Genomic DNA, 46,905 nt, shown 5'->3' with positions numbered 1-46,905 from the left:
TTCAGGCGTGTGACCTCGATGAACGTGGCGATATGAAGCTCTCGCTCCCCGACTACCTTCCGCGACCGCGTCCAGGCCGTCGTCCTCGCCCGCGAGACCGGACTGGTCAGCCCCGCGGAGCGCCGGATCGCGAGGGTGGGCGCCGACGACTGGATGATGAGCGGTGAACGAGACTCATGACTCGGTGCCTTCGGGCCGGCGACGCCGTCCGTAACGTGTCCTGATGACCACGAGGGCAGCCGCGTACAGAGCGAGGACGGCAGCGAGCAGCGGGTAGTAGAGGACCGGCAGCGGCGTCATGCTGAGCAGCGGGCCGAGCGGGGAGACCGGGAGCAGCAGGCCGACGACGGCGAGCGCGATCGCGGCCCAGCCGACCGCGCCCGGTGCCCGGCCCCGCGCGCTGCGGCGACCGAGCCGCAGGAGCAGCATCACCAGCGCTTGCGTGAGCAGGTTCTCCGTGAACCAGCCGGAGTGGAACGCCGCCTCGTCGTCCCCCGTGCCGGGCCCGTCGAGGGCGAATGCGAGGACGGCGAAGGTGGCCAGGTCGGCGACCGCGTTGAGCACACCGAAACCGGTGATGAAGCGCAGGAGGTTGCCCGGCCGCAGCGCGGTGGGCCGCTCCAGGACATCCGGCGCGGGCCGGTCGTAGGTGTACGCGAGCTGGGCCGTGTCGAAGCACACAGACGTCCAGGATCGCCTCGTCGAGGGCGTCCGGCGCAGGCAGGTCGGCGAGCTGAAGAGTCCACCAGGCGTTCACGGCGGCCCAGTCCAGCACCTGGGGGGCGTCCCGGCCGTCCCCGTCGAAGGCACGGTCGACGACCGGCCGGTCCTGGGTGAGAGTGCCGGTCTTGTCCAGGCACAGCACGTCGACGGCGCCGAGGTCATGCAGCGCGGGCAGCCGCTTCACGATCACGCCGTGGGTACGGGCCAGCAGTGACGCTCCGCGGGCCAGACACGTGGTGACGATGACCGGCAGCATCTCCGGAGTCAGTCCGACCGCCACGGCAACGGCGAACGGCAGCGTCTCCAGACCGCGGTCGCGCAGCGCCGCGTTCGCCATCAGCACCAGCGGCGGGGTGAGCAACATGAACCGGATCAGGACCCAGGAGATGCCACGCACGGAACGGTCGAAGCGCTCGTCTCGCGGCGCCCAAGCTCCTGCTGTCCGCAGGCGAACAGCGTGTGGGCCCCGGTGGCCACGACCACGGTGGTGCCGCTGCCGGAGGCGACGTCGCTGCCCTGGAAACACAGCTGCGGCTGCCCGAAGATCCCGCCCTCGGCCGAACCCGGCACATCGACAGGGTACTTGGCTACTGGTGCCGATTCTCCCGTCAGCGCCGCCTTGTCGTCCCCGCACCGTGCCGCTCAAGTCCAGGGGCGCGGCCCGGCCGTCCGTGTTCCTTCAGGGCGCCCGCCCCGCTGCTGTCCAGCGCTGCGACGAGGACGGCCGGGCGCGTGCGGGATCAACCTGTCAGTCTTCCTCGTAGTAGTTGTTGACGATCACGTCGGGTTCGTCGTCACTGAACGCTTCGTTCAGCAGGGCGCCCCCGACCAGTCCGGCCGCAGCACCGGGACGGGCTCGCGGCCGTCGGCTGCGCGCATTGGTCATGACCCCATGCAATCTGATGGCTACGACAAACCGCGAACGGCCTCGGACCCCTGTGGATAAAGTTATCCACAGGGGTCGCGGAATCTGGCCTCCCGCGGGACGGTCGTGCCATGAACCAGCACCACGAATCCACCGGTCCGGCCGACGAGCAGCAGATCACCCTGCGGGGGCCTGCCGAACTCGCCGATGCCCTTCCCTATCTCATGGGGTTCCACCCGAACGACAGCGTGGTCATGGTCGCCCTGCACGGCGGCCGCGGCCGCTTCGGCGGGCGACTCAGGCTCGGCATCCCGCAGTCACCTCAAGAATGGCCGCCCGTTGCCGAGCAGCTTGCCGAGTGCCTGATCAAGGGGAGCGAGCGGCGTGGGGAGCGCCCTGACGCGATCGTTATCTTCCTCTGCCAGGATCCTGCCGAAGGCGAGAGCGGCAGTCAGATCATGGAGCGACTGAGGCCCTTTGCCCAGCGTCTGCGTACGGCCTGCGGTGCGCTCGACGTACCTGTGCTCGAAGCGCTCTGCATCTCTGACGGCCGGTACTGGTCGTACTGCTGCCCGGACGGGCGTTGCTGCCCGACCGAAGGGAACCAGCTGGCTCTGCCCGGCACCTCGGTGATGGCAGCCGCCGCTGCTTACGCGGGCATTCAAGTGCGTGGAACGCTTCGGGAGATGGAGGCCCGGCTTGCTCCCCTGAACACGAAGGCGGCTGCAGAGCAGCAACGGGCGCTTGACTCGGCCGGGGCCGAGCTGGTGCCGAAGATCCTCGACGGGGTGGGACGCAAAGACGTGGCCCGAGACACCTTGGGGCTTGCCCGAAGGCTCATGAAACGCCTCAGGGAGGCGCCGGTGCCGGTGCCCTCCACGTCGGACATCAATGACGACCGGCTGATCAGTCATGACGAGGCCGCTGCGGTGATCCTCGGTCTGCAGGACCGGGAAACCCGCGACAAGGCCGCGGAATGGATGGAAGGGCCCGAAGCCGATTCCGCCCTGCGGCTCTGGCGGGCGCTGTCCCGTCGCTGCGTCGCACCGTACGAAGAGCACGCCGCGGCGCCGCTGACCCTGGCCGGCTGGGTCTCCTGGTCGACGGGCGATGAGCCGGGCGCACGGGTTGCGCTGGGTCTCGCCCTGCGGGTGGATCCCGGGTACACCTTTGCTCAACTTCTCCATGAGGCGTGCAACCAAGGCCTTGATCCGGAGACGCTGCGCCGCTGTCTGCGGGGGGAGCGCAGTGCCCGGACGGGCCGTCGCGGCCACCGTACGGACCGGAGCACGCGGCCCCGCACGGCACGCCCGACCGCCGCGCGACGAAGGAAGACCCCATCCGGCTCCGCCCGCCCCGAAACGGCCGCTACCCGGCGCAGGCCCGGGCAAGCCTCCCCCAGCCGTCGCGGGTCCAGGAGCGGTCGATGACTCCCGTGCCTCGTCGCCCCGGCCCAGCGGCTCTCCCCGCCTGACGGGGCCCGCCGAGCCCGGGTTGTCGTCGTCGACGGCCCTCGCCGGAGGCTGTGAGGCGGCCTGGGTGCTGCGGCGGTACGCGGTGTGGGCGGCCGGCGCTCCGTATGACACGGGCTTGAGGGGGGACACGGCCCGCTGCGGTGAAGCCGGTGCCGACCGAAGGTGGCTGCGGAGCGCCCCTTGTGCCGCAGGGGATGGCCAGCAGGAGTCGCCATGGTACGAGGACTCTGTGATCTCCAGGGCGTCGGCGGCCGGCGCCCGGAGATTCCCGGCCGGTGAGCAAGCCTGGGCCCCAGCGAGGAATCCGGCGTCATGACGGACGAAGAGCACGGCGAAGGGAGTGTTTATCGTCAGGCAGACGACTATGATCACGGCATGCCGCCCTACGACCCGTCGACCTTCCCGCCCTTCGCTGTCACCGTCGACCTGGTCGTGCTCACGGTGCGCCGTCATGCGCTCTGCGCGCTGGTGGTGCGCCGCGGTGAGCCGCCGTTCCAGGGCCGATGGGCGCTGCCCGGCGGGTTCGTCAAAGCCGATGAGGATCTCGGAGCCGCAGCAGCGCGCGAGCTCGTCGAGGAGACCGGCCTGTGTGCCCAGGATCCGGCAGCCCCAGCGGTCGGCAACGGTGCCCATCTCGAACAGCTCGCCACCTACGGCGACCCCGGGCGGGACCCCCGGATGAGGGTCGTCAGCGTCGCTCACCTCGCTCTGGCCCCCGATCTTCCGGCCCCCCGGGCAGGTGGCGATGCGAACAGTGCGCGTTGGGCGCCCGTCGAGGATCTGCTCGGACCGGAGGGTGGCTTCGGCCATGAGGGCGAAAACCAGGCCCCGCTGGCCTTCGATCATGCGCAGATCCTTGCCGACGGCGTCGAACGGGCGCGCTCCAAGATCGAGTACTCCTCTCTGGCCACCGCTTTCTGCCCGCCGGCTTTCACGGTCGGCGAGCTTCGGAGGGTGTACGAGGCGGTGTGGGGCGTCGTTCTCGACCCGCGGAACTTTCACCGCAAGGTGACAGGCACGCCCGGCTTCCTGGTGCCTGCCGGCGGGACGACGACTCGGCAGGGAGGCCGCCCTGCCCAGCTCTTCCGGGCCGGTGCGGCTACGGTGCTCAACCCGCCGATGCTGAGGCCAGAGGTCTGACCTCGCGGAACGCCCGCGAGGTCGATGCTGCGCAAAAAGTCGAATATGTCGCGTTATCTTGCTGCGGTACCCGCCCTGTCGCCGAGCGGTCTCACCTTCCGCGAGAGAAGCGATGCTCCAGGCCATCGGACTCACCAGCACCCGTCGTCGCGGCCTTCCGGCCGCCGTGGACGATCTCACCTTCGACGCCCGGCCCGGCCGCGTCACCGCACTTCTGGGTGCCCCCGGCCCGGGCAAGACCGCAGCCCTCCGCCTGATGCTCGAACTCGACTCGGGGCGGGGGGTTACCTACTTCCGGGGCAGACCACTGCACCGCATCCCGCACCCCGCGCGTGAGGTGGGCGTACTCCTCGGGGACGTGCCAGGTCACCCCGCCCGCGGCCAGCTCCGCATGCTCTGCGCCGCCGCTGGTGTACCGGCGTCCCGGGCCGACGAGCTGCTCGAGGCCGTCGGCCTTGCCGGACTCCGGGACCAGCGCATCGGCACACTCTCGCTCGGCATGGACCGCCTGCTCGCCCTCGCTTGTGCCCTGCTCGGCGACCCGCACACGCTCATCCTCGACGACCCCACAGAAGGTCTCTCTCCGCGCGAGGAGTGCTGGTTGCACGAGCTGCTGCAGACCCATGCCGCCCAGGGCGGGACCGTTCTGTACACCACGACCGATCCCAAGGAGGCCGCGCGGGCTGCCGACCATGTGGTCACCATCGACGGCGGACGTCTCGTCGCCGACCAGAGCCTCAGGGACTTCTCCCGGACCCGACTTCGCCCCTGGGTCGCGGTCCGTACCCCGCACGCAGCCCGTCTTGCCGCCGTCGTCAGCCGCGAGGCCCGAGCGGCCAGGCGCTCGGTCGAGGTGGTCACCGAAGCGAGCAGCCTCCTCTCCGTGTGCGGCTCCACCTGCGCGGAGATCGGCGACGCGGCATTCCGGCACGGGCTCCCGGTGCACCGACTCGCCGACGAGGTCGGCGACACCGGTCCCACACAACCTGCAGATCCCGCAGATCCCGCCGTCGGCGAAGGCGAAGGGCGAGCCGAGCCGCGACCGGCCGCGCAGGCGGCCGGCTCGGAACTGCCGCCGCCGATCCGCCGCCGCCCGCCCCGCGGCCCGTTCCACCCGCTGCGATACGAACTGCGCCGCCTCCTCGGTGTCAGAACAACAGCCGTGATCATGGCTGCTGTTCTGGCAGCCTCGGTCGGGCTCTCCGTCCTCCTCGCCCGCTCCGGTCATGCTCAGCTGCCGAAGGTGTTGGCGGCGTGGCCCTCGCTGCTGCCATTGCCGCCGGCAGCGGTCGGGGCCGGACTGCTCGGCGCCCTCTCGTTCGGTGACGAGTTCCGCTACCCCGCGCTCGCGGCGGGCCGAGGGACCGTCCCCAGCCGCCTGGGCTTGCTCCTTGCCAAGCTGGTGGTGTCAGCGGGCGTCGCCCTGATGCTTGCGCTGGCTGTCGTGCTGGCTTCCGCCGAAGCCCTTCATCTTGTGTACGGCAACGGTTTGATCAAGGTTCCACCGAATTCGGTGTATCTGGGCACGAGTTGGGCGGGACTGGCCGTGGGCTGTGCCTGGGTGGGCCTCCTGGCCGCCGGAGTCTTCAGAGTGACGGCGGCCGGTGTCACTGCTGTACTGGCCGTTCCTGTGCTCGTTGTGCCGATCGTCCAGAGCTTGCTGACGGGTTTGGCCTCTCGCTGGGTCGTCGGGCTTCCGGCCAGGCTCCGCGAGCTGGTGTGGCCGCGCTGGCTGCAGGAGACGGATCGATGGGTGGCAGCTGTCGTGCGCGTGGTGGCACACCCGGTGGGGGCTGCGTTGTCGTTGTCGGTCCTGATCTGTGCGTATCTGTTCACTGGCCTTCGTGGCAGGGTTCGTTGGTGACCGCAGGGCGGTGGCGGATGGCTCCGAGCCTCACAACTTCCTTGAAGTTGCCCGATTTCCACCAATAAGGCGTCAATTGGGGGGTGGGTGCCGATCACCCTTTCGTGTGCTTTTCACCAAAGACCTCAAGGGGCGGCTGGGCTGCGCCGACAAAGGATGCGTGAGTACCCTTGCGCACACCATGATGACCGCCGCCCGCTCCGCCGATTCCGGCCTCGCCGGCCCGGGTGAACTCGACCGCTACCCGTATGCGGAGACGCCGGCCGGCGAGCGTGCCGCTCTTCGCTCCTGGGACGGCCCCGATGTCGAGCTCGGCCGGGCGAGCCGGCGGGGCTCGGCCAGCCGGGGCCGTGGCCTCCACGGCCAACTCGTTCAGCAGCTGGGCCAGATGATCGTCTCCGGTGATCTGGGCGCCGACCGCCCCCTCGTGCCGGAAGAGATCGGTCAGCGTTTCGAGGTCTCCCGCACTGTCGTACGCGAATCGCTGCGCGTTCTGGAGGCCAAGGGCCTGGTCAGTGCCCGACCCAACGTGGGTACCCGGGTTCGCCCTGTCAGTGACTGGAATCTGCTGGACCCCGACATCATCGAATGGCGTGCCTTCGGCCCTCAGCGCGAGGACCAGCGCCGCGAGCTGGGGGAGCTCCGGTGGACGATCGAGCCGCTCGCTGCCCGTCTCGCCGCAGGTCACGGCCGCGAGGACATTCAGCAGCGCCTCGGTGACATGGTCGAGATCATGGGGCACGCGCTCGGGCAGGGTGATGGGATCACCTGCTCCCGGGCCGACGCGGAGTTCCACTCCCTGCTCATCCAGGCGGCGGGCAATCGCATGCTTGAGCACCTTTCCGGCATCGTCTCCGCGGCCCTGCAGGTCTCGGGCGGCCCCGTCACGGGCTGCGACCGCCCCGGCGAGACATCCCTCGGCCACCATGCCCGGATTGTCGATGCCCTCGCATCCGGTGACTCGGCGGGTGCCGAAGCCGCCATGCGTCAACTGCTCGTCGTCCACCCCGAGGTGGAGCGGGTGGTGCCGGCGCCCCGCGAGCACTGAGCGCAGCACGGCCAGGGTGTACGAACCACGTGTCGCCGGGCCTCGGCGGTCCGGCGGCACAATTGTGGGGGGATCGCACCTCTGGTCACGTTCGTCGCAAATGAGGTGTGACTCGGGCCACGCGGATTGGGCGTAACACTCCTCGAAACAGTGCGATGACTTAAGAGGTGACCGCCGCGGAAGGAATACAGCAGCCGTTCAGTGCGCTGTGCAGTTCTGAGGCCAAACCCGCGCCGTCGGTACATTCCCAGCCCGACGGTCGTCGGCTCCAGCCCTCTCCAGGGCCGGGCCGGAAGCCGTTTCCATCGTTCCGAGAGGTTGTTCGTGTCGGCCAGCACATCCCGTACGCTCCCGCCGGAGATCGCCGAGTCCGAGTCTGTGATGGCGCTCATCGAGCGGGGAAAGGCTGATGGGCAGATCGCCGGCGATGACGTGCGTCGGGCCTTCGAGGCTGACCAGATTCCGCCAACCCAGTGGAAGAATGTTCTGCGCAGCCTCAACCAGATCCTCGAGGAAGAGGGTGTGACGCTGATGGTCAGTGCCGCGGAGCCGTCAAAGCGTGCCCGCAAGAGCGTCGCAGCAAAGAGCCCGGTCAAGCGCACCGCCACCAAGACTGTCGCGGCCAAGACGACCGTGACCAGGACCGTCGCGGCCACTGCCGCCCCGTCGGCAGAGACCGTGGACGTGGTGGCCGACGACGCTGCCGCGGCCGGCCCTGCGAAGAAGGCAGCAGCCAAGAAGACGGCTGCCAAGAAGACCGCCGTGAAGAAGACGGCGGCCAAGAAGACAGCAGCGAAGAAGTCCGGAAAGCAGGACGACGAGCTCCTCGACGGCGACGAGGCGGCCGAGGAAGTAGTAAAGGCCGGCAAGGGCGAGGAAGAGGAGGGCGAGGGCGAGAACAAGGGCTTCGTCCTCTCCGACGACGACGAGGACGACGCACCTGCGCAGCAGGTCGCCGTCGCCGGCGCCACCGCCGACCCGGTCAAGGACTACCTGAAGCAGATCGGCAAGGTTCCCCTCCTCAACGCCGAACAGGAGGTCGAGCTCGCCAAGCGCATCGAGGCCGGTCTGTTCGCCGAGGACAAGCTGGCGAACTCCGACAAGCTCGCGCCGAAGCTCAAGCGCGAGCTGGAGATCATCGCCGAGGACGGCCGCCGCGCCAAGAACCACCTGCTGGAGGCCAACCTCCGTCTCGTGGTTTCGCTGGCCAAGCGCTACACAGGCCGCGGCATGCTCTTCCTGGACCTCATCCAGGAGGGCAACCTCGGTCTGATCCGTGCCGTCGAGAAGTTCGACTACACCAAGGGCTACAAGTTCTCCACGTACGCCACATGGTGGATCCGTCAGGCGATCACGCGCGCCATGGCCGACCAGGCCCGCACCATCCGCATCCCGGTGCACATGGTCGAGGTCATCAACAAGCTCGCCCGCGTGCAGCGTCAGATGCTCCAGGACCTGGGCCGCGAGCCCACGCCGGAGGAGCTGGCCAAGGAACTCGACATGACCCCCGAGAAGGTCATCGAGGTCCAGAAGTACGGTCGTGAGCCGATCTCCCTCCACACCCCGCTGGGTGAGGACGGGGACAGTGAGTTCGGTGACCTGATCGAGGACTCCGAGGCGGTCGTCCCGGCCGACGCAGTCAGCTTCACGCTCCTTCAGGAGCAGCTGCACTCGGTGCTCGATACGCTCTCCGAGCGTGAGGCCGGCGTGGTCTCGATGCGCTTCGGCCTCACCGACGGACAGCCGAAGACGCTGGACGAGATCGGCAAGGTCTACGGCGTGACGCGCGAGCGCATCCGTCAGATCGAGTCGAAGACCATGTCGAAGCTGCGCCACCCGTCGCGTTCGCAGGTGCTGCGCGACTACCTCGACTAGGTCGTAGGAGTACACAGGCCGAGGGCCCGGATTCCGTGGAGGAGCCGGGCCCTCGGCCTATCTGCGGGTGCGGTCGGCGACGGGTCGGATGACTCTGGGTAGGTATGGTTCACCACAGAGTCAGGAGTGCGCATGTCCCGTACAGTCTTCCGCGCCATGACCAGGGTGTTCGCCCTGATGGCCGTCACGGCTGCAATACCGCTTGGATCCCCCGCTCCGGCTGTTGCGCACAGCGTCGTCATCGGTGGCCAGCCCGCACAGGTCAAGGACAGCCCCTGGGTTGTGGCACTGTCCAGTCGCGACCGGTTCGGAGAGACGCGCGCCGGGCAGTTCTGCGGCGGTGTCGTGGTGGCGCCGCAGAAGGTACTGACCGCCGCACACTGCCTGGGTCGGGAGGCGCTCGGCGTCGATGTCGGCGAGGTGCACGACCTGCGGGTCATCTCCGGCCGGGACGTCCTGCGCGGCACGGGAGGGCAGGAGACACCGGTACGGGCGGTGTGGAGCAATCCGGCGTTCGACCCCGCCACGAACGCGGGGGACCTGGCGGTACTTACTCTGGCCGACGCGCTGCCCGCGAAGAGCGTGATCCCGATGGCTCAATCCGGTGACGCGGCATACGAGCCGGGTACCGGCGCCGTCGTCTACGGGTGGGGTGACACGACCGGCAACAGCGACTATGCGTCGTCGCTCCACTCCACCGCAGTGAGTATCCTGCCGGACAATCTGTGCCGGCAGGCCTACCCCGGCGGCACGGACGGCGTGTACGACGCCTCAGCGATGCTCTGCGCGGGCGAACTGCTGGGCGGGCACGATGCATGCCAGGGCGACAGCGGCGGGCCGCTGGTGGTCCGTGGGCGGCTTATCGGGCTGGTGTCCTGGGGGGATGGCTGCGGCCGTGTCGGGAGCCCCGGCGTGTACACGCGGATCTCCGCTGCGATCGGCTGGATGCGGGGCGGTAGCTGAACGAAATCACTGCGTAGATACGAGAGCGGGCGGCTCCCTCTGGGGGGAGCCGCCCGCCGTCAGGTCTGGGACCTGACCCTGGCTCGTCGTGGATGCGAGGTGTCAGTGTTGTTCCTCTTCGGCGGCTTGGGCCTGCACGGCCGTCAGCCGGTCCGTCTCATCCTGTATTTCCGCGGCGATCTTCTTGAGTTCCGGCTCGAACTTGCGACCATGGTGGGCGCAGAAGAGCAGTTCACCGCCGCTGATGAGAACGACGCGCAGGTATGCCTGGGCGCCGCAACGGTCACAGCGGTCTGCTGCGGTCAGCGGGCTCGCGGGGGTCAGAACAGTAGTCACGTCGCCTCTTCTCTAGCTCGACGAGCTGTCGTACCAGGGTCAACATCCAACCAGGCCGAAAACGTTCCCGCTCGTGGCTTTTCTTCGAAACTTCTTCTCAAGATGGCTGTCTGTTGCCGGTTGGCGGCGAATGTGCCGTATTGCGTAGCGCTACGGTTTCGCGTTGCTTGTCTTGGTGGATCCTCCCGGCCGGCTTGCCGGTTTGTTCATGAGGACGTGCCCGGAGCCTAAATGGTTCATGCCTGGAAGGGAACGTGATGTGCGCGTCACTCCTACGAGGGATCGAACGTGTATGCGAGGCTGGACTAGTGTGAGGGTTCTCGGAGGGTGGCGTTACAACCGCTCTACCAGGCCTCGGTACCCTCTCAGCGGCGACCGAAGCCGAGCCCGTTACCCACTGGGCCCCAAATGAAATTCAGCGAGGAGCGAACCGCGTGACCGCCGATATGTCCGTGCCGTCCACTGCGCTGCTGACCGGAGCAGACCGAGACGGTTCCAACTACACCGCGCGGCACCTGCTCGTACTCGAGGGGCTCGAAGCGGTTCGCAAACGTCCCGGGATGTACATCGGGTCCACCGACAGCCGCGGCCTCATGCACTGCCTCTGGGAGATCATCGACAACTCCGTCGACGAGGCCCTCGGCGGTTACTGCGACCACATCGAGGTCATCCTCCACGAGGACAACTCCGTCGAGGTCCGGGACAACGGCCGGGGCATCCCCGTCGACGTGGAGCCCAAGACCGGACTGTCCGGCGTCGAGGTCGTCATGACCAAGCTGCACGCCGGCGGTAAGTTCGGCGGCGGCTCGTACGCCGCGTCCGGTGGTCTGCACGGTGTGGGAGCCTCCGTGGTCAACGCGCTCTCCGCCCGGCTCGACGTCGAGGTCGACCGCAACAGCGCGACGCACTCGATCAGCTTCCGGCGCGGGGTGCCGGGCATCTTCACGGAGCAGGGCCCGGACAGCCCGTTCGGCCCGGCCAACGGCCTCCGCAAGGGGAAGCGGGTCCCGAAGACGCGCACCGGCACCAGGGTGCGCTACTGGGCCGACCGGCAGATCTTCCTCAAGGACGCCAAGCTGGGCCTGGAGACGCTCTACCAGCGGGCCCGGCAGACGGCATTCCTCGTCCCCGGACTCACCATCGTCGTACGCGACGAACGCGGTCTCGACGGTGAAGGCAAGACCGAGGAGACGTTCCGCTTCGACGGCGGAATCAGTGAATTCTGCGACTACCTGGCCCAGGACAAGGCCGTCTGCGACGTGCTGCGGCTGACCGGGCACGGCACCTTCAAGGAGACCGTGCCGGTCCTGGACGAGCGCGGGCACATGACGGCGACCGAGGTCACGCGTGAGCTGGCCGTCGACATCGCCATGCGCTGGGGCACGGGATACGACACCAACCTCAAGTCCTTCGTCAACATCATTGCCACCCCCAAGGGCGGCACACATGTGAGCGGGTTCGAACGCTCCGTGACCAAGACGGTCAACGAGGTGCTCCGCTCCGCGAAGCTCCTGCGGGTCGCCGAGGACGACATCGTCAAGGACGACGCCCTGGAGGGGCTCACCGCAGTCGTCACCGTACGGCTGGCGGAGCCGCAGTTCGAGGGTCAGACCAAGGAGGTCCTCGGCACCTCGGCGGCCAACCGGATCGTCGCCAATGTCGTCGCCAAGGAACTCAAGGCATTCCTGACCTCCACCAAGCGTGATGCCAAGGCGCAGGCCAGGGCGGTCCTGGACAAGGCGGTCGCCGCCGCGCGCACGCGTATCGCGGCCCGGCAGCACAAGGACGCGCAGCGTCGTAAGACGGCGCTGGAGTCCTCCTCGCTGCCCGCCAAGCTCGCGGACTGCCGCAGCGACGACGTGGACCGCAGCGAGCTCTTCATCGTGGAGGGGGACTCCGCGCTCGGCACGGCCAAGCTCGCCCGGAACAGTGAGTTCCAGGCGTTGCTGCCGATCCGGGGCAAGATCCTCAATGTCCAGAAGGCGTCCGTCTCGGACATGCTGAAGAACGCCGAGTGCGGCGCGATCATCCAGGTCATAGGGGCCGGTTCCGGGCGGACCTTCGACATCGACGCCGCCCGCTACGGCAAGATCGTCCTCCTGGTGGACGCCGATGTCGACGGCGCGCACATCCGCATCCTGCTGCTCACGCTCTTCCAGCGGTACATGCGGCCCATGGTCGAGGCGGGACGAGTCTTCGCCGCTGTGCCCCCGCTCCACCGGATCGAGCTGGTCCAGCCGAAGAAGGGCCAGGACAAGTACATCTACACGTACTCCGACGGCGAGCTGCGCCAGACGCTGCTGGAGCTGCAGCGCAAGAATGTCCGGTACAAGGACTCGATCCAGCGGTACAAGGGGCTGGGTGAGATGGACGCCGACCAGCTGGCCGAGACCACGATGGATCCGCGCCACCGGACACTGCGGCGGATCAACATCGGCGACCTCGAATCATCCGAACAGGTCTTCGATCTGCTGATGGGCAACGAGGTCGCGCCCCGCAAGGAATTCATCACCAGCTCGGCCGCCACCCTTGACCGCTCGCGCATCGACGCCTGAGCGACGCCGTCTCCACCCCTGGGTGGAGACGGCGACTGTACCCAGGATCAACCCCTGAGCCGATCCCCCTGACCTGGTCGTTTCCGTAGCGTGGAAGGGGTTCGACCTTCCCGTATCTCGAAGACAGCATGTCCGGGCTCGTCAATGTCCTGGTGATCGTCGCCGTCATCGCTACGGGGCTGCCGCGCTGACGGGCGTACATCATGAAGCGCCGCACACATGTGCCGGCGGACGGTTCGGGCCTTGGAAGGTCTCGCTCGGGCTGGTGGGCGTTCTGGGCTGTGCGGTTGCCGCGTGGGCGTTCTTCAGGACCAGCCTGGAACACCGGCCACGGCCGTCGCGGGGACTTCAGGCGCCGCATGGTGGCGGCTTTCGGGGTGCGCCAGGCCGGGCGCCGGCGTGATCCTTTGGTGCGGCTGCGCGGTCGCCGCGCTGGAGAGGCTGCCGCTCGCGGCGGGCCTCCCGGGCACGACCGTCGCACTCGGCGCGTAGCCGCTGTCAGCACCGACGGCGGGCTGACCACGGCCATGACCACAGCGGGTCCTTCCCCGGCGGGCTACGTGATCAGATTGGACGCCGAGGCCCGCGGCAGCGCCCAGAGACTCCTCGCGCAGGAGCGGGCGGCCCGCACGTGCCGGAGGCCGAGACGGCTGCCCTGGACGAGCGGGCCAGGGTCGCCCGGGAGATCCACGATGTGCTCGCCCACCGCCTCTCGGCGCAGCTGGTACATCCGGAGGCGGCGCGGCTGCTGATCGAGTGGGAGCCCGCAGGAGACTTCCGGGACCGGGTACTCGAGCGGGTGGTGGCGGCACGCTCCATGGCGGACTATCGCCTTCCGTGCGGCGCGGTCTGCTGGAGCGCGTCACCACGCAGCCCCCGCCGCCCGGCCCGGCCCCCGAGTCTCAGCCGCCCGACGGCATGACGCCACGTGAGCTGGAAGTGCTGGTCCTGATCGCGGAAGGGCTGTCCGACCTGGAGATCGCCCGCAGGCCGCACATTTCGCAGGCCACCGTGAAAAGCCACATCAACAACCTCTCGATAGGGCCGGAGTACGCGACCGAGCGCAGGCCGTTCGTTGTGCGTACGTTCGGTACCTCGCACAGTCGCCCGGGTCGACCTTCACCTGAAGTGGTGAAGACCGGCGAATGAATGCCCGGGATCTTCCCGATCTGCCCATTCTTGGGTACGCGGCCGAAGTGGTCCGTGGACAAGGGGAGTTGTTCGGTGGAGAAGGAAGCAGGGCACGAGGCCGCAGTGATGCGACTCGACGACCCGTGGGGCGATGTGCCGGCCTCCGGATGGGGCGAGCTGGACGGTGCGGGGAGCTTCACTCCCGCCGGACCACCTGGGCCCGCTGACCCGCGCTGCGGCCACAGTGCGGCCGACATTTATATGGAGGTGCAGCGCAGTGAGGCCTTCCAGGAAGTGCGCCGTCGGTACCGGCGGTTCGTCATCCCCGCCACCCTCGCCTTCCTCGTCTGGTATCTCGCCTACGTCGTCGCCGCGATCACCGCACCCGGGCTGATGGCCCGTCCGGTGGCCGGAGCGGTCAATGTCGCGATGGTCGTGGGTCTCGGGCAGTTCCTCACGACGTTCCTTCTCACCGGGGCGTACGCACGTCACGCACGACTGCGCAGGGACCGGGCCGCACTCGATCTGCGCTGGCAGACACAGGAGATGACACGGGGGATCGGGCGTTGAACGGGAACCACCAGACCCTGGCGCTCCTGCTGTTCAGCGCCTTCATCGCAGTGACGCTCGCCATCACCACCTGGGTGAGCCGCAACCGGCACGGCTCGGCCGAGGAGTTCTATGCGGGCGGCCGGCTGTTCTCCCCCATGGAGAACGGTTTCGCCATCGCCGGCGACTACATGTCGGCCGCGTCCTTCCTCGGCATCTCCGGTCTGATCGCCCTCTTCGGCTACGACGGCATGCTCTACTCGGTCGGGTTCCTCGTCGCCTGGCTCGTCGTCCTGCTGCTGGTCGCCGAACTGGTCCGCAACTGCGGCCGGTTCACACTCGCCGACGTGGTGGCGGCGCGGATGGCGGAGCGCCCGGTCCGGATCGCCGCAGGCACCTCGTCCGTCACCGTCTCCGTGCTCTATCTGGTGGCACAGATGGTGGGTGCGGGCAGCTTGGTGGCCCTGCTCCTCGGCGGTACGAGCGGCGCCGTCCGTTCCTGGACCGTCATCGGTGTCGGGGCGCTCATGGTGATCTACGTATCGCTCGGCGGGATGCGCGCCACCACCTGGATTCAGGTCGTCAAGGCCGTTCTGCTGATGGCGGGAGCGGTCGTGCTCACCGTGCTCGTCCTGGTCCACTTCCATGGCAACTTCAACGCCCTGCTCAACTCCGCCGCCGAACGGAGCGGGCACGGAAGCCGGTTTCTCTCGCCCGGCCTCCGGTACGGCGGAACCTGGACGGCACGCATCGACTTCATCAGCCTGGGCCTGGCACTGGTACTCGGTACGGCGGGGCTGCCGCACATCCTGTCGCGCTTTTACACCGTGCCCACCGCCCGTGCGGCCCGCCGTTCGGTCGTCTGGTCCATCGGGCTCATCGGCAGCTTCTACCTGATGACGATCGCGCTCGGATTCGGGGCGGCGGCACTGGTCGGGTCGGCCGAGGTACGGGCGTCGAATCCCGCGGGGAACACCGCGGTTCCGCTGCTGGCCCTGGTGCTCGGCGGTGGCGAGGGGACCACTGGGGGAACGATTCTGTTCGCCGTAGTCGCCGCCGTCGCCTTCGCGACCATCCTCGCCGTCGTTGCGGGGATCACCCTCGCCTCGTCCGCCTCTGTGGCCCATGACCTCTACGCCTCGCTCAGACGGCCGGGCTCCAAGCAGTACAGCGAGGTCACCGTGGCCCGGGTCGCCGCAGCCGGGGTCGGAGTGGCCGCCATCGCGCTCGGTCTGGTCGCCCAGGACCTGAATGTGGCGTTCCTGGTGGGGCTCGCCTTCGCCGTCGCGGCTTCGGCCAACCTCCCGGTGCTGCTGTACTCCCTGTTCTGGCGGAACTTCACCACCCGCGGGGCGGTCTGGTCGGTCTACGGCGGGCTGATCCCCGCCGTGCTGCTCGTGCTGCTCTCCCCGGTCGTCTCCGGCAGCCCCACCTCGCTCTTCCCCGGCGCCGACTTCCAGCTCTTCCCCCTGGAGAACCCGGGCCTGGTCTCCATCCCGCTGGGCTTCCTGGCCGGCTGGATCGGAACGGTCACGTCCACCGAGCCGCCGGACGGCGCCAAACATGCGGAGACCGAGGTCCGTGCGCTGACCGGGGCAGGCGCGGTCTAGGTGTAGTGCCCCTCCCGGCAAGCTTTGCCCCGTCGCGCCGCCTGCGGCGGTTTGCCCATGGCGGTGGGCAGCGGCTGAGGGGGGCGGGGGCCTCGGTACTGGCCACTGGGGCGCATACGCAGCGGCCGTTCCCCGTACTCCTCCAGTGCATGCGCGATCCAGCCCGCCGTGCGCGACACCGCGAACACCGTCTCGCCCGCCTCCGCGGCCATGCCCGAGGAGACCGACAGCACGGCGAGCGCCAGGTCGACATTGGCGTGCAGGGGCGCGTGTCGGGGGGTCGTGGCGACCACGTCGCGGGCTGCGGCGAGGGCGGGAGCCGCCTGGGGGATGTCCGCGAGCAGGGCAAACAGCGTCTGAGCCCGCGGGTCCTCGAAGGTGTAGAGGCGATGGCCGAGCCCCGGGACCCTGCGTCCGGTACGGAGATGGTCCGCCACCACCGGGACCGCGCTGCCCCGCTCCAGCACCTCGGTCAGCATCCGGTGCGCCAGACCGCTCGCGGCCCCGTGCAACGGGCCCTCCAGGACCCCGAGGCCCGCGGAGACCACCGCGTACGGATGAGCATGGGCGGATGCGGCGACCCTGGCGGCCAGTGTCGATGCCGCGAGATCGTGGTCGATCAGCAGGGCGAGAGCGGCGTCCAGCACGGCGATTGACGCCTCGTCGGCCGGCTGGGCGGTGAGCTTTGGCCACAGCCGCCGCGCCAACGCGGCTCCGCTCCCGTCCGCCCCCTCCCCGCCTCCGTCACCCGTCGAAGGCGCGCCCGAGGCCGGAGGCAGCGCTCCGACCAGCGTCGGAATCAGGCTCCGTGCACCGGCAAGCACTGCCTCGCGTGAGAGGTCGAAGCGGAGCGGATCGGCGGTCGCCGCGGCGATCACGGCCACCCGCAGCCTGTCCGTCGAGCCGCTGTGCGCGGGCAGCGCGTCGACTGCCCGGCGCGCCGCGGCCAGTGCCTCGGCGGGTGCCGTGAAGCGGATGCCGGGCCGCAGGGCGCCGGTCCAGAGCCACTCGGCTACCTCCTCGTAGGAGTACTGCTTGGCCAGCTCGGTCGCGTCGACGCCACGGAAGTAGTAGCGGTCGCTCTCGATGAGTGTGATGCCGGTACGGAAGACCAGATCACCGGTGGCGGGGGAGGGCTCCCGGCGGCTTGTGCGCCGGGCCAGTGCGTCGACCTCCGCGGCGTCGAACGTGCTGCCGCGTCCGCCGGCAGCGCGCCTGCTGCTCAGCTGGCCCCGGCTGACATAGGCGTACACCGTCTCGGGCTTGACGCCGAGACGCTCGGCCGTCTCCCGGGTGCTGAGTCGCCGCGGGGCCGTCGCACCGGGACCGTCACCGGGTGCTGCTTGATCCTTCATGTCGCCAACCGTATCCATATTGATTCAATCAACATTGACAGATTGAAGTCAACCATAGATGGTCGAATCAATATTGATGTGATCCACCGGGACGCCCACGGAGGAAAAGATGCCGGCCATGACCAGCGGAACGCCGCTCGACGTACCCCGAGGACTCGCGGGAGTCGTCGTCACCGACACGGCCATCGGTGATGTCCGCGGGCGCGAGGGCTTCTACCACTACCGGCAGTACTCGGCGATCGAACTGGCACAGACCCGCAGCTTCGAGGACGTCTGGTACCTGATGTTCGAGGGCATGCTGCCCGATGCCGCAGCCCGTGCCGAATTCGCCGCCCGCACCGCCGCACTGCGCCGACTGCCCGCAGAAATACGCGAGGCCCTGCCCGCCCTGGCCCGCGCCGGGGCCGTCTCCGGACCCCTGGCCGGCCTGCGCACCGCCCTCTCGCTCCTCGGCGCCTCGGCCGGCTTCCGACCGGTCTACGACGTCGACGCCGACCGGCGCCGCAGCGATGCCCTGGCCGCCTGCGCCTCCGTCCCCACTGTGCTCACGGCCCTGCACCGGCTCGGCCAGGGCCTCGAACCGGTCGAGCCGCGCGACGATCTGCCCTACGCGGCCAACTACCTCTACATGCTCACCGGTTCCGTACCGGACGCCGCACGTGTCAGGGCCGTGGAGCAGTATCTGATCTCCACCATCGACCACGGCTTCAACGCCTCGACCTTCACCGGCCGCGTCGTCGCCTCCACAGGCGCCGATGTCGCGGCCTGTCTGGTGGCGGCCGTCGGCGCGCTCTCCGGACCGCTGCACGGCGGAGCGCCCAGCCGCGCCCTCGACACCCTGGACGCCATCGGCACCCCCGACCGCATCGACGGCTGGATCCGCGAACGGGTGCTCGCGGGCGAGCGGATCATGGGCTTCGGGCACCCCGTCTACCGCACCGAGGACCCCCGTTCACGCATGCTGCGGGGCATCGCCCAGGGCTTCGGCGGCCCGCTCGTCGACTTCGCCGTCGAGGTCGAGCGGCAGGTCGAGGCGATCCTCGCCGAGCTCAAGCCGGGCCGTGAGCTGCACACCAACGTGGAGTTCTACGCCGGAGTCGTCATGGAGCTGTGCGGACTGCCGCGCGAGATGTTCACGCCGACGTTCTGTGCGGCGCGGGTGGTCGGCTGGAGCGCCAATATCCTGGAGCAGGCGGAGGACTCGAAGATCATCCGCCCGGCGGCCCGTTACGTCGGTACGCCCCCGCCGCAGCCGGTCCCGGCGCTCTGACGTCCCCGAGGAAGGTTCCCGTTGAACCCGTCGTCCCCGCCCCGCAAGCAGCAGATCCCGGTCATCGTCCTTGCGGGGTTCCTGGGATCCGGCAAGACGACACTGCTCAACCACCTCCTCCGTAACCGTGCGGGAAACCGGATCGGCGTGATCGTCAACGACTTCGGCTCCATCGAGATCGACGCCATGACGGTCTCGGGGCAGGTCGGCTCGACGGTCTCGCTGGGCAACGGATGCCTGTGCTGCGCGGTCGACGCGAGCGAACTCGACACTTTCCTGGAGACGCTGACCCGGCCCGCCACCCGCCTCGACGTGATCGTCATCGAGGCCAGCGGACTGGCGGAGCCGCAGGAGCTCGTGCGCATGCTCCTGGCCAGCGGCAATCCGCACATCGTGTACGGGGGACTGGTTGAGGTCGTCGATGTCGCAGAGTTCGACGCCACCCGCCGGCGCCACCCGGAGATCGACCGCCATCTTGCTGTCGCCGATCTTGTCGTGCTCAACAAGACCGACCGGGTCGGGAGCGAGGAACAGGCCCGTATCCGGGACGTCGTCGCTGCGGCAGGTGCCCCGGCCGGCGACGCACCGGCGGGTGGCGGCGCGGCTGCCGTCGTCTGCGTCACGTACGGACGCATCGACCCCGAGCTGCTCTTCGACCCGGCGCTGCGGCCGGACGGTGAGGAGAAGGCGCGCCAGCTCACCTTCGAAGACCTGCTCCTGGCGGAGCGGGCCGAGGAAGAGGCCGGCGCCGGACACGACCACCATCTGCATGCCGCGTACGAGAGCGTGTCCTTCACCGCGGACGTACCCATGAACCCCCGCCGATCGATGGAGTTCCTCGACTCCAGGCCGCAGGGTCTCTACCGGATCAAGGGATTCGTCGACTTCGGCGCGGGCGACCGCGGCAACAAGTACGTCCTGCACGCGGTCGGCAGGTTCCTGCGGTTCGACCCGCAGCCGTGGACACGCGACGAACCGCGCCGCACCCAGCTGGTGCTGATCGGCTCAGGCATTGATCCGGAGCAGCTGCACAAGGAGCTGGCCGACTGCCGCGAGATCGCCGCGCCGACGCCTGACACGACGCAGGACGCCGCACATGAGCGAAGCATGTGGGGCGTCCTGCGGTACGTACAACGGCCGGACGACGACGCGTAGCGGCAGGCCACCCGCCGTCGGGCGACTGCCTACACCGGTCCCGCGATCACCGCGACCGGCTTGGCCAGCGGCGTCCCCGAACCGTCACGCCGCGGGTCGGGGTCCGGCAGCTCGGTCGGCGTGCCGTTCTTCTGGGCGGCCCGGGCAGGCGTCGCGCCCGCCCAGCCGAACACCAGAACGTCCTCGCCCTTGAGGAACCGCTGACAGCGCACCCCGCCGGTGGCCCGGCCCTTGCGTGGATACTGGTCGAACGGGGTGAGCTTGGACGTCAGCGCCGAGTCGTCCAGCGTGCCGTGCGAGCCCGCCACCGTGAACACCACGGCGTCCGCCGCCGGATCCACCACGGTGAACGAGATCACCTCGGCGTCCGCCGCGAGCTTGATCCCCGCCATGCCTCCCGCGGGCCGGCCCTGCGGCCGCACCTGAGCCGCCGGGTAGCGCAGCAGCTGCGCGTCGGATGTGATGAAGACCAGGTCCTCCTCACCCGTACGCAGTTCGGCCGCGCCGACGATCCGGTCACCGTCCCTGAGGGTGATGACCTCCAGCTCGTCCTTGTTGGCCGGGTAGTCCGGCACCACCCGCTTGACGACACCGTGAAGGGTGCCGATCGCCAGGCCGGGGGAGGCCTCGTCGAGCGTGGTGAGGCAGATGACCTCCTCGTCGCTCTCCAGCGTGAGGAACTCGGAAACCATCGCGCCGCCCGAAAGGTTGGGCGCCGCATGGGTGTCCGGCAGCTGGGGCAGATCGATCACCGCGAGCCGCAGCAGCCGCCCCGTGGACGTCACCGCGCCCACATCGCCCCGGGCTGTCGCCGGCACGGCCGACACGATCACATCGTGCTTGGCACGCCTGGCGTCCTCGGCGAAGACGATCGGATCGTCATGGGCGGTACGGGCGAGCAGGCCGGTCGAGGACAGCAGCACCCGGCACGGGTCGTCCGCGACCTCCAGCGGCACCGAGGCGACCTGCGAACCAGCCGACTCCAGCAGCACCGTACGCCGGTCGGTGCCGAACTTCTTGGCGACCGCGGCCAGTTCGGAGGAGACGAGCTTGCGCAGCTCGGTGTCCGATTCGAGGATGATGGTCAGCTTGTCGATCTCGGTGTTGAGCCGGTCCCGCTCGCTCTCCAGCTCGATCCGGTCGAACCGGGTCAGCCGGCGCAACGGAGTGTCCAGGATGTACTGCGTCTGGGTCTCGCTCAGCGAGAAGTGCTCGATGAGCCGCTCCTTCGCCTGCGCCGAGTTGTCGCTGGACCGGATGAGACGGATGACCTCGTCGATGTCGATCAGCGCGACGAGCAGACCCTCGACCAGATGCAGCCGGTCGCGACGCTTGCCGCGGCGGAACTCGCTGCGCCGGCGCACCACGTCGAAGCGGTGGTCGAGATAGACCTCGAGGAGCTCCTTGAGGCCCAGCGTGAGCGGCTGCCCGTCGACCAGCGCCACATTGTTGATACCGAAGGAATCCTCCATCGGCGTCAGCTTGTAGAGCTGCTCCAGCACGGCCTCCGGCACGAAACCGTTCTTCACCTCGATGACCAGGCGCAGGCCGTGCTCGCGGTCGGTCAGGTCCTTCACGTCCGCGATGCCCTGGAGCTTCTTCGCCGAGACAAGATCCTTGATCTTGGCGATCACCTTCTCCGGGCCGACGGCGAAGGGCAGTTCGGTGACGACCAGACCCTTGCGACGCGCCGTCACATTCTCCACGGCGACGGTCGCACGGATCTTGAACGTGCCGCGCCCGCCGGCGTATGCATCCTTGATGCCGCCCAGGCCCACGATTCGGCCACCCGTCGGCAGATCGGGACCGGGGACGAACCGCATCAGGGTCTCCAGGTCCGCCTCCGGATGCTTGATCAGGTGACGGGCGGCGGCGATGACCTCGCCCAGGTTGTGCGGCGGCATATTGGTGGCCATGCCGACCGCGATCCCGGACGACCCGTTGACCAGGAGGTTCGGGTACGCGGCCGGGAGAACGGTCGGCTCCTGCTCCTGGCCGTCGTAATTCGACTGGAAAGCGACGGTGTCCTCGTCGATCGACTCCGTCATCAGTGACGTCGCGTCGGCCATCCGGCACTCGGTGTACCGCATGGCGGCCGGCGGGTCGTCGTTTCCGAGCGAGCCGAAGTTGCCGTGGCCGTCGACCAGGGGGAGCCGCATGGAGAACGGCTGCGCCAGACGGACCAGTGCGTCGTAGATCGACGCATCGCCGTGCGGGTGCAACTTGCCCATGACCTCGCCGACGACACGGGCGCACTTCACATAGCCGCGGTCGGGGCGCAGGCCCATCTCGTTCATCTGATACACGATGCGGCGGTGCACCGGCTTCATGCCGTCACGGGCATCCGGCAGGGCCCGTGAGTAGATCACCGAGTACGCGTACTCAAGGAAGGAGCCCTGCATTTCGTCGACGACGTCGATGTCGAGGATCTTCTCCTCGAAGTCGTCCGGCGGCGGGGTCTTCGTGCTGCGGCGGGCCATCGCTGCTGCGACTCCTTCACGGATTCTGTTCGGGCAACCTCAGGTTCTGACGCGGACCATTGTGGACCGCCGCACTGACATCGCCGACCTCGCCCCGTCCCAAGAGCCGTTTCCGACCCCCGCCGAGGTGGTTTCGCGAGCCGTCCCGCGGGGGACGTGCCCCTCTTTCACGCGAACTTCCGCAGTATGGGAACTTCGCCAGGTGTCTGTGCGCTTGCTTACAGTGGCAGGTCTCGCAGGAAATCCAGTATCGCGATCGAAGGGACGTACATGCCCAAGGGTCACACGGCCACAGCCGAGGCCGGCTCCGGCGGCTTGACAGCGACCGAGCACCGTCTGGCCAACGGCCTGCGCGTGGTGCTCTCCGAGGATCATCTGACCCCGGTCGCCGCGGTCTGCCTCTGGTACGACGTCGGCTCGCGCCACGAGGTCAAGGGACGCACCGGTCTGGCTCACCTCTTTGAGCACCTGATGTTCCAGGGCTCCGGCCAGGTCAAGGGGAACGGACACTTCGAGCTGGTGCAGGGAGCCGGCGGTTCGCTCAACGGGACCACCAGCTTCGAGCGCACCAACTACTTCGAGACCATGCCCACGCACCAGCTGGAGCTGGCCCTCTGGCTCGAGGCCGACCGGATGGGCTCGCTGCTCGCCGCGCTCGACGAGGAGTCCATGGAGAACCAGCGCGACGTCGTCAAGAACGAGCGTCGCCAGCGCTACGACAACGTCCCCTACGGCACGGCGTTCGAGAAGCTGACGGCACTGGCCTACCCCGAGGGCCATCCGTACCACCACACGCCGATCGGTTCGATGGCGGACCTGGACGCCGCGACCCTCGAGGACGCCCGCACCTTCTTCCGTACGTACTACGCGCCCAACAACGCGGTGCTCTCGGTCGTCGGAGACATCGACCCCGAGCAGACCCTCGCCTGGATCGAGAAGTACTTCGGCTCCATCCCGTCCCATGACGGCAAGCAGCCGCCGCGCGAAGGCACGCTCCCCGAGATCATCGGCGAGCAGCTGCGCGAAGAGGTGCACGAGGAGGTGCCGGCGCGGGCCCTGATGGCCGCCTACCGGCTGCCGCACGACGGCACCCGTGAGTGTGACGCGGCAGATCTCGCGCTGACCGTGCTCGGCGGCGGTGAGTCGTCGCGGCTGCACAACCGCCTGGTCCGCCGTGACCGTACGGCCGTGGCGGCCGGGTTCGGACTGCTGCGGCTGGCCGGCGCGCCCTCGCTCGGCTGGCTGGACGTCAAGACGTCCGGCGGCGTCGAGGTGCCGCAGATCGAGGCCGCTGTCGACGAGGAGCTTGCCCGGTTCGCGGCCGAGGGCCCCACGCCCGAGGAAATGGAGCGTGCGCAGGCCCAGTTGGAGCGCGAGTGGCTGGACCGTCTCGGTACGGTCGCCGGCCGCGCCGACGAACTCTGCCGGTTCGCCGTGCTGTTCGGCGACCCGCAGCTCGCTCTGACCGCCGTACAGCGGGTGCTCGATGTCACCGCGGAAGAGGTCCAGGCAGCCGCCAAGGCCCAGCTGCGTCCCGACAACCGGGCGGTGCTGGTCTACGAGCCGGTCGAATCGGCCGAGCCCGCAGACGCGGCGGACACCGATGAGACCGACGCCGACGACACCGACGCCCACGAGGGAGCGGACAAGTGACCGACGCTGCCGCGACTGGAGTTTCGATGCAGTACCACCCGCAGCCAGCCCCCGGCGTCGCCCGCCCCTGGGCCTTCCCCGCGCCGGAGCGCGGCGCCCTGTCCAACGGCCTCACGGTGCTGCGCTGCCACCGCCCCGGCCAGCAGGTCGTGGCTGTCGAGATCTTTCTCGACGCCCCGCTGGACGCCGAGCCCGAGGGCCTCGACGGTGTGGCCACGATCATGTCGCGGGCGTTGTCCGAGGGCACCGACAAGCACACCGCCGAGGAGTTCGCCGCCGAGCTTGAGCGCTGCGGCGCCACCCTCGACGCGCACGCCGACCACCCCGGCGTCCGGGTCTCCCTGGAGGTCCCGGCCTCCCGGCTGGCCAAGGCTCTCGCGCTGGTCGCCGAGGCGCTGCGGGCGCCCGCCTTCGACGACAGCGAGATCGAACGGCTGGTACGCAACCGGCTCGACGAGATCCCGCACGAGCAGGCCAACCCGGCCCGGCGTGCCGCCAAGCAGCTCTCCAAGGAGCTCTTCCCGGCCGCGGCGCGGATGTCGCGCCCGCGCCAGGGCACCGAGGAGACGGTGGAGCGGATCGACTCGGCGGCCGTGCGCGCCTTCTTCGACGCCCACGTCCGGCCGTCCACGGCGACCGCCGTGGTCGTCGGTGACCTCACCGGCATCGACCTGGACGCCCTGCTCGACGACACCTTCGGCGACTGGTCGGGAGACACCGCGGAGCCCCGTCCCGTCCCGCCGATCACCGCCGACGACACCGGCCGAGTGGTGATCGTCGACCGTCCGGGCGCGGTGCAGACGCAGCTGCTGATCGGCCGGATCGGCGCCGACCGGCACGACAGCGTATGGCCGGCCCAGGTCCTGGGGACGTACTGCCTGGGCGGCACGCTCACCTCCCGGCTGGACCGTGTGCTGCGCGAGGAGAAGGGCTACACCTACGGCGTACGGGCCTTCGCCCAGGTGCTGCGGTCGTCGGCTCCGGATTCCGCCTCGGGGGCGACCGGTGCCGCGATGCTCGCCATCAGTGGATCGGTGGACACCGAGTCCACGGGACCGGCTCTGAAGGACCTGTGGACGGTCCTGCGGACCCTGGCGGCCGAGGGACTGACCGATGAAGAGCACGAGACCGCCGTGCAGAACCTCGTGGGTGTCGCCCCGCTGAAGTTCGAGACGGCGGCCTCGGTCGCGGGCACCCTCGCCGACCAGGTCGAGCAGCACCTCGCGGACGACTACCAGGCACAGCTGTACGCCCGGCTCGCGGAGACCGGCACGGTCGAGGCGACCGCAGCGGTGGTCAGCGCCTTCCCGGGTGACCGGCTGGTCACGATCCTCGTCGGTGATGCGGCACAGATCGAGGAGCCGGTCCGGGCGCTGGACATCGGAGAGGTGTCGGTGGTCACCGGCTGACGGTCGTACCCGCCGCGGGCGCCGGACGACCGGCCGCCCGGTCGCGTGTGACAGTTCGCCGGTCGACTGTCACGTTCGGCCGAGCACCGACCACACCGGCCGGTCCACCGACCCATCATATGTCCGCATAATGGGACAGAAGGAATACCCCCGTGAGTGAGATCTCGCCGGGGTATTCCTTTTTGTCCGTTTTGGTGGAGAGGTTGCCTGTCTGCCCTGTGGGATGCGCTACAAAACGGCCTGTCCGTTTGGTGAATGAAAGTGACCCCACTTAGCGTCGGCCGGGCTGTCCGTCACTCGTATGCCGCATCCGCGACGTACCGGGCAGCCATCGCCGAGTCCCCGTCAGGCGCGAGCCTGGGGAGCCGGGGACCCATGCAGTCCCTGGGGTGAGTCGGATGCCTGAGCCTCGGTGGGGCCGGGGCGTCCGTAGGAGACCTTCCTGCTCCGAACCCGTCAGCTAACCCGGTAGGCGAGAAGGAAGGAAAGGATCAGCCACTTCATGGCGTTCACCCGTGCCACCGGGAAGCATCGTGCCCCGAGTCGACTGACGCGCAGGAGCGCGAAGATCGCCGGCGTCGCGACTCTGGCCACCACTGGCGTCATCGGTGGCATGGCCTCTCCGGCCCTCGCCGCGGACCCCTCCGTCAGCGAGACCGGTCTGAACCAGGTCATAGCCATCAAGGGCGCCATCGCCGACCAGATCGACGCCCAGGCCGACGCGCAGAAGCGCCAGGCCGATGTCGCGGCGAAGGCGAAGGCGGAGGCCCAGCGGAGGGCCGACGCCAAGAAGGAGGCGGAGGCGGAGGCGAAGGCCAAGGCCGACGCGAAGCGCGCGGCCGAGGCGCGCGCCGAGAAGGCCCGCGCCGCCCGGTCCGCCGAGCGCACTCGCCTGGGTGGCTTCCAGCTCCCGGTCGCCGGTTCGTACGTCACCACCGGCTACAAGTCCAGCGGCTCGCTCTGGTCCTCCGGCAGCCACTCGGGCATCGACTTCCACGCCGCGTCCGGCAGCTCCGTCGTCGCCGTCGGCGCCGGTACGGTCGTCGAGGCCGGCTGGGGCGGCGCGTACGGCAACAACATCGTGCTCCGGATGACCGACGGCACGTACACGCAGTACGGCCATCTCTCCTCGATCGGTGTCTCCGTCGGCCAGAGCGTCGGCGCGGGCCAGCGGATCGGCCTCTCCGGCTCGACCGGCAACTCCACCGGACCGCACCTCCACTTCGAGGCCCGGACCGCGCCGTCGTACGGCTCCGACCTGGACCCCGTCGCATACCTGCGCGCCCGCGGCGTCAACGTCTGACCGGCGCTCCACCCGCAGCACTCCTTCGAAGGCCCCGGCGCACGCCGGGGCCTTCGCCCTGCCCGGCCTCCGCGCCTGCCCGTAGCACCTGCTCCCCGATAACAGGCGCCGGTCGGCCGCGTTTCGCGGGGATCAAGACCGACCGGCACGTAGGGGTGGGGGGAAGGTGGAGATTCGGACATGCGCATTCCGGCGCATTCGGTATGCGCGGCAATCCGTGACGACATCGTCTCCGGTGTCTTCGAATGCGGCAGCCGGGCTCACAGAGGAGTTACCGGCGTGCCGTTGCGGGGTCTCCCGTGTCCCGGTACGGGAAGCGCTGCGCACCCTGGACCTGCGCTGCACCGACCGGCCGGGCCGACGGCCCGACGCCTCGCGCGCCGACCGGGTGAGGACTTCGCGGCATTCCGTAAGCATCACGGGCGTTCCGAATCAACGATTACGCCGTATGTTAAAGAGTTGTAATTGCGCGAGGATTTTCTTTGGACTGCCCGAATTCTCTCCGGTTGTCCTGGTTCGGCAAAGCGAAAAGCCGCGACCCCGAATAAAGGTGCCGCGGCTCTCTCGCAGGAAATGGTTCAGACGGTCTCCGGAAGCTCGTCGAGACCTTCGGCGACAAGCTTCGCCAGACGGTCCAGGGCGGCTTCGGAGTCGTCGGCCTCGGACGCGAGCACGATTTCCTCGCCGCCGTGCGCGCCGAGGCCGAGCACCGCGAGCATGGAGGCGGCGTTCACCGGGTTGCCGTCGGCCTTGGAGATCGTCACGGGGACGCCGGAAGCCGTGGCGGCACGGACGAAGATGGAAGCGGGGCGGGCGTGCAGCCCCTCGGCCCAACCGACGTTGACGCGGCGCTCAGCCATGGTTCTGCCCTTCACGAATCAATGGTTGTCTAGACCAGTCTCTCATGTGGTGCGCGATGCTCCAGCCGATCGGCGGCACGCCCACAACCCGTGCTGCACCGCCGATCGGCCCCCTCAGACTGCCCCGGCCCCAAGGCCTACGCGACCGCTGACGGAGCCGTAGTCTTTGCGCATGCAGCCCTCGCCGGAGCAGAGTCCGCATCACGTGTACCCCGACCACTGGGAAGCGGACGTGGTCCTCCGCGACGGAGGAACCGCCCGGATCAGGCCCATCACCACGGACGACGCCGAACGGCTGGTCAGCTTCTACGAGCAGGTCTCCGACGAGTCGAAGTACTACCGCTTCTTCGCCCCGTACCCCCGTCTGTCCGACAGGGACGTGCACCGCTTCACCCATCACGACTACGTCGACCGGGTGGGGCTCGCGGTCACAGTCGGCGGCGAGTTCATCGCGACCGTCCGCTACGACCGGATCGACGAGCGGGGCAGGCCGGCCTCCGCACCCGCCGACGAGGCCGAGGTCGCCTTCCTGGTCCAGGACGCGCATCAGGGCCGGGGCGTGGCATCGGCGCTCCTCGAACACATCGCGGCCGTCGCCCGCGAGCGCGGCATCCGCCGCTTCGCGGCCGAGGTGCTGCCCGCCAACAACAAGATGATCAAGGTGTTCCGGGATGCCGGGTACACCCAGCAGCGCAGCTTCGAGGACGGCTCCGTCCATCTCACCCTGGACCTCGAACCGACCGCCGAGTCGCTCGCCGTGCAGCGCGGCCGTGAGCAGCGGGCCGAGGCGCGCTCCGTGCAACGGCTGCTCGCCCCCGGATCCGTCGCCGTCATCGGCGCGGGCCGCACTCCCGGCGGGGTCGGCCGCACGGTCCTGCGCAACCTCCTCGGGGCCGGCTTCACCGGCCGTACGTACGCCGTGAACCGCGCCTTCGCCGCCGACCAGGGCACGATCGACGGTGTCCCCGCTCACCGTTCCATCGGCGAGATCGACGAACCGGTCGACCTCGCGGTCGTCGCCGTCCCCGCCGACCGAGTTCCGGAGGCCGTCGCCGACTGCGGTGAGCACGGCGTCCAGGGCCTGGTCGTACTCTCCGCCGGATACGCCGAATGGGGCGCCGAAGGCAGGGAGCGGCAGCGTGAACTGGTCCGTCAGGCCCGCTCGTACGGGATGCGGATCATCGGCCCGAATGCCTTCGGCGTGATCAACAACGCCGAAGCAGTCCGGCTGAACGCCTCCCTCGCCCCCGAGCCGCCCGCGCCCGGACGCATCGGCCTCTTCACCCAGTCCGGAGCGATCGGCATCGCGCTGCTCTCCGGGCTCTACCGGCGCGGCGCAGGCCTCTCCACCTTCATCTCCGCCGGCAACCGCGCCGACATCTCGGGCAACGACTTCCTGCAGTACTGGTACGAGGACCCGGACACCGATGTCGCCCTGCTGTACCTCGAATCGCTGGGCAACCCCCGCAAGTTCACCCGCCTCGCGCGGCGCACCGCGGCCGTGAAGCCGGTGGTCGTGGTGAAGGGCGCACGGCACAGCGGTTCCACCCCGCCCGGCCATGCGGTGCCGGTCAGCCGGATCCCGGACGCGACGGTCTCCGCGCTCATGCGGCAGGCGGGCGTGATCCGCGTCGACACCGTGACGGAGATGGTGGACGCGGGTCTCCTCCTCGCAGGCCAGCCCCTCCCGGCGGGCCCGCGGGTCGCGATCCTCGGCAACTCCGAATCGCTCGGCCTGCTCACCTACGACGCCTGCCTGGCCGAGGGGCTGCGCCCGCACCCGCCCCGCGACCTCACCACCGCCGCCACCCCGCAGGACTTCCGGGACGCCCTGGCCGAGGCCCTGGCCGACAAGGGCTGCGACTCGGTCGTCGTGACGGCGATCCCATGGGTGGGCGAGAACGGCGAGGCGGAACCGGGCGACGGAGAGGTGCTGGCGACCGCGCTGCACGCGGCAGCCGCGGCCGGTCCCGCCAAGCCGGTGGCCGTCGTCCATGTGGAGATCGGCGGTCTGGCGGAGGCCCTCGCCGCGGCCACCAGCACGGTCGCGCTGCCGCGTCCTTCGACAGAGCCCTCCGCAGCCGCGACGCCCTCGCGCGCCGGAGCCGCCCCTACGACTACGACCGGCCACGACCCTGCGCACATCCCCTCGGCACCCGGAACGGGCCGCGGCACAGCCACCGCCGCCACCGGCGCGGGCATCGACGACGGCGCCGGTACCGCCACCACCGGTGCGGGCACTGACGGCGGCCCCGGCATCCGGATAGGCCGGATCCCCGCCTACCCCGCCGCCGAGCGGGCCGTGCGTGCCCTGGCCGAAGCGGTGAGGTACGCGCAGTGGCGACGGCAGGCGGCCGTGCCCGGCAAGGTGCCCGAGTTCCTCGACGACACCATCGACGAGCCGGGCGCCGCCGACCTGATCGACGCCCTCCTCGGCCCCGACCCCGACCCGCGGGGCAGACCGCTCGCACACGACGAGGCGCGCGAACTCCTGGGCCGCTACGGCATCACCGTACGACCGACGCTTCCGGCCGCCGACCCGGAAGCCGCTGTTGCCGCGGCGGCGCAGCTCGGTTATCCCGTGGCGCTCAAGACCACTGCGCCCCATCTGCGCCACCGCGCCGATCTCGGCGGTGTCCGGCTGGACCTCGCCAACGAGGGCGCATTGCGCCGGGCGTACGGCGAACTGACCGACCTGCTCGGCAAGCCCGCCGAGCTCCAGCCCGTCGTCCAGGCCATGGCTCCGCGCGGCGTCGACACCGTCGTACGGGCCGCGATCGACCCGGCGGCGGGCGCCGTCCTGTCCTTCGGGCTCGCGGGCGCGCCCTCCGAACTCCTCGGCGACACCGCCCACCGTCTCGTTCCGGCCACCGACCGCGACGCCGCCGAGCTGATCCGGTCCATCCGGGCGGCCCCGGTGCTGTTCGGCTGGCGTGGCGCGGCCCCCGTGGACACCGCGGCGCTCGAAGAGCTGCTGCTGCGGGTGTCCCGGCTGGTCGACGACCATCCCGAGGTGGTCTCCATCGCTCTGGAACCGGTCGTGGTCGCCACCCAGGGGCTGACCGTCCTCGGCGCGAGCGTCCGGCTCTCGCCGCCCCCGGCCCGCACCGACCTCGGCCCGCGCCGCCTCCCCAACTACTGACCGGCAGCGCACTGTTTCGTTCCCGATCGCCGGACGGGCGCGAAACCGGGTCCCTTCACTGTTCCGGCCCCGGCCCACCCTGCCGCACAACGTCCCCGGCAGTCGTCCGTCCCCCGTAGGATGGTCCTCATGGCAAAGACCGGTACGACGACCCAGGGGCTGCGCGCGGCGATCGAGCGCAGTGGCTACTACCCGGCCCTCGTGGCCGAGGCGGTGGAGGCCGCCGTGGGCGGTGAGCCGGTCGCTTCGTACCTGGTGCACCAGGAGACCACCTTCGACTCCAACGAGGTGCGCCGCCACGTCACGGTCCTGGTCCTGACGGACACCCGTTTCATCGTCAGCCACACCGACGAGCAGAATGCGGACACCAGCTCCCCGACGCCGTACGCCACCACCTCCACGGAGTCGGTCAAGCTCGACCGGATCTCGTCGGTCGTGGTCAGCCGTGTCGTGGCCAACCCCGAGAAGTACGTACCGGGCACGCTGCCCCGCGAGGTCGTCCTCACCATCGGCTGGGGCGCGGTCTCCCGCATCGACCTGGAGCTGGCCGCCTGCGGCGACCCCAACTGCGAGGCCGACCACGGCTACACCGGAAGCTCCACCGCCGACGATCTGAGCCTGCGGGTCAGCGAGGCCGGGGACGGCCCGGACACCGTGCGCCAGACCCTCGCCTTCGCCCAGGCGCTTTCCGAGGCCACGGCCGCGACCGCGGCGACCGGCCGCTGATGGCCCAGCCGGCCTGGCAGGATCCCGTTCTGCTCCCCGTCGACACCGCCCCCGTCCCCGAGTACGGCAGCGGGTCGCTCTCCGATCTGCTGCCCACACTCGCCGCCGGACAGGGCGTACCCGGCTTCACCGCCGCGATCCCCGAACTCACCCCCGCCGATCGGAACTGCGTGTTCCTGATCGACGGTCTCGGCTGGGAGCAGATCAAGGTCCACCCGGACGAGGCACCGTTTCTGCACTCCCTGCTGCCCACCTCGCGCGGCGGCACCGGCCGTCCGATCACGGCGGGCTTCCCGGCCACCACCGCGACTTCACTGGCCTCGGTCGGTACCGGACTTCCGCCGGGGGAGCACGGCCTTCCCGGCTACACCGCGCGCAATCCGGAGACCGGCGAGCTGATGAACCAGCTCCGCTGGCAGCCCTGGACCTCGCCGAAGGCCTGGCAGCCGTACCCCACCGTCTTCAAGCTCGCCGACGCCGCCGGTGTGCGCACCGCCCAGGTCTCCGCCCCCGCCTTCGAGCAGACCCCCCTCACCAAGATCGCGCTCAGCGGGGGCTCGTTCCTCGGCCGGCTGTCCGGTGAGGAGCGGATGGACGTCGCCGCCGAACGGCTGGCCGCAGGTGACCGATCGCTCGTCTACACGTACTACAGCGAGGTCGACAGCAAGGGCCACCGCTTCGGCGTCGACTCCGACGCCTGGCGCGGACAGCTGATGTACGTGGACGGCCTGGCCCGGCGGCTGGCCGAACAGCTCCCGCCCCGCTCGGCGCTGTACATCACCGCCGACCACGGCATGATCGACATCCCCTTCGACGAGCAGTCCCGGATCGACTTCGACGAGGACTGGGAGCTGCGCGCGGGTGTCGCCCTGCTCGGCGGCGAGGGCCGGGCCCGTCATGTGTACGCCGTCCCGGGGGCCGAGAACGATGTGCTGACCGTCTGGCGGGAAGTGCTCGGCGAGCAGTTCTGGGTGGCGAGCCGGGACGAGGCGATCGCGGCCGGCTGGTTCGGCCCGAAGATCGACGAACGCGTCCACGGCAGGATCGGCGACGTCGTCGCGGCGGCCCGCGACGACGTGGTGATCACTGCCTCGGTCAATGAGCCGCACGAGTCCGCGATGGTCGGCATGCATGGTTCGATGACCCCCGCCGAGCAACTCGTCCCGCTGCTCGAAGTACGCTCGTAGCCGCGTTTTCCCTCTCCAGCGTTCCCCGTCACCATTTCCCCTGCCTCACTTGACCCCGCCCGAAAGGTGCTCAGCCCCCCATGTCCGAGCTTGTGTTCTTCTCCGGAACGATGGACTGCGGAAAGAGCACCGACTGGCTCGGGTATTCGCCATGCCCTGGCGGTGTCGTGGTCGGGGTTGTGCCGTCTGTTGCTGTTGTTGCGCGTCTCGACGGTGTGCGCCGCCCTCGTCCGACCCGGAAGGTCCCGCTCTCCTGATGTCCGAATTGGTGTTTTTCTCGGGAACGATGGACTGTGGGAAGAGTACTTTGGCGCTCCAGATCGGTCACAACCGATCAGCGAGGGGCCTACAGGGTGTGATTTTCACGCGGGACGACCGGGCGGGGGAGGGGAAGCTGTCCTCGCGCCTCGGCCTGGTGACGGAGGCGGTCGAAGCGGCGCCGGGTATGGATCTGTATGGGTATCTGGTCGACCAGATGTCGCAGGGTCACCGGGTGGACTACGTGATCGCGGATGAGGCGCAGTTCCTGGCCCCCGAGCAGATCGACCAGCTCGCTCGCGTCGTGGACGACTTGGAGCTGGATGTGTTCGCGTTCGGGATCACTACGGACTTCCGCACGAGGTTGTTCCCGGGTTCGCAGCGGTTGATCGAACTGGCGGACCGGGTCGAGACGTTGCAGGTCGAGGCGATGTGCTGGTGTGGTGCGCGGGCCACTCACAACGCTCGTACGGTGGACGGGGAGATGGTGATCGAGGGCGAGCAGGTCATGGTGGGGGATGTGGGCCGGCTGGCGGGGGAGGTCGGGTACGAGGTGTTGTGCCGTCGTCATCACTGCAGGCGGATGACGAGCGCCGTGGCGCGGGCGGCGGCGCTGTCGCCTGATGTACTGCCGGTCACCTCCGCCTGACCTCTGCTTGCGGCGGCAGCTGCGCTGGGACGGCCCTGGGGTAACCCCGAGGACATGCGACCTCGCCGCCATGAACGCCCCGCCGGCGTGGTTGGTGCGGCCATTGCCGACGAGGTGGACCGAGCCGTCCTTGGCGATGAGGCCGAGGCATAGCGGTCCCGGCAGATCGGAGCGGCTGTGGAAGCAGAGGCGGACCATGGCGTCGGCACCGCTCCCGGCGGTGTGGTGGATCACGACGCCGTTGACGGGCCGCCCATGCGCCCACGTGGTTGCGGTTGTTGGTGTGCCGGCCGTCGATCTCGACGACGGTGACGCCCTCGGTGCGCAGGGCCCTGACGAGGGCGGCGGCGGACAAGGGCTCGGCCGTGCGGAGTGCTCCTTCACGAACATACGAACGTCTGGGCGGGTGGACGGGCCTGCAGACGGTGGACGGGCGGGGTCACGGTGCCCGGCCGGAGGGGATCGGCCGGGCACGGTGAGCAGGAGGCGGGCGTCAGTTGGCCCGCACGGTCTCCGTGGACGCCGCGCGGGCACCGATGCCCACCGAGGCGGGCGCGCTCGTGATGGCGCTCGCGTTGCTGAGCGCGCGGATCGTCCCCGCGTCGAGGCGGGTCGCCCGGGAGCGGATGTTGGTCCCGGTGACATGCGACCAGTGGTGGATGATGCGGTCCATCAGGGGGCGCAGCTGCGACCCCCGGGTGTAGAACGCCTCCGGCTGTTGCACGGCCGGAAGGTTCAGCTCGATGGAGCGCAGCAGCGTGGACATGTCGGGGCCGAGGGCGAGGAAGGACCGTACGTCCTGGTGGGCGTTGAGCCTGACCCGGTCCCCGATGCGCCGCAGCCGCTCCTGGGCGGTGCTCGCCGTGGCGCGCAGATCGCGGACGGGCGCACTGTTCCAGCTGACCGCCAGAGCGCTCCTCGGACCAGAAGGCGGTGACGGCCGGGTTGTCCGGCGTACCGGTACGCCCGTTCATCTCATCCGCGGCGCCCTGCATGGCGGCGTAGAACCTGTCGAACTCCCGTGTGTGGTGCTTCTCTTCGTCGAGCAGCTCCTGCCGGGCCAGCCGTCGCGGCAGCCGTTCCAGCACGGCGACCAGGCCCCGGGCCTGCTCTTGTGTCCAGCCGCCGGCGAGCCGCGGCGAGCCGCCGGACGGCCGGGGTGCGTAGTCGGCCGAAGTGCTCTGGGTCGGTACGTCCTTGCCCTGTGCGTCCTTGCTCGTCATCGGTCAGCCTCTCTTGCCGAGCGCCGTCATCCAGTTCTCGAAATTCGCGCGGGTACGCTCCGTGTCCGGCCCTCCCAAGGACATGCGCAGACAGGACAGGGCGAGGATCCGCAGGGGCTCCGCGACCATCCAGTAGTCCGAGGTGTAGAGCGCCGGTCCGCCGCGGTCGGCCAGGGCCTCGAGCTCGCGCGGTGAGACCCGCCCCGGGTCGACCAGGGACGCGAGCGCGCGGCCCTTGAACGCCGCGGCCGGCTCGCGCAGGCAGACCCTGGCCAGTTGGGGCAGCACCGGCAGGGAAGCCTCCATCACTTCGCGGCGGTACGCGGGCACCTGGTCCAGCGGGTAGGAGCGCAGCCAGGCCAGCTCCATCTCGTCCCACGGGCCCGCGCCGTACCAGTCGCGGCACAGCGCCGTGCCCAGCAGAACCCGCAGATACGCGGGCGGATGCGGGTCGCCTGGCGGGAGGTTGGTGACGCTGCCCGGCGTGCCCGCGATCACGTCGTGCAGCGCCGCCAGGGCCGCGAACCCGGTGTGGGCGAACGCGAGGGCGTCCGCGGCAATCTCCTGCGCCCAGCCCGCCCAGGCGTCGGCCACCTCACGGCCGGCGGGTGCGGCGGCCGCGCGCAGCGCCCTGGCGAGCTCCTCGTTCCAGCCGAGCTGGAAGGCGACTTGGTGGCCCGTCTCGTGGATGAGGGCGGTGGGACGCAGCAGATTGTGACGGGTGATCTTGACCGCGGCGACCGGGCTGATTGCCGCCGGGTCCCACAGCCGCACCCCGGCCCGCAGGATCGAGGCCCCCAACCCCCGGTCCAGGTAGCAGAGTACGGGTGGTACCGGCTGTCCGAGAGGTACGAGGACCGGCTCCATGGTGCGCACGACGAGCAGGTCGCACGCCCTCAGCAGCGCTGTGATCCGCTCTCCCGTACGAGTGTTGACGGCATCGCCGTAGAAGTCCGCTACCGTCTCGACGCGTTGGACCTCATGGCGCAGTCCCAGCATGGCCCTGCGTACGTCCTGCACCTGGTCCGCGCTGTGCGCGGCGGCCAGTGCGACGGCGAGTGAGCGTGCCTTGGGGCGCACTCGATCGATGGCGCGCTGCAGTTCGGTGCGCAGCGCCAGGCCGAGCCTGCTCTCCAGGGATGCCCAGGCGGCGGGCGAAGCGAAGTTGTCCGGCCGGGCGAGACCTTCCACCGCGGCGCTCCAGTGGGAGATCTGCCGGGCCGTCTGGGTGCGCAGTGCCGCGATGTCGCGTTCGGTGGGCGGGCCGTGCTCCTCGCCGGCGGTGCTCATGGGCGGCGGGGGCACTGTGCCCGCCGCACTCTCCGTGTCAGCCTCGGTATGCCAGCCGGGGCGCGCCGGTGGCGGCGGCCAGGTCTCCACCGGCTGGGCCCGGGGCGCGAGCCGCAGGATGTCAGCCACGGTGGTGCCCCGGCCTGATCTCAACCCTGGCGGTGGGTTCGGCGGAGAGCGCACCGATCGCCGCCGACAAGCGAGTGGGATGCCGTCGGTGGCATCTCCCTCGTAGTACGAATTCGGCTTGAGTTCTGGGCCACGTCCTATGTGGCGAGTCGGAGGAGTCGTTTGTAGCAGCAGAGGGTTGCGGCGCGGCGCGGGGGGCGCGCCGCATGACTGCCGCATCCGCTCGCGCGGGCGCACTGTCTCCTGAGGTTCTGCCGCTCACATCCGTTTGACGGCGAGATCCCTCCTTCGGACCGGGGTCTCTGCGGGTCACCATGCCCTACGCTCGACCCACGACCTGTGTGTTGGAGACGGTGGAGGGCGTCGTGGACCCGATTGCACCTGAACTGCTCATGGCCCTTGCCGGAGGCACTGCGGGTGCAGCGGGGGAGCAGATCTGGACATCCCTGCGAAACCTGATCAGGCGACGGCCGTCGGACGGAGAGCCGTACGAGGAGAGCGAGTTGACGGCCCTCGCCGAGGCGGCTGCCAGTGCGGGCCGTGCCACGGAGTTGGCCGAGGCGCTGGCTCTCCGCGCCCGGCAGGACCCCGCCTTTGCCGAGGCGCTCGCAGCCTGGCGGCGGGAGGCCGAGGCCCTGGAGGGCATGCGGAGCGGCGCGGGCGACGTGCGCAACGTGATCTCCGGGGGCACTCAGGGCACTGTCGTCCAGACGGGGGACGTTCACGGTTCCATCAATGTCGGTGGCTGACGACCTCCATGGCTGGATGGTGGTGCATGGGAGGGCCGGACACGAGCCGGGCAACGAAGCTGCTCCGGCCCGGCAAATGATCGCGACACGCTCCGCTGACGCGCCCTGCCCCTTTGGTCTACTGTGAGCGACGTGTCGGAATGTATTGAACCCTGCGCGCTGGCAAGCGAGTTCACTGCAGCACTCGCTCGTCAGCAACAGCTTGCCGAGCGCCGTGAGGGGATCGTCACCAGGCTGCACGACGAGATCGAGCGGCTGCGCCGAGGCGAGATCGAGGTGGCGCTCGACCTCGTGCGCCACTCTCTGATCCGGCTCCACGACCAGATCCTGCGTCAGGCCGAGCACGTCACCGGCCCGCTCGGTGTCGACGAACTGCGGGCCCTGCTGACCGCGCTGGCCGACGAGGCGGCGGACACCGTGGCCAGGACCGGCCTCGAGCGGTACGTCCCTGGGCCCGGCGAAGCATTCGACATGACGTTGCAGCGCCCGGTGGGCCGCGCCCCCGCCGCAGGACCTGAGACGGACCGGACGGTGGCGCGCGTTGTGGCGGCCGGGTTCGTTCAGGGGGAGCGGGTCGTGCGCAAGGCCGACGTCGTGGTTTCCCGGTGGGAGCCGGATGCCCCATGAAGATCTCCTTCGAGCGGGGCGCGAAGGGCATGGCTTACAACGACAACTGCGAGACAACAGACGGGGCGGGCGTAACACGCGGCCGTCCCGGTGGCGGGAGACCGTATGGCCGTATACGGCATCGACCTGGGGACCACCTACTCCTGCGTCGCACGCATCGACGACGTCGGCAGACCGACCGTGCTGCGCAACCTCGAAGGGGCGGACACCACGCCGTCCGTCGTGTACTTCGAGAGCGCCGACAGCGTCGTCGTGGGGCAGAGCGCCAAGGACGCCACCGTCCTCGATCCTGAGCACGTCGTGCAGCTCATCAAGCGGGACATGGGCGATGTGGTGCCGCGCGAGTTCCACGGCCGTGCCTACACACCCGAGGAGATCTCCGCTCGCATCCTGCGCAAACTCGTCGAGGACGCGAAGGCCGCCGGCGGCGACGAGGCGCGCGACGTGGTGATCAGCGTGCCCGCCTACTTCGGGCTCGCCGAGCGGGACGCCACCCGCAAGGCCGGCGAGATCGCCGGACTGCGCGTCCTCGACGTGGTTGCCGAGCCCATCGCGGCCGCGCTCGACTACGGGGCCCTGGAGGGAGACGAGGAGCGCGGGAACCGGGCCATCCTCGTGTACGACCTCGGCGGCGGCACCTTCGACACCACCGTGCTCACCCTGCGCGGGCGCGAGCTGACCGTGCTGTGCACGGACGGCGCGAAGGAGCTGGGCGGCAGCGACTTCGACGACCGCATCGTCGTGTACTTGGTGGAGCGGTTTTGCGAGCGCTTCCCGGACGTCGACGACCCGCTGTCGGATCCCCAGTCCGAGACGCAGCTGCGCAAGGACGCCGAGGAGGCGAAGAAGGCGCTGTCCTTCCGCGAGCGCTACACCGTCCGCGTCATGCACCAGGGCAGGGTCGAACCGGTGGAGTTGACCCGAGGGCTCATCGAGGAGCTGACGCGCGACCTGCTCGACCGCACCGTCGACATCACCCGCCGCACCGTCGAACTGGCAGAGGAGCGGGGCGTGTCGTCCTTCGACGATGTGCTGCTCGTCGGCGGCGCCACCAAGATGCCCGCTGTCGCCGCCGCCCTGCGCACTCAGTTCGGATTCGAGCCCAGGCTGTACAACCCGGACCTCGCGGTGGCCCGCGGCGCCGCGCTCTTCGCCCTCGACCGAGCCACGTCCATCCTCTCCAGCGGTGAACTCCCTGCCGAACAAGCACCGGACGTGCCGGAGACCGGCCTCACCCACCGCCCGTACGAAATCTCCACCGTCGCCTCGCGCGGTTACGGCATCCAGGTCACGGACATCGACACCGGCCGGGAGTACGTCACCCACCTCGTGCACGCCAACGATATTCTGCCGGCGTCGGTGACCGACGACTTCCACACCCTCCGCGACAACCAGCGGCAGGTCCGGATCCAGGTGATGGAACAGGCGGGCGCGGTGGAGTCGGAGGAGCTGGAGCACAACACAACGGTCGCGCAAGGGACATTGAAGATCCCGCTGAACAAGCCCGCGCGCTGGCCCTTCCAGTGCGTCTTCACGCTCGACACCTCCGGGCTCCTCACCGTCGTCGCCACCGAGCGGGAGACCGGCGAGAAGATCGAGATCTTCATTCAGATCGGAGGGCTGTCCCAGGAGGCGGTCGACGAGGCGCGGATCGCGATGAGCCGCCAGCGGATCGGCTGATCGAGGGCAGGACGGGGGAGCTGGGCCGTGGCCTTTGACGAGTTACGTTACCGGCGCGAGGTGCTCGACGCCGGGCTGCCCGTGACCGAGGACCTGCGCACGCGTTACCAGTTGCCGCAGCACCTCGCCGGGCCCGCGGTCACCGAGGCGGTCACCGCGGTCCGCGCCTGCTGGCGCCGCAGCCGGGCTCGGCTCAAGTACCGTGCGGTCATCGAGCAGTTGGAGGCCGGCTACCTCATCCACCGGCCGCTGCTGGACGCGGCCGCCGCCGGAGACCCGGGACGACTGCGGGCGGCCCTCGAAGCTCACGGCCGACGCGCTGAATCCGAGCCGGCCCGGCTGCGTGCGGCCCTGGAGGAGGCCACGGGCGGGCTCGGCATGCTCGCCGAGAGCACGGTCGCGGAGATCGCCGCCGCCCACCGGGTCCGCGAGAACCGGGTACGGGACCTGCTGCCTGCCCTGGGGTTGCGCATCGCCGATCCCGACCCGCTGTCGCGGTCGGTGCCGCACCTCGCGTATGCGCGCTACGCCGGCCACCTGGAGGTGCTGGGGCTGCGGCACCTCGGCGACTTTCTCGCGACGGGCACGCCCGGCGGGCGGACCGGGCAGCCCGTGCGCGTCTTCGACGCGGACCCGGTCACCCCGCCGGTCCTCGATGCGGTGGCCCGCCGCTGGGGTCGGCTGCCGCACGGCGCCGCGCACACCGCGGCCCAGGCCGTGATCGCCGCCGTACGCGGTGTGCTGACCGAGCAGGGCCCGGAGGGACTCGCCCGGATCCTGCTCCATGAACTGGCGCCGCCTCTGCGGAAGCGGTGTGCCGCCCGCGCGACCCCGGCCACGCTCCTTGCGTACGCGGTGGGAGAGCTGTCCGTCGCTGAGGACGACGCGCAGCGACTGGTGTTCGCGGTGCTGCACGAGGCTGCCGGGGACCCGGTGGCGGAGCGGCTGCGCAGCCTGGCCGCAGACGGGCGGCTCGCCGAGGCGGCGGCCGTGGCGGACCGGGTGCCGCCGGGCTCTCTCACCGAGGACGTGCGCGCACTGGCCGAGCACGTGCGCGGGAAGCTCACCGAGGCACGCGACGTGGTGGACCACGCGCGCCGACTGCCGTCGGCCGAGGCGGACCAGGCCTGGGACCTGCTGGAACAGGCGGAGGCGGCAGTCCGCGATCTGCCGGGAATCGACACCGTGCGCCGCGGCCTCGCGGTCCGCCCGGTGCCCGGTCTCACCGCGACCCGGGACGGCGCAGGCATCACTGTCCGATGGCGGCCCTCGCCGTCCGCGGCGGGCGAGCCCGAGTACGTACTGCTGCGCACCGAGCGGCGCCCGCCGCGCAGCGCGGCTGACGGCACGGTGCTGCCGCTGGGGTCGCCGCGCGCCACCTCGTACGTCGACGGCTCGCCCCCCGCCTGCATCCCGCTGTACTACGCGGTCGCCGTGCGCCGGGCCGCCGAACCCGGCAGCGAGCCCTCGCCGCTCACGGTGCGCGGGCCCGTCGTGCACTGGCCCGAGGTCACCGACGCCCACCTGCGTGCCGGCGACCGTCGGATCACCGCCGACTGGACCTGCCCGGACCGTGCCCAGTCCGTCGAGGTCGTCCGCACCGCGCCGGACGGCCAGGAAGTGCGGGTCACCGCCCGCCGCGACGGCTTCACGGATGGCGGGCTCGCCAATGGCACGGCCTACCGCTACCTCATCCGCGTCGTCCACCGCACCGACGACGGACCGCCCGTGCGCACGGAGGGCGTCCGGCGCACCGCCACGCCGCTCGCGCCGCCGGAGCCGGTCACCGACCTGGACATCCGCCTGGTGGACGGCTACCTCCTGGCGCGCCTCGCTCCGCTGCCCGGCGGCGAGGTGCGCTTGTACGGCTTCGACGACGTGCCCCCGTGGCCGGCCGGCACCCGGCTGAACACGGCAGAGCTTCCCGGGCGTCCGATCGTGACGGAACCCGCCACGGGAGGGCTGCGGTTCGCGCCGCCGGGGCGGCCCACCCTGGTGCTGGCGGTTACGGTCGCCGGGGAACGTGCCGTCGTAGGAGCACACGCCGCGGCCGCCGTGCAGGCGCTCGGCACCCCTACGCTCACCCGGCACGGCGGCACGGGCGTGGCCGTCGTCTTCGACTGGCCGCCGAACAGCGGCAACGAGGTCGAGGTCACCTGGCGGACCCCCGGCGAGGCGGGCGGACAGCGGCGCGTCGTCACCCGCGCCGCATACCGGCACGAGGCGGGCGTATGGCTGCCCGTCGCGGGCGGTGTCGGGGTGGAAGTCGAGGTGCGGCCGATCGCCCTGCTCGGCGGGCTGCCCGTATCCGGCCCGCCGAGTACGGCGGTACTGCCACCGCGCGCCGACGTCGACTATCGGCTGGAGCGGCACGGCCTGCCCGGACGCCGCACGGTCACCGCCGTGTTCACGTCGCGCACCACCGTACGAGCCGAGCGGCTGCTGCTGGTGCGGTCGCGCGGCCCGGTCTGGCCGCTGGAGCCCGCCGACGGGGACGTCCTCGCAGAAGCTGCCGACGTGACGCTCGGCCCGGGACAGGACGTGAAGCTGTCGGCGCCCCTGGCCCGCGGCCCGGGCGGCCGGTTGCGCTGCTTCGCCGTCGGCCGGCTGCTCGTGCTGCGCGACCCGCCGCAGCACACGCTGAAAGTCACCTAGGGGGAGTGGACGTGAGAATGCCGTGGCGCCGCACCTGGGTGTGCCCGCACTGCTTCCGGAGCATCTCCCGAGCGCAGATCGCGTACGTCTGCGCGAGCGGCGCCGCCTGCGCCGAGGACCGGCGCCTCGCGTCCGCCGACCCCCGGGCCGGTTCGGCGGTGTGCGGCACCTGCGGCCGCACCACCACCCGGCTGCGCTGCACCGTCTGCGCAGGCCGGCTGCCAGAGGGCTATCTGCGCACTCCCGGAAAGCTGGTGGCGCTCGCCGGACCGGTCAGCTCCGGCAAGAGCACCTACATCGGCGTCCTCGTGCACGAACTGCTGCACCGCCTCGGCGCCGAACTCGATGCCGCGCTGCTCCCCTGCGACGACGGCACGATGACGGACTACCAAGAACGGTACGAACGCCACCTGTACGCGGAGCAGCACACCGTCCCCAAGACCGCCGAGCACGACGCCGGCCGACCCCTCGTGCACCGCCTCAGCCGCACTTGTCGGGGCCGTTTCGGACGCCCCCACAAGCGGGTGCTGACCCTGGTCTTCCTCGACACCGCCGGCGAGCACTTCGCCTCACGTGACCGCATGGAGACCCAGCTGCGCTACTTCGCCACGGCCGACGCCGTCGTCGTCCTCGTCGACCCGCAGGACCTGCCCGGCGCACCCGTGCAGGACGGCGACGGGGTGCCGGGCCGGTCGGGCGAAGTACTCGCCCGGGTACTGGGCCACCTGGGCGGCGGCCGGAAGGTGACCGTTCCGGTCGCGGTCGCCCTCACCAAGGCCGACCTCCTGTGGCCGCACCTTCCGGACAACTCCCCGCTGCACCGCACCCGCCGCCACGGCCCCGTCTTCGACGCCGACGACCGAGCGGCTGTCCACGCCGAGCTGCAGGCCTTGTTGCGGCGCTGGCAGGAACACCAACTCGACGCGCGGCTCCACCAGTTCTGCGCCGACTACCAGCTGTTCGCGCTTTCCACACTGGGTGCCTCGCCCCGGCAGGGCGGCGGCCTCGGACTCGGTGGCGTCGTACGCCCGCACCGGGTGGAGGACCCCATGATGTGGCTGCTGCACCGCTTCGGTTTCCTCGACAAGGGACGGAGGTGACGCGTATGGCAGGACAGGCGCACTACACGTCCGCCCCGCCCTCGGCCGACGCACCCCACGGCGGCTTCCGCTTCACCGCCGTCTCCCCGACGGCCCGCCCCGCACTCGACGTCCTGCGCCCGCTGACGGGATACGCGCGGCCTCCGGGCGCGCACCGGCATGATCATTTCCCGGTGGCCTTCGCCTATGACCGACCGGACGACGACACGGCCGTACTCACCCGCACCCGCTTCACCGGCCAGGACTACACGGGCCGCTGGGGCAACCACTTCTGCCACGCCTTGTACGCCGCCCCCGACGAACTGGCCGGTCTGCGCCCCGTCGAACTGTGGGACACACCTCACTGGGCCCCGACACCGACGCCCGACGACGGCCATGACCTGCCCGACCTCACCCAACTGGTCCCCGGCAGCGCACTCGGACCCGACCGCGCGGGCCGCTTGCTGGCCGACACCGGCGACCCCGGCGTCCGCCTCCTGGAGCGGCTGCTCACCGCGGCCCTGCGGACGTTGGCCGGCGAGGGCCACGGTGCCACCCTGGTCTCCGCGGATTCGGACCGTGTCGTCGACTGGATCGCCGCCGTCTCCTACACCCTGCCCGCCGGCCTGGCCGCCCGTCTGACGTTCACGACGTACACCGCGCGGCCGGAGGACGACCATCGCCATCTGACCGGGACGCGGCCGGGGACCGGGGAGCGGGCACCGGGTCCGGTGTTCCACCTCGACCGGCTGACAGGGGACGGCTGCTCGGAGCCGAGCCCGACGGCACGGTTCCTCGCGGGCGCGTTGGGGAGCATGCGCCTCGAAGTCCTGGACGCCGTCGCGGAATTGTGGGACGCGGCCCCCGCAGACGGCGTCGAGGCGGGCGTACGGCGGCTGCGGGCCGGGTGCGCGCTCCTCGCGCCGGACGGCGATACGGGGGCCCTGGGCGGGGAGGGTTCCCGGCTCGTCGGCTTCGCACGTGCCGTTGCGGAACTGCGGCCCAAGGAGGCGGGACTGGCGCCCGAGCGCCTGAGGGACGCCGTCGTGCGCCATCTCGCCGACGGGTCGGCACCGCTCGGCGACGTACGGGCCGCGCTCGCTCCGCTGCCGCAGCCATACCGGCCGGCCGTTCTCGCAGGGCTGCTCGCCGCCCTCGAAGCCTCCGCCGAATTGCGGACCGCCGCCCTGGACGCGCAGGCATGCGCCTCCCTCTTCTCCCTCGTGGACGAAACACCGGACATGCTGGCTGCCACCCCCCGCACCGCACTGCACGTGCTGCGCAGGGCCCCCGGGGAGCCGCGGCCGGCCGCGCTGCGGATCCTGCGGCTGTTCCGGCAGGGGCTGTGGGAGGAGACGGAGACCTACGAAGTCCTGCGTGAACTCGTGCGGGCCGAGGAACCGAAGCCGCAGCAGCAGCGGGCGCCACGGCTGCTGTGGCGACGCGGGCCGGCCCGGGAGAAGGAGTGAGCCGTGGCGAACCCCGTGATTCTGCTCCTGGCGATCATGCTGATGGTCGTCCTGACCGTCGGTTACGGCGTCTTCGTCACCCTGCCCAAGCTGGTGTGGACACAACTGCACACCGTCTGGCGGACCTTCGGCCGGCCGGCACACACCCCACCCGACCCGCACGGCGAGCCGGCCATCCCCGCCTACGTCCGCGTCACCGCCGCGCGCGACCTGCGAGCGACCTGGTGGGACGGACTCGAGCAGCACGAACGGCTGATGGGCGACGCCGAGCGGTTCATGGCCGGCCGGGTGAGCGACGCGCTCGGCCGGCAGGGCGGGACCGGCGGGCGGGGCTGCCTGATGCTCTTGCTGCGCCCGGCTTTCCTGCTCACGGCCGTCGCCGTCGTGCTGACCGCGACCGCGCTCAGCATCCTTCCGCTTCTGTTCGCGCTGCTGGCGTGGGCGCTGTGCTGTGCACTGTGGAACCTGTGGTGGGCGGTGTGGGCGGCGGTGGCGCGAACGGGGCGAGCGCTGCGCAGCGGGCCGGCGCAGTGCCCGTACACGGACTGTGGGCGGACCATACACCGCCCGGTCAGGCTATGCCCGACGTGCCGGGCCCGACACCGGCAGCTGGTGCCCAACCGGTACGGAGCCTTCTGCCACCGCTGCCGCTGCGGCACCCGCCTGCCCGCCGTCCTCGGTGTGCGCCGCCTGGACTCGTGCTGTCCGCACTGCGGGAAGCCGCTGCCCGCCGGATACGAACGGGCGCGGGTCGTCGTGCTCGTCGGGGGCTCGGGCGCGCAGCGGGGCGGAGTGCACCGGCAGGGGCTGGCCGAGCTGGGCGCCATGCCCGGGACCGAGCCGCCGCTCGTGCGCACCGACGGGACGGCCGTCCTGTGGTACGACCCGCCTGGTGACGCGTACGGCAGTCAGGAGTCGGTGGCCGCGCTGGACGTCCTGCGCCGGTCCCACGGACTGCTCCTGGCGGTGGACGACCCCGCGGCGCACAGCGATGCCGTGCACGCCGTCACCCGGGTCCTGCACGTCCTCACCGCCCTGCCCGCGCGCCGACGTCCGCACCGTCTCGCGCTGCTGTACACCCGAGCCGTACGGGGCGACGACGCCGCCGTGCGCGCGCACCTGGATGCGGCCGGCGGCGGACATCTGCTGCGCGCGCTCGATGCCACGAGTATCCCGGTGCGGTGCATTCCGGCCTCGGCTCTCGCGGGGACGCTGAGGTGGCTTGCCGGTACGGCCGGTACCGCGGGCTCCGGTGAGAGCATGGTGCCGTTGCCCGTGCGCCCACCAGAGAACACCACGTTCCGCTTCCCCCGGCACCGCGTCGCCCGCCACACCTTTCTGCTGACCCACCTCGCCGGGTACCTGGTCATACCGCTCGCTCTGGCTCTCCTGGAGACGGGCGTGCTGCCGCCGGCCGCTTTCTTCGGCCTGCCCGGGGCGTACGACAAGTGGCGGCATCCGCTGACCGGTTCGGTCCGCCAGGTCGACCTCACCGCGGCCGCCACCCGGGACTGGCCGAAGCTCAGCGCCAGTCACTCGGCGCCGGGACATCCGCCCTCCGCCGCTCTGCCGGGCCACGCGGGCTACTGGTCGGTCAAGGGATCCCCGCAGAAGGACAACTGGCTGAGGATGGACTTCGGGATGCCGCTGCCGCTGAGCGAGGTGTCGGTGGACTTCGACCCGGACAGCGTCAAGTCGACGTTCGCGCTGGGCGTCGACGTGGAGGGCCAGGTCGGCGCCCGCACGGTCCGGTTCCCGAGTGGGCACAGTCGCCGGCAGAAGCAAGGGGCCTACTTCAATAAGACGTACGGCTACGACATTCCCGTCCCGGACACCGTCGACTCTGTCCGCATCAGCCTCGGCTCCCCGTTCGACAAGGACAACGACGAGGAGCAGCAGCTTCGCCTGCGCGAGTTCAACATCCGCTGGAGCAGCTCCGACGCCCTACGCCTGCACCCGGCGGACGGCGGCCGACTCGCCATGGAAAACGCCACCGCACGCGACCTCGCCGTCACCTTACGGCCGCCCCTGCTGCCCGCGGGGTGGCAGGCCGCCCTCGTCGGACGGCCGCCCCGGATACTCGGGGCGCACGACACATACGAGGCGCGCTGGCGGATCACGCCTCCCAAGGGCACCACGGGCCGCGCCCCCATCGCCTACGCCGTCGACATCACTGAGGACGATCGGACAGTCACGGCACGCTGCCTGGCCCTCCTCACGGCCTCCGCGGACGCCGAGCCGCTCTGCTGAGGGCTGACGGCCTCCCCCACGACAGGGAGCGGGCTCCCGACGCCCTGCGACTCCGCTTGTGGCGTTGTCGTCAGTCAACGACGCTCTTTCCCCGAGCTCTCGGCTTCGCTCGACCAGGGGAGACCCCATCCGCTTCCTTCCTCCGCCTTGCAATCGAAGCCGCATGACGCCGC

Annotated in this window: 32 protein-coding genes, 4 pseudogenes and 1 riboswitch; of the genes and pseudogenes, 28 read left to right on the top strand and 8 right to left on the bottom strand. The window is 70.3% G+C overall.

Annotated elements, in window-relative coordinates; all coding sequences use genetic code 11:
• Nucleotides 1-174: 174 nt before the first annotated feature.
• A pseudogene (locus ABTZ94_RS12225) lies at nucleotides 175-1,344 on the bottom strand (cation transporting ATPase C-terminal domain-containing protein); the annotation flags it as partial.
• Between the two features lie 127 nt (nucleotides 1,345-1,471).
• Nucleotides 1,472-1,609, bottom strand: coding sequence for a hypothetical protein (locus ABTZ94_RS12220; RefSeq protein WP_351200145.1), 138 nt, complete (start codon nucleotides 1,607-1,609; stop codon nucleotides 1,472-1,474).
• A 110-nt stretch (nucleotides 1,610-1,719) separates the two neighbouring features.
• Here ABTZ94_RS12220 and ABTZ94_RS12215 point away from each other — a divergent pair, with 110 nt between their 5' ends.
• The 6 genes from ABTZ94_RS12215 to ABTZ94_RS12190 all read left to right on the top strand — a co-directional run bounded on the left by ABTZ94_RS12215 (nucleotide 1,720) and on the right by ABTZ94_RS12190 (nucleotide 9,953).
• Nucleotides 1,720-3,018: a DUF4192 domain-containing protein gene (locus tag ABTZ94_RS12215; protein WP_351200143.1), complete on the top strand. Its 1,299-nt coding sequence runs from the start codon at nucleotides 1,720-1,722 to the stop codon at nucleotides 3,016-3,018.
• 420 nt (nucleotides 3,019-3,438) lie between these two features.
• On the top strand, nucleotides 3,439-4,203 hold the full coding sequence (locus ABTZ94_RS12210) for an NUDIX hydrolase (protein WP_266357133.1): 765 nt from the start codon (nucleotides 3,439-3,441) through the stop codon (nucleotides 4,201-4,203).
• Between the two features lie 112 nt (nucleotides 4,204-4,315).
• Nucleotides 4,316-6,067: an ATP-binding cassette domain-containing protein gene (locus ABTZ94_RS12205; RefSeq protein WP_351200140.1), complete on the top strand. Its 1,752-nt coding sequence runs from the start codon at nucleotides 4,316-4,318 to the stop codon at nucleotides 6,065-6,067.
• A 160-nt stretch (nucleotides 6,068-6,227) separates the two neighbouring features.
• The gene (locus tag ABTZ94_RS12200; RefSeq protein WP_351200138.1) at nucleotides 6,228-7,115 is read left to right on the top strand and encodes a FadR/GntR family transcriptional regulator; all 888 of its coding nucleotides are present in this window, start codon (nucleotides 6,228-6,230) and stop codon (nucleotides 7,113-7,115) included.
• Nucleotides 7,116-7,439: 324 nt separating this feature from the next.
• Entirely contained in the window at nucleotides 7,440-8,990 is a 1,551-nt protein-coding gene (locus ABTZ94_RS12195) for an RNA polymerase sigma factor (protein WP_351200137.1), read from the top strand.
• A gap of 132 nt (nucleotides 8,991-9,122) precedes the next feature.
• Complete coding sequence (locus tag ABTZ94_RS12190; protein ID WP_351200135.1) at nucleotides 9,123-9,953, top strand: S1 family peptidase; 831 nt, start codon at nucleotides 9,123-9,125, stop codon at nucleotides 9,951-9,953.
• Between the two features lie 102 nt (nucleotides 9,954-10,055).
• On the opposite strand, the gene ABTZ94_RS12185 is transcribed toward ABTZ94_RS12190, so the two are convergent.
• On the bottom strand, nucleotides 10,056-10,289 hold the full coding sequence (locus tag ABTZ94_RS12185) for a DUF7455 domain-containing protein (RefSeq protein ID WP_024489001.1): 234 nt from the start codon (nucleotides 10,287-10,289) through the stop codon (nucleotides 10,056-10,058).
• Between the two features lie 434 nt (nucleotides 10,290-10,723).
• On the opposite strand from ABTZ94_RS12185, the gene ABTZ94_RS12180 reads away from it, so the two are divergent.
• The 5 genes and pseudogenes from ABTZ94_RS12180 (at nucleotide 10,724) to ABTZ94_RS12160 (ending at nucleotide 16,134) form a co-directional block, all read left to right on the top strand.
• Entirely contained in the window at nucleotides 10,724-12,844 is a 2,121-nt protein-coding gene (locus ABTZ94_RS12180) for a DNA gyrase/topoisomerase IV subunit B (protein WP_351200133.1), read from the top strand.
• A gap of 631 nt (nucleotides 12,845-13,475) precedes the next feature.
• Nucleotides 13,476-13,604, top strand: a pseudogene (locus tag ABTZ94_RS37825) (histidine kinase); the annotation flags it as partial.
• A pseudogene (locus ABTZ94_RS12170) lies at nucleotides 13,598-13,971 on the top strand (helix-turn-helix domain-containing protein); the annotation flags it as partial. The pseudogenes ABTZ94_RS37825 and ABTZ94_RS12170, both read left to right, overlap by 7 nt.
• A 130-nt stretch (nucleotides 13,972-14,101) precedes the next feature.
• Complete coding sequence (locus ABTZ94_RS12165; protein ID WP_351200151.1) at nucleotides 14,102-14,545, top strand: DUF485 domain-containing protein; 444 nt, start codon at nucleotides 14,102-14,104, stop codon at nucleotides 14,543-14,545.
• Nucleotides 14,542-16,134, top strand: a complete 1,593-nt coding sequence (locus ABTZ94_RS12160; RefSeq protein WP_351200132.1) for a monocarboxylic acid transporter — start codon at nucleotides 14,542-14,544, stop codon at nucleotides 16,132-16,134. Before ABTZ94_RS12165 ends, ABTZ94_RS12160 begins: the two co-directional genes overlap by 4 nt.
• Here ABTZ94_RS12160 and ABTZ94_RS12155 read toward each other — a convergent pair.
• Complete coding sequence (locus ABTZ94_RS12155; protein WP_351200130.1) at nucleotides 16,131-17,489, bottom strand: citrate/2-methylcitrate synthase; 1,359 nt, start codon at nucleotides 17,487-17,489, stop codon at nucleotides 16,131-16,133. The two genes, ABTZ94_RS12160 and ABTZ94_RS12155, sit on opposite strands and share 4 nt — an antisense overlap.
• A 109-nt stretch (nucleotides 17,490-17,598) precedes the next feature.
• Between ABTZ94_RS12155 and ABTZ94_RS12150 the strand changes: the two genes are divergently transcribed.
• Both ABTZ94_RS12150 and ABTZ94_RS12145 read left to right on the top strand, forming a co-directional pair.
• The gene (locus tag ABTZ94_RS12150; RefSeq protein WP_502967229.1) at nucleotides 17,599-18,759 is read left to right on the top strand and encodes a citrate synthase/methylcitrate synthase; all 1,161 of its coding nucleotides are present in this window, start codon (nucleotides 17,599-17,601) and stop codon (nucleotides 18,757-18,759) included.
• Nucleotides 18,760-18,780: 21 nt separating this feature from the next.
• Nucleotides 18,781-19,914 carry a CobW family GTP-binding protein gene (locus ABTZ94_RS12145; protein WP_351200126.1) on the top strand — a complete coding sequence of 378 codons (1,134 nt, stop codon included), beginning with the start codon at nucleotides 18,781-18,783 and terminating at the stop codon, nucleotides 19,912-19,914.
• 29 nt (nucleotides 19,915-19,943) lie between these two features.
• Here the strand turns inward: ABTZ94_RS12145 and ABTZ94_RS12140 are convergent, their stop codons facing one another.
• Nucleotides 19,944-22,394 (bottom strand): DNA gyrase/topoisomerase IV subunit A, encoded by a 2,451-nt coding sequence (locus ABTZ94_RS12140; RefSeq protein ID WP_351200123.1) that lies wholly within the window; start codon nucleotides 22,392-22,394, stop codon nucleotides 19,944-19,946.
• A 270-nt stretch (nucleotides 22,395-22,664) separates the two neighbouring features.
• Between ABTZ94_RS12140 and ABTZ94_RS12135 the strand changes: the two genes are divergently transcribed.
• From ABTZ94_RS12135 to ABTZ94_RS12120, 4 genes and pseudogenes are all read left to right on the top strand, one after another.
• Nucleotides 22,665-24,047 (top strand): M16 family metallopeptidase, encoded by a 1,383-nt coding sequence (locus ABTZ94_RS12135; protein ID WP_351200121.1) that lies wholly within the window; start codon nucleotides 22,665-22,667, stop codon nucleotides 24,045-24,047.
• Between the two features lie 26 nt (nucleotides 24,048-24,073).
• Nucleotides 24,074-25,456 carry a M16 family metallopeptidase gene (locus ABTZ94_RS12130; RefSeq protein WP_351200149.1) on the top strand — a complete coding sequence of 461 codons (1,383 nt, stop codon included), beginning with the start codon at nucleotides 24,074-24,076 and terminating at the stop codon, nucleotides 25,454-25,456.
• A gap of 322 nt (nucleotides 25,457-25,778) precedes the next feature.
• Nucleotides 25,779-25,945, top strand: a riboswitch (cyclic di-AMP (ydaO/yuaA leader).
• Nucleotides 25,946-25,958: 13 nt separating this feature from the next.
• A complete protein-coding gene (locus tag ABTZ94_RS12125; protein ID WP_351200119.1) occupies nucleotides 25,959-26,759 on the top strand; it encodes a M23 family metallopeptidase in 801 nt (266 codons plus the stop codon).
• Nucleotides 26,760-26,939: 180 nt separating this feature from the next.
• A pseudogene (locus ABTZ94_RS12120) lies at nucleotides 26,940-27,093 on the top strand (GntR family transcriptional regulator); the annotation flags it as partial.
• 244 nt (nucleotides 27,094-27,337) lie between these two features.
• Here the strand turns inward: ABTZ94_RS12120 and ABTZ94_RS12115 are convergent.
• The gene (locus tag ABTZ94_RS12115; protein ID WP_093898943.1) at nucleotides 27,338-27,619 is read right to left on the bottom strand and encodes an HPr family phosphocarrier protein; all 282 of its coding nucleotides are present in this window, start codon (nucleotides 27,617-27,619) and stop codon (nucleotides 27,338-27,340) included.
• Between the two features lie 172 nt (nucleotides 27,620-27,791).
• Here ABTZ94_RS12115 and ABTZ94_RS12110 point away from each other — a divergent pair, with 172 nt between their 5' ends.
• The 4 genes from ABTZ94_RS12110 (at nucleotide 27,792) to ABTZ94_RS12095 (ending at nucleotide 33,581) form a co-directional block, all read left to right on the top strand.
• A complete protein-coding gene (locus ABTZ94_RS12110; RefSeq protein WP_351200117.1) occupies nucleotides 27,792-30,761 on the top strand; it encodes a bifunctional acetate--CoA ligase family protein/GNAT family N-acetyltransferase in 2,970 nt (989 codons plus the stop codon).
• A gap of 129 nt (nucleotides 30,762-30,890) precedes the next feature.
• Nucleotides 30,891-31,487: a DUF5998 family protein gene (locus ABTZ94_RS12105; RefSeq protein WP_351200115.1), complete on the top strand. Its 597-nt coding sequence runs from the start codon at nucleotides 30,891-30,893 to the stop codon at nucleotides 31,485-31,487.
• Nucleotides 31,487-32,674 (top strand): alkaline phosphatase family protein, encoded by a 1,188-nt coding sequence (locus ABTZ94_RS12100; RefSeq protein WP_351200113.1) that lies wholly within the window; start codon nucleotides 31,487-31,489, stop codon nucleotides 32,672-32,674. The genes ABTZ94_RS12105 and ABTZ94_RS12100 overlap by 1 nt, the downstream gene beginning before the upstream one ends.
• Before the next feature lie 256 nt (nucleotides 32,675-32,930).
• The gene (locus ABTZ94_RS12095) at nucleotides 32,931-33,581 is read left to right on the top strand and encodes a thymidine kinase (RefSeq protein WP_351200111.1); all 651 of its coding nucleotides are present in this window, start codon (nucleotides 32,931-32,933) and stop codon (nucleotides 33,579-33,581) included.
• A 493-nt stretch (nucleotides 33,582-34,074) separates the two neighbouring features.
• Here the strand turns inward: ABTZ94_RS12095 and ABTZ94_RS12085 are convergent, their stop codons facing one another.
• Together ABTZ94_RS12085 and ABTZ94_RS12080 are read right to left on the bottom strand one after the other, a co-directional pair.
• Nucleotides 34,075-34,347: a hypothetical protein gene (locus tag ABTZ94_RS12085; protein WP_351200109.1), complete on the bottom strand. Its 273-nt coding sequence runs from the start codon at nucleotides 34,345-34,347 to the stop codon at nucleotides 34,075-34,077.
• A 460-nt stretch (nucleotides 34,348-34,807) separates the two neighbouring features.
• Nucleotides 34,808-36,223: a hypothetical protein gene (locus ABTZ94_RS12080; protein ID WP_351200107.1), complete on the bottom strand. Its 1,416-nt coding sequence runs from the start codon at nucleotides 36,221-36,223 to the stop codon at nucleotides 34,808-34,810.
• Nucleotides 36,224-36,588: 365 nt separating this feature from the next.
• On the opposite strand from ABTZ94_RS12080, the gene ABTZ94_RS12075 reads away from it, so the two are divergent.
• The 7 genes from ABTZ94_RS12075 (at nucleotide 36,589) to ABTZ94_RS12045 (ending at nucleotide 46,732) form a co-directional block, all read left to right on the top strand.
• Nucleotides 36,589-36,972 carry a hypothetical protein gene (locus ABTZ94_RS12075; protein WP_351200105.1) on the top strand — a complete coding sequence of 128 codons (384 nt, stop codon included), beginning with the start codon at nucleotides 36,589-36,591 and terminating at the stop codon, nucleotides 36,970-36,972.
• A 132-nt stretch (nucleotides 36,973-37,104) separates the two neighbouring features.
• Complete coding sequence (locus ABTZ94_RS12070) at nucleotides 37,105-37,599, top strand: nucleotide exchange factor GrpE (RefSeq protein ID WP_351200103.1); 495 nt, start codon at nucleotides 37,105-37,107, stop codon at nucleotides 37,597-37,599.
• A 105-nt stretch (nucleotides 37,600-37,704) separates the two neighbouring features.
• Nucleotides 37,705-39,279, top strand: a complete 1,575-nt coding sequence (locus tag ABTZ94_RS12065) for an Hsp70 family protein (RefSeq protein WP_351200101.1) — start codon at nucleotides 37,705-37,707, stop codon at nucleotides 39,277-39,279.
• 27 nt (nucleotides 39,280-39,306) lie between these two features.
• On the top strand, nucleotides 39,307-41,934 hold the full coding sequence (locus tag ABTZ94_RS12060; protein ID WP_351200099.1) for a hypothetical protein: 2,628 nt from the start codon (nucleotides 39,307-39,309) through the stop codon (nucleotides 41,932-41,934).
• Between the two features lie 17 nt (nucleotides 41,935-41,951).
• Entirely contained in the window at nucleotides 41,952-43,034 is a 1,083-nt protein-coding gene (locus ABTZ94_RS12055) for a TRAFAC clade GTPase domain-containing protein (RefSeq protein ID WP_351200147.1), read from the top strand.
• A gap of 5 nt (nucleotides 43,035-43,039) precedes the next feature.
• Nucleotides 43,040-44,482, top strand: coding sequence for a GAP1-N2 domain-containing protein (locus ABTZ94_RS12050; RefSeq protein WP_351200097.1), 1,443 nt, complete (start codon nucleotides 43,040-43,042; stop codon nucleotides 44,480-44,482).
• A gap of 3 nt (nucleotides 44,483-44,485) precedes the next feature.
• Nucleotides 44,486-46,732 (top strand): hypothetical protein, encoded by a 2,247-nt coding sequence (locus ABTZ94_RS12045; protein WP_351200095.1) that lies wholly within the window; start codon nucleotides 44,486-44,488, stop codon nucleotides 46,730-46,732.
• Nucleotides 46,733-46,905 lie beyond the last annotated feature (173 nt).

The sequence above is a fragment of the Streptomyces sp. NPDC002785 genome (assembly GCF_040295565.1).
Taxonomy (GTDB): domain Bacteria; phylum Actinomycetota; class Actinomycetes; order Streptomycetales; family Streptomycetaceae; genus Streptomyces.
Note: the sequence above shows the minus strand (reverse complement) of the source record. Positions and strands in the feature narration are given on the sequence as shown.

Coding starts and splice junctions, on each gene's coding strand:
- ABTZ94_RS12220 (WP_351200145.1), bottom strand. CDS start 1,609: ATGACCAATGCGCGCAGCCGACGGCCGCGAGCCCGTCCCGGTGCTGCG.
- ABTZ94_RS12215 (WP_351200143.1), top strand. CDS start 1,720: ATGAACCAGCACCACGAATCCACCGGTCCGGCCGACGAGCAGCAGATC.
- ABTZ94_RS12210 (WP_266357133.1), top strand. CDS start 3,439: ATGCCGCCCTACGACCCGTCGACCTTCCCGCCCTTCGCTGTCACCGTC.
- ABTZ94_RS12205 (WP_351200140.1), top strand. CDS start 4,316: ATGCTCCAGGCCATCGGACTCACCAGCACCCGTCGTCGCGGCCTTCCG.
- ABTZ94_RS12190 (WP_351200135.1), top strand. CDS start 9,123: ATGTCCCGTACAGTCTTCCGCGCCATGACCAGGGTGTTCGCCCTGATG.
- ABTZ94_RS12165 (WP_351200151.1), top strand. CDS start 14,102: ATGCGACTCGACGACCCGTGGGGCGATGTGCCGGCCTCCGGATGGGGC.
- ABTZ94_RS12155 (WP_351200130.1), bottom strand. CDS start 17,489: ATGAAGGATCAAGCAGCACCCGGTGACGGTCCCGGTGCGACGGCCCCG.
- ABTZ94_RS12150 (WP_502967229.1), top strand. CDS start 17,599: ATGCCGGCCATGACCAGCGGAACGCCGCTCGACGTACCCCGAGGACTC.
- ABTZ94_RS12140 (WP_351200123.1), bottom strand. CDS start 22,394: ATGGCCCGCCGCAGCACGAAGACCCCGCCGCCGGACGACTTCGAGGAG.
- ABTZ94_RS12135 (WP_351200121.1), top strand. CDS start 22,665: ATGCCCAAGGGTCACACGGCCACAGCCGAGGCCGGCTCCGGCGGCTTG.
- ABTZ94_RS12130 (WP_351200149.1), top strand. CDS start 24,074: ATGCAGTACCACCCGCAGCCAGCCCCCGGCGTCGCCCGCCCCTGGGCC.
- ABTZ94_RS12125 (WP_351200119.1), top strand. CDS start 25,959: ATGGCGTTCACCCGTGCCACCGGGAAGCATCGTGCCCCGAGTCGACTG.
- ABTZ94_RS12115 (WP_093898943.1), bottom strand. CDS start 27,619: ATGGCTGAGCGCCGCGTCAACGTCGGTTGGGCCGAGGGGCTGCACGCC.
- ABTZ94_RS12110 (WP_351200117.1), top strand. CDS start 27,792: ATGCAGCCCTCGCCGGAGCAGAGTCCGCATCACGTGTACCCCGACCAC.
- ABTZ94_RS12105 (WP_351200115.1), top strand. CDS start 30,891: ATGGCAAAGACCGGTACGACGACCCAGGGGCTGCGCGCGGCGATCGAG.
- ABTZ94_RS12100 (WP_351200113.1), top strand. CDS start 31,487: ATGGCCCAGCCGGCCTGGCAGGATCCCGTTCTGCTCCCCGTCGACACC.
- ABTZ94_RS12095 (WP_351200111.1), top strand. CDS start 32,931: ATGTCCGAATTGGTGTTTTTCTCGGGAACGATGGACTGTGGGAAGAGT.
- ABTZ94_RS12085 (WP_351200109.1), bottom strand. CDS start 34,347: ATGTCCACGCTGCTGCGCTCCATCGAGCTGAACCTTCCGGCCGTGCAA.
- ABTZ94_RS12065 (WP_351200101.1), top strand. CDS start 37,705: ATGGCCGTATACGGCATCGACCTGGGGACCACCTACTCCTGCGTCGCA.
- ABTZ94_RS12055 (WP_351200147.1), top strand. CDS start 41,952: ATGCCGTGGCGCCGCACCTGGGTGTGCCCGCACTGCTTCCGGAGCATC.
- ABTZ94_RS12050 (WP_351200097.1), top strand. CDS start 43,040: ATGGCAGGACAGGCGCACTACACGTCCGCCCCGCCCTCGGCCGACGCA.